Raw genomic sequence first — 57,671 nt, 5'->3', positions numbered from 1 at the left:
TTAATAGCTTATCAATAATTTTGATGCCATCTACAATAGCGTTACTTTGTTCCATCATTAACAAGTCATCAGCAGTGATGTAGGGTTCACACTCTGCGCCGTTGATGATAAGGAAGTTAATGTCGGGTTGGCGGTTTACTTTGATATGGGTTGGAAAACCTGCGCCGCCCATACCGGCAATACCTGCATCAGCAATTTTTTCAATTATTTGGTGATTAGTAAGTTGTTCTATATCGTGACAAAGCTCTCTTTTACGCCATGTATCTTCACCATCAACATCAAGAAATATACACAATTGGCTTAAACCAGAAGGGTGAGCAATGACGGACATTTTGATAGCACTGATAGTGCCACTTGTCGGAGCATGAATTGGCACTACCATCGGGTTAGTGCTTAGCGTTAGCGCTTGCCCTTTTAATACGCGATCGCCGATAGTAACCAGTAAATCACCTTCTCGGCCGATATGCTGTTGTAGCGGGATAATTAACTGTTTTGGTAAAGAAAGCTGTTTTATCGGCTTGCTTGACGTTAGAAATTTTTGTTCAGGGGGATGAATGCCACCATGAAAATCCCAAAAATGGCCACGCGTGATACGTTCTACTACTGATTCCACCATACTCTCCTAATCCAGTTGTTTTACTGGAATACTGGTTAAATCCCATTGCCAATTATGAATAGTCTCTGGCAACTCACGCATTTCAATACAATCTACAGGACAAGGAGCAACACATAAGTCACAACCCGTACACTCATCTATGATAATGGTATGCATTTGCTTTGCTGCACCGATAATGGCGTCAACAGGGCAAGCCTGAATACACTTTGTACAACCAATACAATCTTCTTCAATAACAAAGGCGACTTTAGGGCGATTACTTTGCGCTACATCGCCTTTTACGTGACTTTCATCAAGAGGTTGAACTTCAACACCCATTAAATCAGCTATTTTTTTGATGGTATCTTCACCGCCAGGAGCACATTTATTGATAGCTTCACCATCAGCAACTGCCTGAGCGTAAGGTTTACAACCTGGGTAACCACATTGACCACATTGTGTTTGAGGAAGTAGGGCATCTAGTTGTTCGACAATGGGATCGGCATCTACTTTAAAACGTACGGAAGCGAAGCCGAGTAGAGCACCAAATATGGCAGCAATACTGCCCAATACAAGGATAGCAAGAAGGATGTTCATGTTAAATTTTCACCAAACCGGAAAAACCAAGGAAAGCTAATGACATTAAACCAGCGGTAATCATTGCGATAGCAGTACCTTTAAAAGGTGTAGGTACATCGGCATTGGCAAGTTTTTCACGCATAGCGGAAAACATCACTAATACTAGGGAAAAACCTAGTGCGGCACCAAAGCCATAAATTATAGATTCGAAAAAACCGTGTTGTAATCTCAAATTGAGCAAGGCAACACCTAATACCGCACAGTTTGTGGTGATAAGTGGTAAGAAAATCCCTAATAATCGGTAAAGGCTAGCACTGGTTTTATGAACAACCATTTCAGTGAACTGTACAACAACGGCAATCACCAAAATAAAACTCATGGTGGTAAGGTATTCAAGGTTGAGTGGCACAAGTAGGTAGGTGGTAACTAAATAGCTCAGCAGAGATGCCAGCGTCATCACAAAAACAGTAGCGAAGGACATGCCGATAGCGGTTTCAGTACGTGAAGAAACCCCCATGAATGGACATAGGCCAAGAAATTGCACTAAAACAAAGTTATTTACGAGTACAGTGCCAACGAGTAGTAACAGATAATCAGTCATTTACTTTAAGGGTCATTTGGTTATTTATTATAATAGTAGCGCTATTATCCGTGTTTTTAGTTTATTTAACAACACACCGTCAGTAGGGGTATTACGCTTTTATTCATTTTCTTTGCTTTGAAATAACAAATTGCTATACCCATCATACCTCAAGATACAGTTTCAGAGCTAAGCTAGTAAATCAGAGCAAGGCGCGATACGATGATAATGGTTATTCCCTTATCAAGTATCGCAACGCCGAGCTGCTTTTCTAGCTTAGCTCCCTACGGGAAAGCCGATAAAGGGTCATCTCCGGCGTTATTGATTTAGACAATAGAATAACTATTCTCGTCAATCAATGCCTTGTAGCTAACCCTTTTTCGACTTGCTGAAATCTGCAGCTTGAGTGTGATGGGTATATATAAAAAAGCCGAATGGTTTAAAACATTCGGCTTGATAGGTTATCAATAGACTTAGTTAATTATAGTTGAGCGGGTTTTCCAACATAGTAACCCTGACAACCATCGATAAATAATTTTTCTAAGGTGTGTTTTTCTTCTTGGCTTTCGACACTTTCAGCTAATACGCTAATGCCTAGTCTATGAGCTAAATCAACCATTAAACGCAAGAAGTATTGGTTGTTCTTATCATCATCAATATCGCGAGTATAAGAACTATCCATTTTAATATAATCAGGTGTTAAATCTCGGAAGAATTTAAATGATGTTAAACCTACACCAAAACGTTCTACAGTTACCCTGGAGCCAACTCGGTGTAACATATCAACTAAACGTTTAGCCGTTTTTATGTTTTGTTGCATACCTAACTCTGATATTTCAAAGACTAACCGAGGAGAGGCAGTAGGCTCACGTAGTAATTTACGCTCTAACCAAATCATAAAATGTTCATCGTTAATGCTGCGAGGGCTAATGTTGATGCCATAACTACTTTCTAACATATTTTTACTGGTTATTTCTTTAATCACTGTTTCGATGATAAGTCGGTCTACTTCGATGATTTTATCTAGCTTTTCAGCCATGGCAATGAAGGTTGCTGTAGGTAACATGTCGTCATTAGCATTAAGGAAACGGGCTAATACTTCACTATATATTTTATTATTACGACCACTTGGTAATATAGGCTGTAATAATAAGGTCACTCGACCAGAATCTAGCACGCTATCTATTTCATGTCGCCAATTTTGACTGCCAAAGTTAGCACTATTATCAGTTAAAATATCAATGTCTTTTTGCGAATACCATGAGTTTGTTTTTTGTGTTTGAGCAACACTTACGCCAGTATCGGCTAATGCTAATAGCTCACCTAGTGGTTTTGATTTGTCAAAATACACCAATCCTGTAAAGGCGACAGAGTCTAATTCATTCATTTGCTGGTAGTCATTAAACTTAAGCGTTAGGTCACTCGCGTAGTTCTCGGCTACTTTCAATTGTTCGTTAGGTAAGATAGTGGCAAAGTCTGAGCTATTCAAACGGAAAAGCTTACCTGTTGGTCTTGTCGCCAAAGCTGCTTTTATTATCTCAGCTACTTTTATAATGTAGTTGTCGCCGGAGTTATAGCCATGAACTTGGTTAATGGTTTGCAGTTCAGAGCAGCGAGTAATAAGTATAACGCCAAACTTAATAGGACTATCTTGTACAATCTGATTTTCATAAAACTGCACAAATCGATTACGATTCTCAATACCGGTTAAACTATCGACATGCGCTTCAATTTCTAAATTGGTAGTATTTTTAAATTGCTTCGTCATCATCGACTTTATTTCAGCAATACCTTCTTCTAGAGCAGGAATGTCTAGTAGTTGCTCATTACTCTTTTCTTTGGTAATAAAATCTACGTCATTAATCTGCGCGAGTTCATTACTAATTTGTTGACTGATCACACGAAGTATAGCGAATTGTAATTTATAATTTAATCGTGCAGAAATCAAAACAAAGAGTAGGGATAGTGCAATAACACCGACAAAAAAATTGGTCAAAAACGCTATGATATCAATAAAGTTTAACTGGTATTGAACTTGTAAATTAAGTTTTCCGGCTGAAACTGTTTTACGTTGAGCTAAAAAAGAGTCAACTATGTGGGTTTCATTATTTTGATAATTAACTAAAGTTTGAGAGTCACTTTTAATCAGTAATGTTTGATAATCATTGCTAGCATGCAAGATAGTCGCTAATTTAGTTGCCATCTCTTGAGCTGGCGTTTCATCTTCAACAAATTGTTGACTGATGGTTTGAATCGTTTTTTGTTGTGCGAGTGTTTGCTGATTCACGTAGGCACTAAGTAGTGCAAAAGCCATAGCGGCTAACGCGATTATAAAAACTAACGCAAATAATATATTTTTGATAAACAACTTAGAAAACTTATACATAATGAAATTTAATGCTCCGTTTAAAACCCATCAAGAAGTAAATACATACCGCTTATTATCAGCGCTGATTATTGTATGAAATGATAGCTATTAATATAGCCATATTATAGGGGCAATACTAACGTATTGTAAAATATAAATTAAATTTAGCTAATGTTTTCTAGTAATTAATAGCACTAATTTTGATAAAAAAAACGACTTTCTAATCGATAATGCTTAATGCCCCTTGCGCTTGATGGCGAGCCAATATATAATTTGCCACAATAGAACTTAATAAGATGTCACTGAATAAATACACACATATTGTCTTGTAGATAGTGTGGTTTATATTCTTATTAATATTATTAGTAGTTATGCTACTAATAACCAGATTAAACTTGTTATTCTTGTTTAATCTAGGGGGAAAACAGTGAAATAAGCCCCTATCTTGGGGTTTTTTGTTTTTTAAAGCGTAGATAATACGTAATTAATGACAAAAAAGGCAAAATTTCGCTGGGCTACACGCCCTTTTTTTATATCTAAAATTTATATTCACCGCTTATGTATTTGTCATAAGGGTTGAATAACAGGAGAACAAGATTGGCTAAATTTGAGCAAAAACTAACTGATTTATTAAGACCTGCAGTTGAAGAAACTGGCAAAACATTGCGAGGCATTGAGTATCTTAGTGCGGGCAATAACTCAGTTTTACGTTTGTTTATTGACCATGAAGATGGCATCAATGTTGACGACTGTGCAGAAGTAAGCCGTCAAGTAGGTGCACTATTAGATGTAGAAGACCCTATTAGTAGTGAATACAGTCTAGAAGTTTCATCACCAGGTGTTGATTGCCCATTATTTGAATTAGCACATTTCCAAGAAGTTATTGGTGAAATAGTTAATGTTAGATTATCGATGCCTTTAAATGGTCGTCGTAAGTTTAAAGGGCCGTTAGTTGCCATAGAAAACGATACATTAATAGTACAAGTCGACGGCATCGATTATGAACTTGCTATCAGCAATGTAGATAAAGCGAACCTTGTCGCAAAATTATAAAGCTTAAGTATTTTTACAAACACTTAACATAAATTAAAGGCTAAGTAGCATGAGTAAGGAAATATTACTGGTTGTTGATGCGGTTTCTAATGAAAAAGCATTACCAAGAGAAAGCATTTTTGAAGCAATGGAAACAGCTTTAGAAACAGCTACCAAGAAAAAATATGAAGGTGACATTGAAGTACGTGTTGCTATTGACCGTATTACAGGCGAGTTTGATACTTTTCGTCGTTGGTTAATTGTTGAAGACGGCAATGAACCGATGGAAAATCCCTATGCTGAGATTGGTTTAGCAGCAGCGCAATATTCTGATCCAGAATTAAACGTAGGTGATTATTCAGAAGATCAAATTGAGTCAGTAAAGTTTGACCGTGTAACTACGCAAACTGCGAAACAAGTTATCGTTCAAAAAATACGTGAAGCTGAACGTGCTTTAGTAACTGAAGCTTATCAAGAGCACTTAGGTGAGATTGTTACTGGTGTTGTTAAAAAAGCTAGCCGTGAAAGTGTCATCGTTGATTTAGGTAATAATGCAGAAGCGGTTATTTACCGTGATGATATGTTACCACGCGAGACATTTCGTCCGGGTGACCGTGTACGTGGTTTGTTGTATGAAATTAAACCTGAAGCACGTGGTGCACAATTATTTTTAAGCCGTACTAAAGCTGAAATGTTAATTGAACTTTTCCGTGTTGAAGTACCTGAAATTGGCGAAGAATTACTAGAAATAAAGGGTGCAGCTCGTGATCCTGGTTCTCGTGCCAAAATTGCTGTTAAAAGTAATGATAAACGAATTGATCCTGTTGGTGCTTGTGTTGGTATGCGTGGTTCACGCGTTCAAGCCGTATCTGGTGAGTTAGGTGGAGAACGTGTTGATATCGTATTATACGATGATAACGTTGCTCAATATGTAATTAACGCTATGTCACCTGCTGAAGTCGCTTCAATAATTGTTGATGAAGACAAAGGCACAATGGATATTGCTGTTGAAGAAGCTAACTTAGCAATGGCCATTGGCCGTAGTGGTCAAAACATTCGTTTAGCAAGCCAGTTAACTGGTTGGGAACTGAATGTAATGACTGTTGCTGATATGAAAGAAAAGCATCAGGCAGAAAACGATAAAGTATTAAACTTGTTTATTGATAAGTTAGATCTTGATGAAGATTTTGCAACATTACTTGCTGAAGAAGGCTTCACTTCATTAGAAGAGATTGCTTATGTACCAGTAGCTGAAATGTTGGATATTGAAGGTCTTACTGAAGAAATCATTGAAGCGCTTCGTGACCGTGCTAAAGAAGCGTTAACTACGCAAGCACTTGCGAGTGAAGAGACTTTAGAAGGTGCTGAACCAGCGCAAGACTTACTTGACCTTGCAGGTTTAGAACGTCATTTAGCATTTGTTTTAGCAAGTCGAGGTGTTCGCACACTTGAAGACTTAGCTGAACAAGGTATCGATGAAATAAGCGATATTGAAGATTTAGATGAAACCAAAGCGGGCGAGCTAATCATGGCTGCACGTAACATTTGTTGGTTTAACGAAGAATAATAACACCGGAGAATAATATAGATGGCAGATATAACTGTAGCAGAACTTGCCAAAGAAATCGGAACACCGGTGGATCGCTTAGTAAGCCAATTGGCTGACTCAGGCGTGAATAAATCGGCTACCGATGCTATTACGCAAGATGAAAAAGAATCCTTATTAGGACACCTTAAAAAACAACATGGTGATGAGTCGGAAGCAAAGCCGAACAAACTCACTTTGAACCGTAAGACTAAGTCTACTCTGACAATGGGTCACGGTAGTAAAGCTAAATCGGTTAATGTTGAAGTTCGTAAAAAACGCACTTACGTGAAACGTAGTGACGTTGAAGATGAAAAAATTGCTGAAGAAGCGGCTAAAGCAGAAGCTGAAGCAGCTATTTTAGCCGAAGCAGATGTTAAAGCTAAAGCCGAAGCTGCAGCGAAAGAAGCTGAAAACGAAAAAGGCGTAGCAGCAGCTAAAGCTGAAGTTGAAGCCGAGCGTAAAGCTGAAGCGAAAGTTGAAGCAGCAGCTAAAGCAAAAACTGCCGCAGTAGAAAAAGCTAAAAACGTTGAGCAAGCGCCTGAAAAGGTAGCTGAAACAGAAGAATCGAAAAAACTTCGTTTAGCTCAAGAAAAAGAAGCGGCAGCAAAAGTTGAAGCAGAAGCAGCAGAAGCGGCAGCAGCAGCTAAAAAGCTTGCAGAAGAAAATGAAGGCCGTTGGAAAGAGCAAGAAGCTGAACGTAAAGCAAAAGAAAAAGAAGTAGTACATTTAACTTCTTCTGTCTATGCACAAGAAGCTGAAGATAAAAGCGATACGGCTGATGAAAGTGGACGTCGACGTAAGAAGAAAAAACCAGCTGATCGTAATGCTCGTGGCCGTAATAGTGGCCGAGGAAAAGGTAAAACTTTATCTTCTCCGGACAGTTTAAAACATGGCTTTACTAAGCCTGTTGAAACTAAATTACAAGACATCCGTATCGGTGAAACGATTTCTGTTGCTGAATTAGCCAATAAAATGGCTAAGAAAGGCGCTGAAGTTGTTAAAGCTATGTTTAAATTGGGCGCTATGGCGACCATCAACCAAGTAATTGACCAAGAGACTGCGGCACTAGTTGCTGAAGATATGGGCTTTGAAGTCGTACTTGTTAAAGAAAATGCTTTAGAAGAAGCAGTACTTGCTGATCGTCAGGATACGGGTGAAGAGATCACTCGTGCGCCAGTTGTTACTATTATGGGTCACGTTGATCATGGTAAAACATCACTACTTGATCACATTCGTGAAGCGAAAGTTGCTGACGGCGAAGCGGGTGGTATTACTCAACATATCGGTGCTTATCACGTAGAAACTGGTCATGGTATGATCACCTTCTTAGATACTCCTGGTCATGCTGCCTTTACTGCTATGCGTTCTCGTGGTGCTAAAGCAACAGATATAGTAATCATTGTTGTTGCTGCAGATGATGGTGTTATGCCACAGACGATTGAAGCTATTCAACATGCTCAAGCTTCTGATGCGCCAATCATCATTGCCGTTAACAAAATGGATAAAGAATCTGCTGATCCAGATCGTGTTAAAAGTGAATTATCACAACACGGCGTGCTTTCAGAAGAGTGGGGCGGTGAAGTTCAATTCTGTCACGTATCTGCTAAAACTGGTTTAGGTATCGACGATTTACTTGATTCTATCTTGTTACAATCGGAAGTATTAGAGTTAACTGCTATTGTCGATAAAATGGCAAATGGTGTTGTTGTAGAATCTAAATTAGATAAAGGCCGTGGCCCAGTAGCGACTGTACTGGTACAAGAAGGTACTTTAAAGCAAGGCGATATCGTACTTTGTGGTTTAGAATATGGCCGTGTACGTGCGATGCGTGATGAGAATGGTAAAGCCATTCAATCAGCTGGCCCATCTATCCCAGTTGAAATTATCGGCTTAAGTGGTGTTCCACAAGCGGGTGATGAAGCGACTGTTGTTAAAGATGAAAAGAAAGCGCGTGAAGTTGCTTTATTCCGTCAAGGTAAATACCGTGATGTGAAACTTGCTCGTCAACAAAAAGCTAAACTTGAAAATATGTTTGCTAGTATGGCTGAAGGCGATATTTCAGAAGTAAATGTAATCGTTAAATCTGATGTTCAAGGTTCACTTGAAGCAATCAATGATTCATTACTTAAACTTTCTACTGATGAAGTTAAAGTTAAAATTATTGGTTCAGGTGTTGGTGCTATCACTGAAACTGACGCAACGTTAGCGGCTGCTTCTAATGCCATAGTTGTTGGTTTCAATGTTCGTGCTGACGTTTCTGCTCGTAAAGTAATTGAAGCAGAAAACATCGATTTACGTTACTACAGTGTTATCTACGCCTTGATTGAAGAAGTTAAACAAGCCATGAGTGGTATGTTAGCACCAGAATTCAAGCAAGAAATCATTGGTCTAGCTCAAGTACGTGATGTGTTTAAGTCACCTAAAATTGGTGCTATCGCTGGTTGTATGGTTACTGAAGGTATCATCAAGCGTAGCGCACCAATTCGTGTATTACGTGAGAACGTAGTTATTTACGAAGGCGAACTTGAATCATTACGTCGCTTTAAAGATGACGTTCAAGAAGTTCGTAACGGTATTGAATGTGGTATCGGTGTTAAGAACTACAATGATGTACGTGTTGGTGATCAGATCGAAGTATTTGAAACAATCGAAATCAAACGTTCATTATAACTAGTATCTCATTGCTAGTCGGAACAACTATTGCGTTGGAAGTACTCATTGACATGCGTCAACTCCGTGCTTCCGCCTTATATTTGAACCAACTAGCTTCGAGCTAATAGTTAACTATTTTTCAAAAGGGGCTTATGCCCCTTTTGTGTTAATTATTGATAATTGAAAGTTGTTGTAAATAACAGCTTCATAGGAGTATACGATGGCTAGAGAATATGCCCGTACTGACCGAGTAGGTCAGCAAATCCAAAAAGAAATCGCGACTATTTTAATGCGCGAAATTAAAGATCCTCGTTTAAGCATGACAACGGTGTCGGCTGTCGAAGTGACTCGTGACTTAGCTTACGCTAAGATTTTTGTTACTTTTTTTAACGATAATGCCGATGAAATTAAGGCTTCACTAGAAGTATTAGCAGAAGCTGAAGGTTATATCCGTTCATTGCTAGGCAAACGTTTACGTGCGCGCATTATGCCGCATTTACGCTTTGTTTATGATAGCTCAATGAGTGAAGGTGTTCGTATGAGCGCTTTGGTAGACCAAGCTGTTGCAAGTGATAAGAATCATGATACACAAGTTGACGATGCACAGGTTGACGACGAAAAAAGTGTTGATAGTGAGCAGGGCGAGTCATAAATGGCTAAACGTAGAAAAGGCCGTGCAATAAATGGCGTGCTGTTATTAGATAAGCCACATGGCTTGTCATCTAACCATGCTTTACAATCGGTTAAACGTATTTATTTTGCTCAAAAAGCGGGTCATACGGGGGCATTAGACCCTTTGGCAACCGGTATGTTACCCATTTGTTTGGGTGAGGGCACTAAATTCTCACAGTACTTACTTGATACAGATAAAACCTATCAAGTCACTGCCAAGCTAGGTATTCGTACTACGACTAGTGATGCTGGTGGTGAAGTTGTCAGTGAGAAAGAAGTCAATGTGTCAGATGAACAACTTGCTGATGCGTTAGATACCTTTCGTGGTACAACCAAACAAGTGCCATCAATGTATTCGGCACTTAAACATCAAGGTCAGCCTCTGTATAAATATGCAAGAGAAGGCATTGAAGTACCACGTGAAGCGCGTGATATTACCGTCTTTAATCTTGAGTTATTACGCTTTGAGCATGATGAAGTCGAATTGAATATTCATGTATCTAAAGGTACTTATATTCGAACTATCGTCGATGATCTAGGTGAACTGTTAGGTTGTGGAGCACACGTGGCACACCTGAGACGTTCTGCTGTGGGTAATTATCCAATAGACAAAATGATAACGTTACCTGAGCTTGAAGCACTGCTTGAAAAAGCTAATGAAGATGAAATAACACCTTCGGATGTTCTTGACCCATTGTTACTACCGATGAATAGTGCGGTAGACGGTATGCACCGCGTATACGTTGATGATATGTCAGCTAATTTTTTACGTCACGGTAACCCGGTACAAGCTTATAATCAACCTGAATCTGGTAGCGTACAAGTCTATCTAGGTGAAGACGAAAATGATGCAAACGTTGAGTTTATCGGTGTAGGTTTTATCAATGATGATGGTTTAGTAGCACCTAAGCGTATTGTCGTTATTTAAAGCATAAGTATATACCCGTTCCATTTGAAGATGCTCGTTTCAGGAAACCTGAATGAATCATATTCAAGGCACATTTTTTTGTTAAGGGTCACTCCCTTAAAAACAAATGTACGACGAGTATGGTTTACTCAGTTTTCCCCAAAGGGCTGGTTTATAAACGCTTTATGCTGCGTTATTGATTTCGACAATAGAATAACTATTTTCTTCAATCAATGCCTTGCTTAAAGACGTTTATAATTCCAGCTGAATCCTGCATCTTCAAGTGGAACGGGTATAAAGCGTAAACGTAGAACATATGTATAAAGCGTAAATAGCAGAAAATTACTTTAGCTAATAAGGTCGGGATTAAACTAATCGCTTGCTTTTTAGTTATTGGCTGCTAGAATACGCGCTCTTTCGTCATCAATGCTAAATTAGTGTTTGGCTTGATGCGTATTTTAATCTCTTAACTCACTAATATTGTATTAAATAGTATTGAGGGTAGGGTCAACACACTAAGGATTTTATAATGTCTTTAAATGCTACAGAAAAAGCTGCTATCGTTGCAGAATATGCTCAATCAGAAGGTGATACTGGTTCTCCAGAAGTTCAAGTTGCTTTGTTAACTGCACAAATCAACCACTTACAAGGTCACTTCAAAGAGCACATCCATGATCACCATTCACGTCGTGGTTTATTACGTATGGTTGCACAACGTCGTAAATTACTTGATTACCTTAAAGGTAAGAACGTTGAACGTTATACTGCAGCAATCGCTAAATTAGGTCTACGTCGTTAATAAAACGATTTATACTTACTTTAGAGTACAAAAAGGAGCCTAGTGGCTCCTTTTTTGTTGTCTGAAGCAAAGTAAATGCAGTTAAAAAGTCAAGAAATGGCCTTTGAAGCTAGCATTCATCTGCTTAGTTAGTATAATAAGCGAGAAAATTTTTAAGCATTGCTATTTAAGTCTCACTATTAAGTATCACGGTAAGTTTTGCAATCTTAAATATTTCAATGAATAAACGAAACTAAACCAATCCAAACTGTATAATTTTTTGTTCGACTTAACCTAGTATTTTATAGCTAAGTGAATAAATAATTGTACAGATTGGTGAATACATCTCATCCATTAAGGAACACTCTATGTTCAATCAAGTTACTAAAACATTTCAATTCGGTAAGCATACCGTAACATTAGAAACAGGCGCTATCGCTCGTCAAGCATCTGCAGCTGTAATGGCAAGCATGGACGATACTTGTGTACTTGTATCTGTTGTTGCTAAAAAAGAAGCTAAACCTGGACAGGATTTTTTCCCGTTAACTGTAAACTATCAAGAACGTGCATACGCTGCTGGTAAAATCCCTGGTAGCTTCTTCAAACGTGAAGGTCGTCCTTCAGAAGAAGAAACACTTATCGCGCGTTTAATTGACCGTCCAATCCGTCCATTATTCCCAGAAGGTTTCACTAACGAAGTACAGGTAATTATTACTGTTGTTTCTGTAAATCCTGAAATTTCTCCAGATATCATTTCTTTAATCGGTACTTCTGCTGCATTAGCTATTTCAGGTGCACCATTTAGTGGCCCTGTTGGCGCAGCACGTGTTGGTTATGTTGATGGTCAATACATCCTTAACCCATTACAGTCTGAACTTCCTGCAAGTCAATTAGACCTAGTTGTATCTGGTACTGATTCGGCTGTATTAATGGTTGAGTCTGAAGCAGATGTATTATCTGAAGAAGTAATGCTTGGCGCTGTTGTATACGGCCATGAGCAAATGCAAGTAGCTGTTTCAGCAATCAAAGAATTCAAAGCAGAAGTTAATACTCCTTCTTGGAATTGGGAAGCTCCAGTTAAAAATGCTGAGTTATTAGCTAAAATTGCTGAGTTAAGTGAAGCACAAGTAAACGAAGCTTATCAAATTACTGAAAAAGCTGTTCGTTATGAAAAAATTAAAGAAATCCGCAACACAGTAATTGAAACGTTATTAGCACAAGATGCTGATCTTGACGTTCAAGATGCTAAAGATTTATTCCACGATTTAGAAAAAACTGTTGTACGTGGTCGTATTACAGATGGCAACCCTCGTATTGATGGTCGCGATCCTGAATCGATTCGTGCATTAGACGTGATGACGGGTGTTTTACCACGTACTCATGGCTCTGCAGTATTTACTCGTGGCGAAACTCAATCTTTAGTAACTGCTACGTTAGGCACACAACGTGATGCTCAGCGTTTAGATACTATCATGGGTGACAAAACTGATACGTTCATGCTTCATTACAACTTCCCTCCATACTGTGTAGGTGAAACTGGTTTTGTTGGCAGCCCTAAGCGTCGTGAAATTGGACATGGCCGTTTAGCTAAACGTGGCATGTTAGCTGTTATGCCTACGATTGAAGAATTCCCGTACTCAGTACGTGTTGTTTCTGAAATCACAGAATCAAACGGTTCATCTTCAATGGCTTCTGTTTGTGGCGCATCTTTAGCATTAATGGATGCTGGTGTTCCAATTAAAGCCTCTGTTGCTGGTATCGCGATGGGTCTAGTTAAAGAAGGCGAAAAATTCGTTGTTCTTTCTGATATTTTAGGTGATGAAGATCACTTAGGTGATATGGACTTTAAAGTTGCTGGTACTACTGGTGGTATTACTGCACTTCAAATGGACATCAAAATTGAAGGTATCACGCAAGAGATCATGCAAATTGCTTTAAACCAAGCAAAAGCTGCACGTACTCATATCTTATCTGTAATGGATGAAGCTATCGGTGGACACAGAGACGATATCTCTCAATTCGCTCCTCGCATTCATACAATGAAAGTAAGCCAAGATAAGATTCGTGACATCATTGGTAAAGGTGGTGCAACAATTCGTCAGTTAACTGAAGAAACTGGCACTACAATTGAAATCGAAGATGATGGTACTGTTAAAATTGCTGCAACTTCTGGTGAGCAAGCTGAAGATGCTATCAACCGCATTAAAGCATTAACTGCTGAAATTGAAGTAGGTACACTTTATACGGGTACAGTAGTACGTATCGTAGATTTTGGTGCTTTCGTTAATGTACTTCCGGGTAAAGATGGTTTAGTACATATTTCTCAAATCTCTGAAGAGCGCGTTAACAACGTAAGCGAAGTCTTAACAGAAGGTCAAGAAGTGAAAGTTAAAGTACTAGAAGTAGATCGCCAAGGTCGTGTACGTTTAAGTATCAAAGAAGCAATGGAAAAACCAGCAGAAGTAACACCAGCTGCTGAGTAATCATGTAAAGTAATAGTTTAGTAAAAAACTTTTACATTTCATTAAGTAAAAAAGGAGCCATAAGGCTCCTTTTTTGTTTATAATGAAATATTCTCATTGTTACTTATTTATTTATAAGGCTTTTTTGTGCATTCTCTTATCAAAATTACTCTCCTAACGTTACTGTTAAGTAGTACCTTGCTGACGCAAGGTTGTACCTCAAGCCCCAGTGGACAGAGCAATAACATTTCTTCTTCAATAATGAATAACCTGGTCATTGCCGAGCCACTATCAATTAACTTTAAGAGTGAAATAGCCATTGCACGGTTATCTGAAGTGATAAATAGAGCGAAAATAACTGATGAACAAAGAGCACAATTATTTTATGACCGCGGTGTTTTGTACGACAGTGTAGGTTTACGATCGTTAGCAAGATTTGATTTTACCCATGCCTTACAGTTAAAGCCTAACTTAATTGATGCTTATAATTTTTTAGGTATTCATTACACGCAACTGCAAGAGTTTTCTCAAGCCTATGAGAAGTTCGATTCTGCCTTAGATTTGGCTCCTGAGCATGAATATGCTTATTTAAATAGAGGGATCGCACTGTATTATGGATCTCGCCCTGAGCTGGCTAGTCTCGACTTTCAAGCTTTTCATCATAAGCAACAAGACGATCCGTACCGCTTATTGTGGCTTTATTTGACTGAGTATGAGATTGACCCACTAGCGGCAAAATATTCACTAAAGCAACGAGCTGAACTAGTTGATGATCGTATTTGGGCTAAGCAAGTTATTCACCTTTACTTAGGTGATATTTCGCAAGGGCAGTTTGTTAAAAACTTAACAAAAAATGTGAAATCAAACAAAGAACTAACAGAACGCTTATGTGAAGCTTATTTTTATTTAGGTAAATATAATCAAACGTTAGGCCAACGTGGTAGCGCAGCCAATTTCTTTAAATTAGCATTAAGCACCAATGTGTATGAGTTTGTTGAGCACAGATACGCAAAACTTGAGTTAGAGTTAATGCGGACTAAAACAGCAACCAATACTCAACCCTAATTGAGCTTTTAGTCAGTCTAAGTGCGCTTTATTAACGTTAACCTTTTCATAGTAATGATGAGCTCGATGATATTTATATCATCAAGCTCATTTTTTTTACCTGCTTATTTGACTAAGCAAATAAACGATAATAATTATAGTGATGGGCAATTCAGTTTTGCTTTAAAAAATCATTATGTCGCGGCGCTAAAAATAGAAGAGAACAAAGCTGTATTAGGCAGTATTAATTGGATTACCCTTAATAGAGAGTTAGCTAAAAGCCAATCGGAGTCGGCATTAAAGTTGGGTTATTGGTATCAAGGAATAGTAACAAATGAAAAACTTGATGCGTTAAATAGCAATGCTATTATGTGGTTTGAACAAGCGATACGTTTGCATTCACAACAAGCCGTTGTCGATCTTGCTCAGCTATATTTTCAACAAGGTGAAATTGTAAAAGCCCAATCAACATTAAGGCAATCATCAGAGTTATTGTTAAGCAATCGTATTGGTGAATCAGTACTTGCTTTACGTATTAAGATTGCTATTCATTTAGGTGATACCTCACTGATCAAGCAGTTATCAAACTCAGATGTGTTAAAGGGATCCTTGCATAGTACTACGCTCAGCCTAATAGCGGATATGGATAAATACGCGATTGTTAAAAATAGCAGCATAAGAAACGATTTCGCTGATGTGAAGCTTGCTAACTCGGTTGGGGGTCCACTAAGCTGTATCACAAGCTTACAATTATTTGCCACCAACCTTAAACACTTAAAGCATCTTGAAGTGTTGATTAATACCTTTAACAAACAGCAACCCCTTGCTCAGTATGTATGTCTATCAACACCACGTTATATTAGCATTAAGCAACTTGACTGCGAGGCTCAATCACAAAAGACAATGACATGTGATGAAACTCGTTGGCAAGATATCGCTGAAGAGGTAGATAGTCGCCACATAGGATTAATGCTTAATGAAGGTGGGGCAAATGTGCACTTAGGCATATTATATTTTGATGTTAAGGATAGTGCCGACGTTTTTAGCCATGAAGTCAGCCATTTATTAGGCTTTGTAGATGAATATCCATTAACCCAAGATCATGATAATTGCCAAGGCATACAGTCCAGCCCATTCTCACATAATATCGCGGTATTGAAAAATCATTATCAAGGGGATAAGAACAAACTAAGAGCGATGTTATTGAAGAATGTATCATGGGCAAATAGCATTAATGAGAATACTCCGATTTTGCAATCAATGGATAATCAAACGAGCAAGAAAAAAAAGTGGCGTCTAGGCACACCTTTAGAATATAAAGACCAAATAGGTATTCATATTTCAGAAAGCTGTCAAAAATCTAGTTCAGATAATAATGCTTCATCGAGTTATTCAGCGTTTAAACCCTTAAGTCGCCGTACTCAACTAAGATATTTTGCTGAGGACTTCCCTGAGGAATACCTCACCTTGATTAAGAAAAATCCATCAGGCTATTTGATGCCGAGCTTTCATTACAATATTGCTTTAGCGCTGTATCAACAAGGTGAGGTTGTCGAAGCCAAGTACTGGTTAAACAAAGCGGCACAGTGGGAGGATAATCCATTAAAAAAAACAATAGTAATAAGAGGAGGTTTATAATCGTTAGGAAATACTATTAGCTGGGCCTTTTTATTACTACTACCTTGTGATCTAGGATCCCTTTATCAACAGTCTCAATGACTTTATTTTTATCGTGGTTTTTCAATATAATTGTTGCCCGTTTTTTACGGCTAATATCCAAGTAGATTATTTCATTTTTTTTTGTTTTTGATTTAGCTTCAGTAATTGGCCAATAGGTAAAACTGTTTATATATTGTATTTCTTGAGCTGCTTTTTTACACTTTAACTTGAGATTATAGTTAAAGTTAGCACTGACTTCTTCAGCGCACTTTATTTCTTCATCTGTAGGTATAACAGCTTCGTTTGGATGAAAATACTGCTTGAATATAATTTTGACTTGGTAGATATAAGCAAAAAAAGTCATATTAGAGACCATTGGAGAAGGACACTTACTAGTTATAGCCCATATTTCCTTATTTTAGCGAATGTCAATTAGGCTTAACTTTACTACTAGACCTAGCTATAAAGCACGTTATTAACTAAGTACCTAAATTACAGAGGGAAAATATGTTATAATAAAAGTGTATTTTTTATTAATTTTTTAAGCTGCTTCACCTTAATCATGAGTCTTTTATGAACCTTTTTGAACCTCACCTATTTCGTCGACAATTTCCATTGATAGAAAACTATGATAAATCATTGATTGAAAAAAACGGTTTAACATCATCTTTAATTTATTTTGATAATGCAGCTACCACTCAAAAACCACAGCAAGTTATCAATAGTCAGCAACATTATTACCAACGCCTGAATGCCAATGTTCATAGAGCCTCTCATCAGCTAAGTAGTAAAGCAACGTTCGCTTTTGAAAATGCACGTACTTTGGTACAAAACTTTATAGGGGCAAACAGTGTTAAAGAAATTATCTGGACGAAAGGCGCTACTGAAAGTATTAATATTGTCGCCCAGAGTTTAGCAAGAAATACCTTAATACCGGGAGACGAAGTTGTTCTATGTGCCAGTGAACATCACGCAAACATTGTTCCTTGGCAAATTGTTGCGGAGCAAACCGGTGCGATAATCAAAGTCTTACCCTTAACTAACAGTGGTTATATTGATATCGATGAAATAGATAATATCATCACTAATAATACCAAATTTGTCGCTTGCGCTCATATATCCAATGTTTTGGGACGCATTAATCCTATCAAAGAAATTATTGCTAAAGCAAAGTCTGTTGGTGCAATTAGTTTGATCGATGGGGCTCAAGCGATCGCTCATTTATCTATCGATGTACAATCACTTGAGTGTGACTTCTACGTTTTTTCAGCACATAAAATGTATGGTCCAACAGGAGTTGGTGTGCTTTATGGAAAAGAAGAGCACCTTGAACGTATGTTGCCTTATCAAGGGGGAGGGGAAATGATTAAAGCAGTGAGTTTTACTCAAGCGACAACATTCAATGAATTACCCTTTAAGTTTGAAGCAGGAACACCTAATGTTGCCGGTGTGATTGCTTTTGCAGAATCTATTGATTTTTTAGCACCCTTTTTAGCTGATGATACTAACAGCTACAACCTATACGAGCAAAAACTTGTTGATCATTGCTTCCACGCGTTAGCTAAAATAGAGCAGGTAAAATTTATTGTTGATGGTAAACCTGATATTGGTGTGATCGCGTTTACCTTAACAGGGCATCATAATCAAGATATAGCCACGTCCCTTGATACTTATGGTATCGCTATTCGCTCTGGTCATCATTGTGCTATGCCACTAATGGCGTATTTGAATATTGATGGTTGCTTAAGGGTATCCTTGGCTGCTTATAATACCATTGCAGAAATTGATTACTTTATCGAAAGTCTGAAAAATATTTTACACGATGCAGCTTTTGAGACAATAAATGAACAAGTCAGTAAGCAAGCAGGGGAGGTTAGAGAAACAGACCCATCTGTAAATGAGATGGATGATATCATTTCATTATTTTCTAATACGAAAGGCTGGGATAGCCGACATAGAGAAATTATGTTGCTAGGTAAGACACTCCCACGTTTAGATAAAGCATTACGTAATGAAAATACGCTGATATCGGGATGTGAAAGTCTTGCTTGGCTTAAAGCTGAATACAATAAAGAAGGTTTATATACGTTTAGCGCAGATAGTGATGCTAAAATAATTCGAGGTTTACTGGTGATTGTACTTGCTGCCTTCAATAATAAAACAGCTCAGCAGATTATTGAATTTAATATTAATAATTATTTTAGTGATTTAGGCTTAATGCAACATTTAAGTCCTTCGCGTGGCAATGGATTATTGGCTATTGTGGCGAAAATTCAATTATTATCACGAGAAAACTAATAAAATGCACTGCTTTATTTTTAAAAGGGTCTAAATTTCATCTAATATCGCTTGTTACAATCTCGATAGCCAACTTTTACACAATCAACAGTCTTGTGACGGTAAATTGATTATCATTAAAATTTTAATGCTTTACTCATTTAAGTGCTAAAAAAACGGGTAAAGCAGAGAGATCATAACAATTTCAATGAATAGTTATGCTACTTTGTATATTGTATGCGATTCTTTTTGAGTAGCTTATCAATGGCCCTACCGACGGCAAAAAATGCAAAAGTAGCGGTAACATGGGTTGTTGCACCAAAACCAGTATGACAATCTAAACGGGTAGCACCTTTATCGCCTGAACTCGTATCTGGTTTTGCTAAGCAAACCTCCCCCTCTTTTCCATCAACAGGGTAGCGTAATTGCTCTGTTGAATAAACGGCATCAATTGAGAATTTACGTTTACCTGCTGTTTTTAGATCAGCACGCGGGAAGTTGAATTCTCTGCGTAGTTGGTTTTTTACTTTAGCAAGTAAGGGGTCTTGATAAGTCTTGCTCAAGTCAGTGATTTCAATTTTACTTGGATCAACCTGACCGCCAGCACCACCAATAGTTATAATGGGTAATTTACTTCCCCGACAAAAAGCAATGAGGCGTGTTTTGATGTCGACAGAGTCTATGGCATCAATGACATAATCAAAATCTTTAGTAATTAAACTCGATAGATTTTCCACAGTAACAAAGTCTTCAATTATATTTATTTTGCACTCAGGATTGATTTGTTTGATGCGCTCAGCCATTACATCAACTTTACTTTGGCCAACGGTGTCGGTAAGCGCGTGGATTTGACGATTAATATTGGTGGTACAGACATCATCCAAATCAATTAATGTGATTTGTCCGATACCATTACGGGCTATAGCTTCAGCCGCCCAAGAGCCTACGCCGCCAATACCAATGATACAAAAATGGGACTGTTGCAGAATGTTAGCGCCATGAGCGCCGTATAAACGGCTAATGCCGCCAAATCGTAAGGAATATTCAGACATAATCAAGTATTGAGTTTTTGTGTAAAAGGTAACATTTAAGGTCGCTATTATAACGGTTAGGTCCAGTGAGTGGAATCCAAATAGTACTTTATGGCTGAAAAAGTGTATTTTTATCTATCAATTACCCTACATCTATATTTCTTTTGCGAATGCTAAGTATAGACTCAGGTTATGACGTGGTAGGTGTTTTCCCTTATAACAGACACAAAAAAGGCAGCTAATGCTGCCTTTTTAACTTTATATTAGGTAACTAAGTCATTATCTTTCGTTCAAAGGAACAAATTCACGATCAATTTCACCGGTATATTTCTGGCGAGGACGTCCGATTTTTTGACCTGGTTGAGATAACATCTCATCCCAATGAGCAATCCAACCAACAGTTCTAGACATCGCGAAAATCACGGTGAACATGCTTGATGGAATACCAATGGCTTTCAGAATGATACCTGAGTAGAAATCTACGTTCGGGTAAAGTTTTCTTTCAATGAAGTAAGAATCTTCTAAAGCAACTTTTTCAAGCGCCATAGCAACGTCCAATAATGGGTCGCTTATGCCAAGTTCATTTAATACTTCATGACATGTTTCACGCATTACAGTCGCGCGAGGATCAAAGTTTTTATAAACACGATGACCAAAACCCATTAAACGGAAAGAGTCATCTTTGTCTTTCGCTTTTAATACGTATTCATCAACACGAGATACATCACCAATCTCTTCAAGCATTGTTAAACAAGCTTCGTTAGCGCCGCCATGTGCTGGGCCCCATAAAGATGCAACACCAGCTGCTATACAAGCATACGGGTTAGCACCAGAAGAACCAGCTAAACGTACCGTAGACGTAGAAGCATTTTGCTCATGATCTGCATGTAAAGTAAAGATTCTATCCATTGCATTAGCAACAGTAGGGCTTACGATATATTCTTCAGCAGGAACAGAGAACATCATGTGAAGGAAGTTTTCAGCGTAAGATAGCTCATTGCGTGGGTACACAAAAGGTTGACCAACACTGTATTTATAAGCCATAGCAGCAATAGTTGGCATTTTAGCAATCAACCTATGTGCACTACGCTTACGTTGTTCAGGATCAGTTATATCTAGGTCACTGTGGTAGAAAGATGACATCGCGCCAACAACACCACAAAGCATAGCCATAGGATGCGCATCAGGTAAGAAGCCATGGAAAAAATGAACTAATTTCTCATGTACCATCGTATGATTAGTAATAACAGATTTGAATTCTTCATACTGTGATTTTGTTGGTGCATCACCATTTAATAAAATGTAACAAACTTCAAGGTAATCAGCTTGTTTAGCGAGGCTATCAATTGCATAACCACGGTGTTGAAGAATACCTTTGCCACCATCAATGAAGGTGATTGATGATTCACAAGAAGACGTGGCTAAAAAGCCTGGATCATGGGTGAAGTAGCCAAGGCTACCTAAAGTTCTAATATCAATTACGTCAGTACCAGCGGTACCTTTTAAAACTGGAAATACGCCAATTTCTTTGCCATCAATACTCAGAGAGGCTTTTGATTCAGCCATAATGTTTTTTCCCCTATCAAATTATAATTAATATACATTTACTGACATTCTACTAAGTTGCTCAATACTCGTACTAAGCCTAGTGAATAAATAGTCAGTTTTTGTGATTTTTCTTGGGTTTTTTAAACTGGCGACATTCTACCCCGAAATGAATTTAAAATGTAAGAGTAATTATACTAAAGTTTAATACAACGCAAATAACTGTTTAAAAAGTAATCATAGATAATTTAGCGCTCGGTAAAATTGTAATTCCATGTTAACGATTATATAATCACTGCGTTCTGTAGCTTTTTCTGACTGTTATAAGATTTAATCTCGCTTTTGAACCTTATTACAAAATCTAACTAGAATCGCTTTATGAAGTTGGTTAGACTTGTGTGCGAATTGGTACACTTAATTAAGAAATTGTTAAAAGTTACCGTTCACTTTCGGGAGCTGCTCTTTTTATATTGATTTTTATGTTTCAATTAAGTTTAAAGTCGAGATAAGTAAAGGTAGTTCATGAGTAACAATAATAAAAGTTGAAGGCTTTCGAGCTCTTTAGGCAACAATTGTGAAAAAACAACGTCCTGTAAACCTAGATTTAACTACAATAAAGATGCATCCCGCTGCTAATGCTTCCATTTTACACCGCGTATCTGGTGTTATTATGGTTTTTGCTATTGGTATTTTATTGTTTACCCTTTCAACCTCTCTTTCTTCTGCTGAAGGATTTGCGCAAATTCAAGGTTACCTTGATGGCATCTTCTTTAAGTTCATTATGTTTGGCTGTCTTTCTGCCCTTACTTTCCATGTTTTAGCGGGTGTTCGTCACTTGTTAATGGATTTAGGTCATTTTGAAGAACTAGCTTCAGGTAATGTCACTGCCAAAGTAATCATGATTATTTGGTTAGCAGTATCAGTAGTTATAGGAGTTTGGTTATGGTAAACGTCGTCGCATCAGCAGGCCGAAATGGCGTGCATGATTTTATTCTTTTGAGAGCTAGTGCAATTATTCTTGTGCTATACACTTTACTCCTAGCAGGTTTCTTCGTAGTAACACCTAGTGTTACATATGATGTATGGCAGGGTTTCTTTGCCTGTATGAGTGTTAAAGTAGCAACAGTAATGGCGTTGTTAGCATTACTCGTTCATGCCAAAATTGGTGTGTGGCAAGTACTGTCTGATTACGTAAAACCTGCGTTTTTACGTGGTGCATTACAATTTTTCTTTTCTGTTACTTTATTAGCCTACTTAGTATTTGGCTCTTTAACCGTGTGGGGTGTATAAGTGAGCGTTCCAATTCGTGAATTTGACGCCATAGTTATTGGCGCAGGCGGTGCAGGTATGCGCGCTGCATTAGCAATTTCAGAATCAGGCAAATCTTGTGCCTTGATTTCTAAAGTATTTCCAACGCGTTCTCATACAGTATCTGCTCAAGGTGGTATTACCGTAGCTTTAGGTAATGCCCATGAAGATCATTGGGAACAGCATATGTACGATACCGTTAAAGGCAGCGATTATATCGGTGACCAAGACGCAATCGAATACATGTGTAAAACAGGCCCTGAGTCTATTATTGAATTAGAGAAAATGGGTTTACCATTCTCTCGTACCGAAGAAGGTAAAATTTACCAACGTCCTTTCGGTGGTCAATCTAAAAACTTTGGTGGCGAACAAGCTGCACGTACTGCAGCTGCTGCTGACCGTACAGGCCATGCGCTACTTCATTGTTTATATCAGCAAAACGTTAAGAACAAAACGAATGTTTTTTCTGAATGGTATGCTTTAGATTTAGTAAAAAATAGTGATGGTGCTGTAGTCGGTACAACCGCTATTTGCATTGAAACTGGCGAAATCGTTTACTTTAAAGCACGTGCTACTGTACTAGCTACTGGTGGCGCGGGTCGTATCTTTGCTTCTACAACTAATGCTCACATCAATACTGGTGATGGTGTTGGTATGTCTCTTCGTGCAGGCATACAAATGCAAGATATGGAAATGTGGCAATTCCACCCGACCGGTATAGCTGGCGCTGGTGTACTTGTTACTGAAGGTTGTCGTGGAGAAGGTGGTTACCTTCTTAACAAAGACGGCGAACGCTTCATGGAGCGTTATGCTCCAAATGCTAAAGATTTAGCGGGTCGTGATGTTGTTGCTCGTTCAATGATGACAGAGATTCGTGAAGGGCGTGGTTGTGACCACCCTCAATACGGTCCTCATATTAAGTTAAAACTTGATCACTTAGGTCGTGAAACGTTATACAAACGTTTACCGGGTGTTTGTGACTTGTCGAAAACATTTGCACACGTTGATCCAGCGGAAGAGCCTATTCCAGTTATACCTACATGTCATTACCAAATGGGTGGTGTACCTTGTAACGTTAATGGTCAAGCGCTTAACATTGGAACTGATGGTAAAGAAACTATTGTTGAAGGTTTATTTGCTGTTGGCGAAATCGCTTGTGTATCTGTTCATGGTGCAAACCGCTTAGGTGGTAATTCACTACTAGATTTAGTGGTATTTGGCCGTGCTGCAGGTAATTTCTTAGGGACTTACCTAAACGATACGCAAACTGCTCAAGAAGCTTCAGAATCTGATTTAGAAGCATCACTTGCACGTACTAATCGTTGGGAATCATCTACTAAAGGTGAAGACCCTGTACAAATCCGTAAAGATTTACAGATGTGTATGCAAATGAACTTCTCTGTATTCCGTGAAGGCGAAGCCATGGCGCAAGGCATGAAAGAGCTAACTGAAATACGTGAACGTTTAGCAAATGCTACTTTAGATGACAAGTCATCAGAATTTAACACGCAACGTATTGAGTGTTTAGAATTAGATAACTTAATGGAAACAGCTTTCTGTTCAGCTAAAGCAGCCAACTTCCGTACAGAATCTCGTGGTGCGCATGCGCGTCAAGATTTTACTGAACGTGATGATGTAAATTGGTTATGTCACTCTGTTTACACACCTGAGACTGAAGAAATGTCTAAGCGTGATGTTAATATGAAACCTGTTCACCGCGAAGCTTTCCCTCCGAAAGCACGTGTATATTAAGGAGCATTGTAATGAAACAGTTATTTTCGATTTACCGTTATAACCCTGACGTTGATAATGCGCCATACATGAAAGACTATGAGTTAGATGTGCCTGAAGGCTCTGACTTAATGGTACTTGATGCATTAATATTATTAAAAGAAAAAGATTCAAGCTTATCTTTCCGTCGCTCATGTCGTGAAGGCGTTTGTGGCTCTGATGGTTTGAACATGAATGGTAAAAATGGTTTAGCGTGTATTACGCCATTATCAGAATTGAAAGCCAAAAAAATCATTTTACGTCCACTACCAGGTTTACCTGTAGTACGTGATTTAATTATTGATATGACTCAATTTTATCAGCAATATGAAAAAATTAAGCCATACCTTATCAATGATGCACAACCAGCAGCACGTGAAAATATACAGACAATTGAAGAGCGTGATAAGTTAGACGGTCTTTACGAATGTATTTTATGTGCTTGTTGTTCAACATCATGTCCATCTTTTTGGTGGAATCCTGATAAGTTCATCGGCCCAGCAGGTTTATTACATGCATATCGTTTCTTAATCGATAGCCGTGATACTGCTACAGAAGAACGTTTAGATGGTTTACAAGATGCGTACAGTGTATTCCGCTGTCACGGTATCATGAACTGTGTTGATGTTTGTCCAAAAGGACTAAACCCAACCAAAGCCATTGGTCATATTAAATCAATGTTATTAAACCGCGCGGTTTAATTAATAATAAACTTAGCTAAAGTGTCGTTAAGTACGGCTTTAGTCTAAGTTTACTTCATTGTTTTTTATGACAGAATAAGCAGGGTATTATCTTTAAAAAAGCTAAAGAAGTGCTTTAAGCGCTTCTTATTACAAATAGCTTACTTTATTTAATACTCTGTATTTTTATATTAATTTTAAACATTGTAATAATTTTTTATCAGTAGTTTGTTTATCTTAATGCAAAAGTATTGATTTTATTCTATAAATATATACTTTAAGCAAACAGCTTAACAAATCGCAAAGAAATAGTTATTACGTTATTTTTTTTGCTACACACAAGCAAAGGAACAAGGCAATGCCAGAAGGTGTAATGAAGGCTTGGCTAGAGTCTTCCCACTTAAACGGTGGCAACATCGTTTATATAGAAGAATTGTACGAATCATACTTAGATAACTCCGCCTCTGTATCTGCAGAATGGCAGGAACTCTTTAGTCAACTCCCGAAAGTCGAAGGTAGTGAGGTTGAATACCGCCACTCTGCCATCCGTGATGAATTTAGAACGTTAGCAAAACAAGCCAATAAACAAGTGATTGTTTCTAGTGGTAGTGATGCTAAGCAAGTCAAAGTCTTACAGCTTATTAACGCGTTTAGATTCCGCGGTCATCAAAACTCTAATTTAGATCCATTAGGTTTATGGCAGCGTGATAAAGTACGTGACTTGCAACTTTCACATCACGACTTATCTGAAAACGACTTCGATAAAGAATATAACGTTGGCTCTTTTGCCATCGGTCAAGACACCATGAAATTAGGTGACTTGTATAAAGCATTAAAAAATACTTATTGTGGTTCTATTGGTGCAGAATATATGCACATGACCTCAACTGTCGAAAAACGTTGGATTCAACAACGTCTTGAGTCGGTTCAGTCTAAAGCTGCATTATCTGTTGACCAAAAAACTGAACTACTTAAAGGCTTAATCGCTGCTGATGGTTTAGAAAAATATTTGGGTGCTAAGTTCCCTGGCGCTAAACGCTTCTCTTTAGAAGGCGGTGATTCACTTGTCCCTATGCTTAAAGAATTAATCACTCGTGCTGGTACTGCTGGTACTAAAGAAGTGGTTATGGGCATGGCTCATCGTGGTCGTCTAAATGTACTTGTCAACGTTATGGGTAAAAATCCATCGAAATTATTTGATGAATTTGCCGGTAAGCATGATGAGATACTTAGCTCAGGTGATGTTAAATACCACCAAGGTTATTCTTCAGACTTCGTCACTCCAGGTGGTAATGTTCATCTAGCACTGGCATTTAATCCGTCACATCTAGAAATCGTTAACCCGGTTGTTATTGGTTCAGTACGTGCTCGTCTTGATAGACGCGACTGTAATCAAGGTGATTTAGTACTACCTATTACCATTCATGGTGATTCTGCTATTGCAGGTCAAGGTGTTGTACAAGAAACTTTCAATATGTCCCAGGCGCGCGCCTTTAAAGTAGGTGGCACGGTACGTATTGTAGTGAATAACCAAGTTGGTTTTACCACATCAGTTGCTGAAGATACTCGCTCAGGCGAATACTGTACAGAAATTGCTAAAATGGTTCAGGCACCAATCATCCATGTTAATGGTGATGATCCTGAAGCGGTTATACTAGCAACACAAATAGCACTTGATTACCGTAATGAATTTAAACGTGATGTTGTTATCGATTTAGTTTGTTATCGACGTCATGGACATAACGAAGCTGATGAGCCAAGTGCTACGCAGCCACTTATGTACAAAATTGTTAAAAAGCATCCGACACCACGTCAATTGTACGCTGATAAATTAGCGGCTGAAGGTAGTTTAACTACCGTCAAAATTGACGAGTTAACAGCCTATTACCGTAAATTACTTGATGAAGGTCAATGTACGGTTGAGCAATGGCGCCCAATGACTGAGCATTCAGTTGATTGGACACCATACTTAGGCCATGAGTGGGATGACGACTACGACAAAGAAATCTCTCTTGAGAAGCTAAAAGAATTAGCGCTTAAGTTGTCAACATACCCAGAAAGTCATCCAGTGCATTCTCGTGTTAAAAAGATTTACGATGATCGCATGAAAATGGCAACAGGCGAGAAATTGCTTGATTGGGGTATGGCTGAAAACTTAGCCTATGCATCTATTGTTGATCGTGGTGATCGTGTTCGTATTACCGGTCAAGATTCTGGTCGTGGTACATTCTTCCATCGTCATGCCGTATTGCATAACCAAGAAGATGGTAGTACTTATTTACCACTGCAAAATATCAGAGAAGGCCAAGGCCCATTTGATGTACATGATTCAGTGTTATCTGAAGTTTCTGTATTAGCTTTTGAATATGGCTATACAACGGCTGAGCCTGCAGGTTTAACTATTTGGGAAGCGCAATTTGGCGATTTTGCTAACTGTGCACAAGTAGTCTTTGATCAATTCATTAGTTCAGGTGAGCAAAAGTGGGGCCGCTTATGTGGTTTAACTATGTTGTTACCACATGGCTACGAAGGTCAGGGTCCAGAACATTCATCAGCTCGTTTAGAACGCTTCTTACAACTTTGTGCTGATCACAATATGCAAGTATGTGTGCCATCAACACCAGCGCAAGTATTTAACATGCTGCGCCGTCAGGTTGTTCGTCCTATGCGTCGTCCTCTTGTCGTTATGTCACCTAAATCATTGTTACGTCATCCATTAGCCGTTTCTTCATTAGAAGAAATGTCGACGGGTGTATTCCACAGTGTTATTGGTGAAGTTGATGAGCTTGATGCAAAAGCGGTTGAGCGCGTTGTATTTTGTAGTGGTAAGGTTTATTACGAACTACTTGATCAACGTCGTAAGAATGAACTTGATAATGTTGCTATTGTTCGTATTGAGCAACTTTATCCATTCCCTGAAAAAGAGCTTCAAGCAGTATTAAAAGAATACCAACATGTTAAGCAATTTGTTTGGTGTCAGGAAGAGCCGCAAAACCAAGGTGCTTGGTATTGTTCGCAGCATCACTTTAGAGCTGCAATTCCTGAAGGGACTTATTTGACTTATGCCGGCCGTAAGGCTTCAGCAGCACCAGCTGTTGGTTATATGTCACTTCATGTTAAAGAACAGCAAGCGCTTGTCACTCAAGCATTAACATTAGATTAACTCTTTGGTGCGCTTACTTTACTAAAAGTAAGCGCAAAAAAAGTTTGTAAGGAATAAAAAATGACAACCGAAATCAAAGTTCCGGTATTACCAGAATCAGTTGCTGATGCAACAGTGGCAACTTGGCATGTACAAGTTGGCGAAAAATTTACACGTGACCAAGTACTTGTTGATATTGAAACTGACAAAGTAGTATTAGAAGTTCCAGCAACTTGCGATGGTGTTATGACCGATATTAGCCAAGCTGATGGTGCTACTGTATTAGGCGATCAAGTAATTGGTACCTTTTCAGAAGGCAGCGAAGCAGCTCCTGCACCTGTTGCAGCAGCAAGCGCTCCAGCAGCGGCAACTGCATCTGTTAAAGTAATCGACATCGTAGTCCCTGTATTACCTGAATCAGTTGCTGATGCAACCGTTGCTACATGGCATGTAGCTGAAGGTGATACCGTATCAGTTGATCAAAACTTAGTTGATATTGAAACTGATAAAGTAGTACTAGAAGTTGTTGCTCAAGATAATGGCGTAATTGGTAAAATTATCCATGTTGAAGGCGATACTGTTTTAGGCGCTCAAAAAATTGGTGAACTTAATGCAGGCGCAACAGCGACTGCAACAGCAGCACCTGTTGAAGATGCAGTAAGCTCTGATGAAATTGCTAGCCCTTCAGTACGTCGTTTAATGACAGAAAAAGGCTTAACGGCTGCTAATGTTGTTGGTACTGGTAAAGGCGGTCGTATTTCAAAAGAAGACGTTGAAGCTGCTGCTAACAAACCTGCTGCTGCACCAAAAGCTGCAGCGCCTGTCGCTGCACCTGCACAAGAGTTAGGCGAACGTACTCAAAAACGTGTGCCAATGACACGTTTACGTAAAACGATTGCAACACGTTTATTAGAAGCGAAAAACTCTACGGCCATGCTAACTACGTTTAACGAAGTTAACATGAAGCCAATTATGGAACTTCGTAAGCAATATAAAGACTTGTTCGAAAAAACTCATGACACACGTCTAGGTTTTATGTCTTTCTACGTGAAAGCGGTTACTGAAGCATTAAAACGTTTCCCTGGTGTTAACGCTTCTATTGACGGTGATGACATTGTTTACCATAACTTCTTTGATATCTCTATCGCTGTATCTACACCGCGTGGTTTAGTTACTCCGGTATTACGTGATTCAGACCAATTAAGTATGGCTGGCATTGAAAATGGCATCCGTGAGTTAGCGATTAAAGGTCGTGACGGTAAGCTTTCAATGGCTGATATGACTGGCGGTAACTTCACTATCACTAACGGTGGTGTATTCGGTTCGTTATTATCAACGCCTATTCTTAACTTACCTCAAGCAGCGATTTTAGGTATGCATAAAATACAAGACCGCCCTATGGCAGTTGACGGTAAAGTAGAAATCTTACCTATGATGTATTTAGCATTATCTTACGATCATCGTTTAATCGATGGTAAAGAGTCAGTAGGTTTCTTAGTAACAATCAAAGAATTGTTAGAAGATCCAACTCGTCTTTTACTTGACATATAAGCTTGATATTTAAGTTTGATTTTCAAGCTTAAATGTAAGTAAATCGATAGAAAAAACACAAGGTATAAAAATTTAGTACTCGACTATAGTATTAGCTCTTATGACTACCGTCACTAGAGCTTTTGTACTATAATCGAGATACTTTTCACAGGCAGGCTTTGTGTATTTCTTAGAAATACAATCGACTGTCATTATTTACAGATAAATGGATAAAACACCATGAATTTGCATGAATACCAAGCGAAACAATTGTTCGCTGAATACGGTTTACCAGTTTCTGAAGGTTTCGCTTGCGATACTCCTCAAGAAGCTGCCGAAGCGGCTGATAAAATTGGCGGCGATATGTGGGTTGTTAAAACTCAAGTACACGCAGGCGGACGTGGTAAGGCTGGCGGTGTTAAGCTAGTTAAGTCTAAGCAAGAAATCAAAGATTTCGCTCAACATTGGTTAGGTAAGAACTTAGTTACTTATCAAACAGATGAAAAAGGTCAGCCAGTAGCTAAAATTTTAGTTGAAAGCTGTACTGACATCGCTAACGAGTTATATCTTGGCGCTGTTGTTGATCGTGCTTCTCAAAAAGTTGTTTTCATGGCATCTACCGAAGGCGGTGTTGACATTGAAAAGATCGCAGAAGAGACTCCAGAATTAATTCACCAAGCTGAGATTGATCCACTAGTTGGCGCTCAACCTTACCAAGCACGTGAATTAGGTTTTAAACTTGGTTTAAACCCTACGCAAATGAAGCAATTTGTTAAGATCTTTATGGGTCTTGCTAAAATGTTTGAAGATTGTGATTTCGCATTACTTGAAATCAACCCGTTAGTTATTACTGACGAAGGCAACCTTCATTGTTTAGACGGCAAAATTGGTATCGATGGTAATGCTATCTACCGTCAACCTAAAATGCGTGCTTTCCACGATCCATCTCAAGAAGATGAACGTGAAGCACATGCAGCACAATGGGAGCTTAACTATGTTGCTCTTGATGGTACTGTAGGTTGTATGGTTAACGGTGCAGGCCTAGCAATGGGTACTATGGATATCGTTAATTTACACGGCGGCAAGCCAGCTAACTTCCTAGATGTTGGCGGCGGTGCAAACAAAGAACGTGTTTCTGAAGCATTCAAAATCATCCTTTCTGACGATAACGTTAAAGCTGTTTTAGTTAACATCTTTGGTGGCATTGTTCGTTGTGACATGATTGCTGAAGGTATTATTGGCGCGGTTAAAGAAGTAGGCGTTAAAGTACCAGTAGTTGTACGTTTAGAAGGTACTAATGCTGAACTAGGTCGTGAAGTTCTTAAGAACTCTGGCTTAGACATCATTGCTGCTGAATCACTAACTGATGCAGCAGAAAAAGTTGTTGCCGCTGCGGAGGGCAAATAATGTCTGTATTAATTAATAAAGATACTAAAGTTATCTGTCAAGGTTTCACTGGTGGTCAAGGTACTTTCCATTCAGAACAAGCTATTGATTACGGTACACAAATGGTTGGTGGCGTAAGCCCAGGTAAAGGCGGTCAAACGCACCTTGGTTTACCAGTATTCAACACAGTACGTGAAGCAGTAGAAGCAACTGGCGCAACAGCAACAGTTATCTACGTTCCAGCTCCGTTCTGTAAAGATGCTATTTTAGAAGCTATCGATGCTGGCATCGAGCTTATCGTTACTATTACTGAAGGTATTCCAACTTTAGATATGGTTGACGTTAAAGCTAAGCTTAACCAATCTGGCGTTCGTATGATCGGTCCTAACTGTCCTGGCGTTATTACTCCAGGCGAAACTAAGATTGGTATCATGCCTGGTCACATCCATTTACCAGGTAAAGTTGGTATTGTTTCACGTTCTGGTACGTTAACGTACGAAGCCGTTAAGCAAACTACTGATTTTGGTTTTGGCCAATCTACTTGTGTAGGTATTGGTGGCGACCCTATCCCGGGTACTAACTTCATCGACGTATTGGAAATGTTCCAAAACGATCCACAAACTGAAGCAATCGTAATGATTGGTGAAATTGGCGGAACTGCTGAAGAAGAAGCTGCGGAATATATCAAAGCACACGTTACTAAACCTGTAGTATCTTACATTGCTGGTGTTACTGCACCAGAAGGTAAGCGTATGGGTCACGCTGGCGCGATTATTGCCGGTGGTAAAGGTACTGCTGAAGAGAAATTTAAAGCATTAGAAGCGGCTGGTGTTAAAACTGTTCGTTCTTTAGCTGAAATTGGCTCTGCACTTAAAGATAAAACAGGTTGGTAGGCTAACGCTTATAGCTTGTATTTCTTAATAAAAACCCGCTATCTAGCGGGTTTTTTGTATTCTTTTCTTTTTAAATCACTACTGTCATACTTTTCCATGTTATAAATTCTAATATTCAATTTATTCGTTATAGCTAAAAGTGCCTCTTGAATATCCTTATCAATATTACAACCAAAATAAAGCTCTGAAATATAATCTTTTTTGATTGGGTACTTTCCATCTCCTTTGGCATTTATTAGCCGAAATTCTTGTTCATAAGACCATGAAGGATGTTTATTAAATAACTTTCTAGATGTGTATTCCGTTCTTATGAAATCTTTTATATCTCCAGCATAATGACCAGTTCTTAATTTCTTAGGATGATGTCTGTAATCGACATCTGAGCCGGGCAAGTTACCATGGTCTTCTTTGAATTGATTATAATCATATCCGATCACTATACCTGTATGTTTCTTTGAATAGTGCGACCACATGAGAATGTTATCATAATACCGAGAAAAGCATGCCACACCTGTTTTATTTAACGTTTCGTTAAAAGCTGAAACTTTCAGTTCCAATACTTTTCTTAAAATATCAGGTTTATGATATTTTAATGTTAAATATGCTTCATTGATGTTTTTAAATCCTTTTAGAATTTCTAGTTTATCTTTATGGTATTCATAAGCAAATTTAAAATCTGTCCACTCCTCGTCAACATTCCACGATGACTCAAAGACGTCTGGTAGCTCAAAAGGATCATTGAACGATTTGGGATTTGAAAACCAAATATATGGGTCAGTAAGCATTTTTATCGCTATTTCTGAAAATTCTAGATAGTAATATAATACTTTGGGTACGGAGTTATACCTTTTAACTATCTCTATTTCACTCAACAAAGAGTTGTCACTTGTCAGTCTCGTTTTTGTTAAACTTGATGGATAGACAAGTCTATTTTTAGTACTTTCTTCCCATGTTATTTCTTCCAGTTGATCCCTAACCGAATTAGTTGCATCTATAAGAGTTTCGCAGGTTGACTTACAAACAGGGTAGTCGAGAGATTGAACTGAATACCCATCACTAGCTTCAATTTTAATTTCAACAGGGTACTTAAGCGTATGGGAATTTGTCATCGTACTTTCCGTATTGACCAAACTATAAAGTTAATAAATATATGGAGTTAAATATCTATTTTTAAAGGTTTTGTTGGCTAATAGTCAAATTAATAATGATTGTCGCGGTGGCGACGACACCCAAAGGGATACTGCCTCCGGCATCCCTCTGGACTCCCTCGGAGCTGCTAATCAAGTGTAACCCTACATTCAATGTAATATTTTCGACGTAACTGCGCTGATGGCACATCCATGTGCCGACATCGCTTTGTTCATCATCCCTGATGAACATACGTGAATATTGCCTTTCATTACGGCACTTGATTCAAGCAGACTTGCCGCTTGTTGAGGGAGTAGCTGATTACTGCTTTATTTTACTTCGCTTTTATCTTAATACGTCATTCCAGGAGTGTTTTGTCGGGAATCCAGTTCACTAAGGTCTGGATCCTCGATTAAGCCACCACGAGGATGACCGCTGTTATGTCTGCTAGCCGTGCCAAATACTACAATTACCATCTCAGCAATGAAATAACCAACTAGCAATGGCAAGCCTCGAACCGAGACATGGATGTCGAGGGTTGCCGTTATTCAGGGACGATAAATCGGCAGGTATGGTGGTTTGCGCTAGTTTGTTATTGAATGTTCTGCTGAGCTGGGCGCACTGGGGATTGGAAAGGGGAGCGGTCGTTCCCCTTTCTGTGCCGTCGCCACCGCGACAGTCAAACACCACGAGGATGACGAACGTTAGTTGGTAAAATACTCATAAGCACGCCAATTACCATCTCAGCAATGAAATGACAAACTAGTGATAACAAGCTACGACTCTAAGTATGACGTCACATGGTTATAATTTAAAACATTCAACCTTATCTAACATTATGTTAACTTGAGCTAAAAATAATATTAATTACCCATACTATGTTGTTCACACAAGACCTTTTCCCATCTATATACCCTTGGTTATTCCTAGTCATCACCTTAATTACTGCTTTTGTAAAACCTAAGTTATGGCCATTTAGCTTAGTCTGTACTTTAATTAGCGGGCTGTTTTTCAACGCGATAGATTTAGTGGGTCTTGGTATTGTTACGCTTTTACTCGGCATGTCTTATTATGCGAACATATTGTCAAATATGTTGTCAAATATGTTGTCAAATATGTTGTCTAATAAGCCATCAAACAAGCCCTCAAATAACTTGTGGCACCAAGGAGTTAAAACAGTCATTACGGGTTTAGTTATCCTTAGTTGTATTGCCTTAGCCGCCCATGTATTACCTGGCTTTAATAATCTGCAAGTATTAAGTAATGTAGAAAAAAGCGTCAACAGTATGCCTTTTTCACTGTATTTAAATTTTGATAAACCCATGATTATATTTCTGCTTCTGACGCTGTATCCAGCACTATTAATAAGTAGAAAACCGATCACTCTTTTTAAAGCACTCAATAGCTCGCAGTTAAGTGCCTTAGTTGTGTTTATTTTTATACTTATATTTAGCCTAGCCATTTTATTATCATTAATTAAATATGATCCCAAATTACCAAGCTGGTGGTGGTTGTTCGCCTTAAATAATTTGTTATTAACGTGTGTAATTGAAGAGGTTTTTTTTAGAGGATTCATTCAGCAAAAACTAACAAGCCTAATAAATCCCTTAATGGGACTTATAGTGACGAGCTTCTTATTTGGTCTTGCGCATTTTTCAGGTGGTTTTAGTTATATGCTCGTAGCTACGTTGGCTGGCTTTTTGTATGGGTTGGTTTATCTAAGCACAGGTAAAATATGGTATGCGATTTTAATCCACTTCCTTTTCAATATGGTCCATTTAGCTTTATTTACTTATCCTTTAGTTAAAGTGTAGTAAAGGTTTAGTTAAAATTTAAAGGGTAATGTCGAGTATTCAAACTAATTGATTTAATTTTTCTTAATTGACTCTTTAATAGGTTCCGCTGTTGGCTTCTTTTTTTGAAATTTAGCCAATGATTGATAACCTTTAGCGGTAGCATTATGTCCGGCAACATAACAGTTATAGCCAATAGTGCAGAAAATACAGGGTAATAATTTGAACGCTTTAGTTTCCATGACCTTCACCAAATAAAACAACAACCTTATTTACTAGACCGTACTTGTCCAATTAATATTTCCGCGGTGTAACTTAGATTGAATAGTTATAGATAAAACATAAGAAAGAAAAAATTAATAATGCTATCTTTATTTAATGTGATGTAGATATATTGGAGAGTAGGTGAAATATTTTTTATGCCTTTGTTTCATGCTTCTTAGTAGTTACAACAATAGAGCGTTCGCTTCATCAGTAGATCATGCTGCACATTTAAGTGTCTTTTCCGAAGATAGCTCAGCCGCTACATCAGCAATAAAATCTAAAAGTAACCTCCCAAATTCATCTTTAGCTAATCATTATAATTTCGCTTCAATAGAGTTATTAATAGAGCAAGAAGTGGGTCGTATTGTTCTCACGCAAATATATGAAAATATAGGTATTAATATTACCATCAGTCCCTTACCGGGTAAGCGTGCTCAGTACGTTGCTAATTCAGGTATGCAGGATGGTGAGATAATGCGTATATGGACTTATGGTGATGAAAACCCCAACACCATAAGAGTACCGACTCCCTATTATTACTTGGAAACGATGCCATTCGTTTTGAGAAAATCTGATATTGTTATTTCAGAAAAGCAAGACCTCGCAAAGTTTCGTTTAACTAAAATTCGTGGCGTGAAACACACTAATAATATTACCCAAGGACTTACTAGTATTTATGATATGAGTTCGACCAAGGATATGTTTAAACTATTACTTAGTGACAAAGTGGATGTGGTGTTAACGAATACCATTGATGGGAAGTTAGCACTTGCACGCCTAGGTTTAACTAATGTTGTCGCTATGAAAAAGCCATTAGCACGGCTATCTCTATATCATTATATTCATAAAAAACACAAAAATTTAATACCTATCATTGATAAAGAAATCCAGCGAATGACTCGGAGTGGTGCGTTAGCTCAGTTAATTTTATCGGCAGAGCAACACGTGATTGAATTAAATAGGTAAGTTTTCTAGGCTTCGAATGCTCAGTTAAGGTTATTGTCTCAATATAGGTGAAGCTAAACAGATAGTTTAGTATTAACTGTCTTCATGGTTAATCTCAAGCGTTAGGTATATGGGATATTGAATTTATATTATACTTAGTGAAACAGTATTGACATAATTTGGCGTAGAATGATAAAAGTTTTATTGCTTGTTTTTTTTATGATAAATTTTCCATCAAAGGCAACTACTTTAGAAGTTGTCTTTGAGCATAATCCGCCATTTCAAATGATTGATGAGAATGGTAACGGTTATGGTCCTGTTTATGACTTTGCAATTAAGTTAATTACCCATGCTCAGTTAGCAGTACGTTTAAACGGTAAACCCTGGGCTAGAATCATGGTCAAAGATGCTAAAAAGCCTAATACACTCATCCTATCTATTTCAAAAATACCACAACGAATACCCAACTTTATTTGGTTAACCTCGGTATATACAGGACAACCGTATATTTGGAGAAAAAGAAATGCTATTGATCCTAAAAATAAGAGTATTCAGGTTTCAATGGAAAGAAACTCGCATAGAGAAAAAAGTATAAAAGAATATTTTCATAGTGATAATGTCTTTGAGTTTTTAAACTCAACCCAAGCGTTAAACGCTCTGCTTAAGGGGCGGGTACAACGATTTGTTGCTACTACTTTCGCTGTCTCTGGTAAATTAGCTTCCTTAGGTTATGAATTAAATATTCTAGAGCAGTTATCCCTATTTGATGAGGCAGAGTTCTCTAGCCAAGGACTCTATTTAACATTAACTTTAGGCACTGATAAAGAAATTCAGCTTGCCTTAAAGCAAGCGTTAAAACACCCTGAGATTATTGAAGCCCGTAATAGTCTATTTGATAGTTTTCATAAGGAAGAGCAGGCCCTGTTAAGATCACAATCTAAATAGTCTCATAGGGATAAATGAAAATTTATAGGATTATTGATTAGCCTAGCGTTAGTTTCTTATCAATCCGTTTGTTTAGCTACTTCGCGAATATTTCTTCCTTCTTCAATTACTTTTTCGCGCATTTCAGCGAGTTTCTCTAACGCTAGTTGCTTCTCTTCAGGGCTCATATTTTCATTCTCACCAATTTCTGCCATCATAGCTTCTAGCTCTTCAAGCTTCTCACGATCGATACCTAGTCGCTTATCTAATATATTTTGCATTATTTCAGTAAACCGATTATCAACGACCGAGTTTTCAGTAGCATTACTTCCTTTTACTGGATCCCTCGCTTCACTTTTAGATAAAAGCGATCTCGCCGTTTCAGGTCTTACATAGGTAGGGGCAACTTCTTTAACCTCATTACCATTCATCATGGCTAAAGCTTTATCAGAAAAGGTCACTGTGTCTTTTTCACCAGGGATAGGTTGAACGGCAAGTGAATTATTATCAAAATTTACCACTGCAGCATTATTAGATTTGGCTAGCGCTATTTGTTGAGCGTAATTGCTGTTGATCATCATAATAAGGCTTCCCTAGCTTGGTGTTTTGAATAATGTCACTTTGATAGCATGTCTATAGCATAGGTTGTGCCATTTTTTGTGTTGCTATGAAATGAGGAAAGTTAGGTTAGGAACTTGGCTGGAGCGCTGTGATGGGGGGCTATGGAAGCGTTGACGTTTTATGTTAGCTCCATAGTAATTTAAGCGAACAGTAGGCTCTTATAAAGCGGCAACTCTTTGCCAAAGAGATAGCAGGAATGGGAAATTTAATGCCTTTACCGTAACGATGAAAAGGCAGTTATATTTCAAATAAGAACTTACTTATTTAGCTTTTGTACACACTGAACTACCCACTGCTTCATTTGCATTTCATTAAGACCACCAGAGATACGGTCAATTTCTTCACCTTGGTGAAAAAACACTAAAGTAGGTAAGCTGCGAATATTAGCATCAGCAGAAATTTTTTGAACTTGCTCTGTATTAACTTTTGCAAACAATACCGAAGGTGACGCTTGGGCTATTTTTTCATAGACAGGCGCCATACTTTGACAGGGACCGCACCAACTGGCCCAAAAATCAACAATAACGGGTAAGTCATTACGTTCTATAAAAGGATAAAAAGTATTTTGAGTTAACGTTGTTGGCTTAGGTGAGTAAACGCCTTGTTGGCATTTTCCACACTTGCCTTTGTTATAATCTTTATCATCAGGGATGCGGTTGGTGGTAAAACAGTTAGCACAAACAATATTCATAATATTCCAGTTAATAAGACAATATCTTTCAGTTGATTAATTTTACCTGATTAGTTTTAAACAGTTAATAATTATTTGAATTTCGTCATATCCGTTTAGGTTTGGCGATAAACTATAGTTTAAACACTGAATTAATTAGCTAGTGTATGTCAGTATATTGTATGCAATAATGGTTTTATTCACTATAACAACAAAGAAACCTCTATGAATAAATTATCAATGTCACTTGCGGCAATGGCTATCTCTTCTGTTCTTGCTGCCTGCAGTACTAACGAGAATGGCGACGCTGCTGAATCTACTCTGTCTATCTCAATACCTTCAGTTAATCCTATGGTTGCTCAAGTATTAGCTACTGACATTGACCAGTTATGGAGCCAAGACTTTGATCATTACCAGCAGGGGTTACTAAAAGCGGTCGCTGATGAAATATCAATCCAAGCGCTTAAAGGTGACTTAACTAATACTAAATTAGAGAAGCTTACCTTCTATCTGAGAATTTATAGTAGTTTTGGTACCGAGAAAGATTGGCCTGAGCAAACAGCAAAATCGGTTAATACGGCATTAGTAAATCTGCACAATATGGCTGGTTTTTTTGAAGTGAGCAAAACGACAGCACGCTTACATGAAAACTACGCTGTTGCTTTGTATCGCTTATATTTCCTAGCCCCTTTACAGCCTTTTATCAAAGAGCAGGTTAAGCCGCTAAGCCAGTTAATTAATCTTTATGCGACAGCGGATCTTTCTAGCTCCACTGCTGTAAGTACTGAACAAGGTAAAACAATTGACTATGCGTTATGGGAAGTCTTACGTGCGGGCGCTATTTTACCTTACGAAGCCCGACGAAAGAATGTCGCTGAATTTACTAAAGCCGTGCACGGTGATGGTGACCTTCAACAGGCGTTAACGCAATTTATTACCGCTAAAAATAATACCTTAGGTAGTGATGACTGGCCTAAGCAACATGCGCTTTGGGCATTAGCGCAATATTATAATTTATATACTAAAGAATATTGGAATGAATATTATGAACGCTCAGCAGATGATCAAAAGCGTTTAGATGACGATAAGTTATCACTTGATGTTGAAGGTAATATGGATGCCCTTGATAATAGTGTTTGGGCTGCGTTAACCACGAATAAACAAGTGACGGTAGAGCAAAGTAAAACGCTGTTTAGTATACCTTATGTGGTCAATACCTTTCGTGGCAAGTCTGAATGTACAGAGGGTACGCTAGAAGATCGCTGCATTGCACCATCGATTGAACAAGCATTACCTATTAATCATGAGTGCTCAGATAGAATTTACATTTTAACCCAAGTGATGACGCCGGCGCAGTTAAATGATTCTTGTCAGCAACTCATATCTCAAGAAAGTAATTTTCATGAGATATTAGCGACCAATAACCAGCCAGTAGCCAATGATTTCAATGATAAATTACGCGTCGTTATTTTTAATAATCACGCAGAGTATAATAAATTCGGACAACTAATTTTTGATATTAATACCGATAATGGTGGTATGTATATTGAGGGAACCACACAAAATCCTGATAATATTGCTACTTTCTATTCATTTGAACACTTTTGGGTAAGACCAGAGTTTGCTGTTTGGAACTTAAACCATGAGTTTGTACATTACTTAGATGGTCGTTTTGTTAAATACGATACCTTTAATCACTTTCCAAGCCATATGGTGTGGTGGTCTGAAGGACTTGCTGAATATGTTGCTAATGAAGACAATAACCCTAGAGCCTTTAAACTGGTTAATGAAACGAAACCTAAAGAATGGCCAAGCTTAACTGATGTTTTTAATACCGAATATAAAGATGGTACCGACAGAGTATATCGTTGGGGTTACTTAGCGGTACGCTTTATGAATGAACACCATCAAGAAGATTATAGAAAGATGGCACACTACTTAAAAACAGACTTCTTTGATGGTTACAAAAAATTATTAGATGACTCAGGTGAAAAGTACTCAACAGAGTTCAATCTATGGTTGGTGAAACATAACACTAGTTATGTGGCGGAAGAGGAAGAAAGTAATCCACATAAACCGCGTCAGTTTTATCGTTATACCTATAAAGACTATTTACAACCAGCCCATTTAACTGAAGATAAGTTACATATGCATTGGCAGTATTGGCATGAAAATGCCTTAAAAGCATCAGACAAGAAAGTTGCTAACACAAACAGTACTGCTAAATAGAGCAATGTTGTCGTGACATAGTTAATAGTCAGTTTTTAACTTAACTTATTTCAATGCATGTAGAACTCAATGCTATACCTAAGCTCTATTTTAGAGCGTTATAGGTATAGCATTTTTTATTTCTCTTGAAATAATGACAAAGAAGCATAACGTTCATCGTTAAATTCCTAAATTCCTAAATTGCAATATTCGTGTTGCAAAATGATAATTTCCTCATTAAATTTAATTTACTAAAAAAAACACTATAAAAATCAAAGCTAAATTTAGCTGATGTTTTGGCACTGTTGATGCAAAGTACCTAAGTAGTAACGCAAATATGCGAAGTTATAATTAAGTTGAGGGTAGTCATATGTTAAACAAAATTAATATGAGCAATAGACGAATGATCATGTCAGCGGAAATGCTGAATGTTTATCAACAAGATGCCAATAAAACTAGTCGAAATGATGAAAGCGCTAATGAATGCAGCAAACAAAATATTGATGCTTTATACGAGCCTGATGATAACGCTATTTATGAGTTGGGTTATAACTAAAACTAGATATTAGCGCATCGATTATTGATATCGTGGATGTTTTTCATCGAGTAACGAACATGTTTTACTTTTGAAGTAATAAACTATTGCCAGATATGTAATATGTTGTTTATTATTCAATCATAATATTATGGGTAATGAGTAGAGTTGAACTACGATGGGGCTTTTTTTATGGATGTCAGGAGCCCTGGCATCATTCTCTATTCTAGCTATAGGTGCACGCGAATTAAGCGGTGAGCTAACTATTGCTCAGTCATTATGTATTCGAAGCGCTATTGGACTGCTATTTCTTTCGTGTGTTTACTTTATCCAGTCACGATTCTTTAAAAGTAAACGGCTAAAGGCAACATCGACTCAGCTACCAGTCAAGGTGATTAAACTACATCTGTTCCGTAATCTTTTCCATTTCATTGCCCAATATGGCTGGTTTTTTGGTATTGGCTTACTGCCTCTGGCTGAAGTGTTTGCTTTAGAATTTACCGTGCCAATATGGACACTATTAATTGCCAGTTTTTTTCTCAATGAAAAAGTAACAAAAAATAAACTGCTGGCGATATTTCTTGGCACCTTAGGTGTACTTGCAATAGTTCGACCGGGATACGCCTTAATTGATTATGCTTCTATTGTGGTTTTGGGCTCGGCTATTTGTTTTGCCATATCGCACACCACAACCAAGTCCTTGGCAACAACGGAATCACCGCTAACTATTTTACTCTTCATGTGCATTATTCAACTCCCAATCGGCTTGTTGTTGTCTTTATCACATTGGGTGTGGCCACAAGGTGAACAGTGGCTTTGGCTTACCGTTATTGGAATAAGTGCGCTATCAGCCCATTACTGTTTAGCTAAAGCAATGCAGTATGCTGAAGTGACCACCATTATTACCCTCGATTTTTTCAGATTGCCACTAATCGCTACTGTCGGTGTGCTTTTCTATAATGAAGCCTTTGAGATGCCGTTACTTATTGGTGGTGCTTTAATGTTGGTTGGTAACCTTATAGGTGTGCGAGATTTGACGAGGAAAAAGGTTACCATCAAAGAAAATAATACCAACAAGTTACTAACTAAGTAAGTTTTCAAAATTCTGACTTAAACTAGAATAAACTCTGGTTTGCTTTGTCTTATCTTACATCAATATCTACCCGCATTAATTAAGATAATATTACTTCCAAGTTATTTTAATTACATGAATTATTGGTGAATATTGTGTCAGAGTCTTTCAACCTATCAAGTTTGTCAGCTGAGAAAATGATCAGTTACGGTTTGCTGTTTTTTGCAAGTTTAATGATATTTTTTATCTCTCAAATTATTCATTTTTATCTTGGTACTTACAATCTATCCACTATGTATATTTCTTTTTGTGCGGGCTTTATTTTATTTATTCCATTGGTGAGTCTCGTTTTACACCCATTGATAGTGAACAAAGAAGGTAAAAGTGAAACTTTTCACTTCAGCGCGTTACTCGCAAATATCGGCTTAGTGTGCGTGGTCCAGTTTTTATGCTTTCTTATTTGGATGACAGATGCCATTGCACTTTATAGCTTATATGTAGATCAACACTCATTTCTTGCGAAAGTATTTGATATAAAAACACAAAGCCGGGGAGATATGACTTTTGAATTTTATTGTTTTAATTTTATTCTTGCCTGGCTATTTGCAATGTTGTCTATGGTTGTAGGGGTATTACCTTGTTTAATTGCACGATTAGACAATTATGGTGTTGTAGGGGATTTTGTTGCCGCTTTTTCATTTGCTAAGCGACATAAAAGCTTGATGTGTTTTTATGCCCTATTAATAGCTAGCTCAGTATTAGTGCCTTTACTTTATGGTAAATATCTATTTTTAGTGATTTTTCCTAGTGTATTAGCTTGGGTTTTTACTCGTTTAAATAAAAAATACTTAGAGTCGTCCGTATCATAACGATAATTTATCGCAGCTTCTGTGTTTTGAAGGGACAAGTTGATTAGCCAGCGTTAGTGTAGTTGAAATACGCTGCTATAATTATACAGAGGTCGTAAAGATAAGGTGTCAAAATTTGACGCTTTTAGGAGGCTAAAATGGTTTCATCAATAGAAGGTAGTGGCTCTGTAAGTAAAGTGTTTGAACAACAGCGGCAGCAAGTCACTAATCAGCAAGAAGAACAACGGATAAAAGATCAGCAGCAAGAGGTTAACCGGCAGGCGCAAGTAGATTCAGCGGCTGAGGCAAAGCGAAATGACCCTGATGATCGCAAAGGTCGTTCGGTAGATTTATCTGCTTAACTCGTACAGATTAAGTACCTTTATCAAGTGAAGAGGTTATTGGTCGGCGTGTTTTTTTCTAAAAATAAAGGCTTTCTCGCAAGTAGGTAACTCATAAAAAAGTGGTGCGCCGTTTATTCTGTTGCCATTATAAACATTGGCTTCACTTTTACAGGCTGATTCGCTCTTTTTAAACTTTTGACGACATTCCTGATAAATTTCACTTTTTCTCGGTTTCAGTGCAATTTGTCTGTCGGCTTCACAAGCCTGGTCTAGTTTTACTTGTTCTTTGTCATGGGAAAAAGCCCCGGAAACTGAGCTATAGAAAACGATGATTAGCATCACAAAACGAAATAAGTTGGCTGACATACTGAGTTCCTTCAATAAGTATTAACACTTGCATTATTGTTGTTCAAGAAACTAGACATGTCTACTTAATTATAATTTTATAAAATTATAATTAAGACAAGCATAAATTGGTCTTTTGGCAAAGGCTTACCTACAGTTAGCATTAATACAGATCATGTTTTTATAACAATGACAGACTAAATGTTAACTTAGTCAGGGTTAAAAAGGAAAATCATATGCAGAGCCTAAAAATCCAAGAATATATGAATCACTATCCAGTAACGTTTACCGAGACTATGTCCGTTGAAGAGGCCTCATTACGCTTTTTAAAAACGAAACAAATTGGTGGGCCAGTGATTGATCAAAACTATAAGGTACTTGGCTTTATTTCAGAGGGAGATGTTTTAAAGAAAATGTTAGAAACCCTATATTTCAATGAGAATGTTGCGAGTATCAAAGATATTATGCGTAAAGAGGTACTTTCAGTGAAACCTTACGACAGTATCATTGAGTTGGGGCAAACCATGATAAGAGATAAACCTAAAGTGTACCCAGTGATTGATGATGACGGTAATTTACTCGGTACTATCTCTCGTAACGAGGTTCTACAAGCGTGTTATAAATACGGTAGAGCAAGAACCTCTATTGAGAAGGAACATGCCGCAGTATAATATTTTGCACTGAAATGATAAGGCAACCTAGTCTTATTAATTTGTAAAGGAGCTTGGAAGCTCCTTTTGTGTGTTTAAGCGACTATTTATAATGCTTTACTCGCTGTATTTATAATGTATTACTGTTAAAATATTCTTTTTATTTTCTATCCGAGTTTGTTTTGTCTGTTTCGATTGATTCTGCTATTACCTCATTTTCTCATATACAAACCCTTTTTGAATTACTGCCACAAGCAAAAAATTGTGATGCAGTACGCTTTAAAAAAAGGTTAATGAACCTCAAAAAAACAATTGCCCAAGAGGCAAGGGGGAAGTCAGCCGTTGAATTAGCGACTTTGCCATTATCAGCAAAACAAATTAAATTGGTTGAGCCGTTACACCTACATATTCTCAAATCAATTCAAGATAAACAGCAAAAAATTAAAAACTTACCCAAGATTACTTATCCTGATGGTTTACCCATTTCAGATAATGCCGCGCATATTTCAGCCACGATTAAAGCGAATCAAGTGGTTATTATTGCCGGTGAAACTGGCTCAGGAAAAACTACCCAAATACCTAAGATTTGTCTTGAACTTGGTCGTGGTGTTGATGGTTTAATTGGCCATACTCAGCCTAGGCGTATTGCTGCAAGAACCGTTGCTAATCGTATTGCTGAAGAGTTGGGCACTACATTAGGAGAACAAGTGGGTTATAAAGTTCGCTTTAATGACCAAGTTAGCGATCAAAGTTATATTAAATTAATGACCGACGGTATTTTGCTGGCGGAAATGCAAAGGGATAGGTTATTACTTAAGTACGACACTATTATTATCGATGAAGCTCATGAACGTAGCTTAAATATTGATTTCATTTTGGGTTATTTAAAACAAGTACTGGTAAAGCGTCCTGATCTTAAGTTGATTATTACCTCGGCGACTATTGACCCGCAACGTTTTGCTAATCATTTTTCCAATAAAGCCGGCGTGCCGGCGCCTGTTATTGAAGTATCAGGGAGAACATTCCCTGTTGAAATGCGTTATCGACCACTAAATGATCGGTTAGCAAGTGATGAGGACGATCAATCACCGCAAGATGTTGATATTATCAGTGGGATTTTGTCGGCGGTAGATGAGCTCAGTGACTGCGGGCAAGGTGATATTCTGGTATTCCTTAATGGTGAACGCGAAATACGTGATACCGCTGCGGCGCTAAATAAAGCTAATTTACGACATACCAATATTTTACCGCTTTATGCGCGTTTAACTGTTAGTGAACAAAATCAAATATTTAAACCCCATAGTGGCCGAAACATTGTCTTGGCAACGAATGTCGCGGAAACTTCCTTAACGGTACCAGGTATTAAGTACGTTATAGATCCCGGTACGGCGCGAATTTCACGTTACAGTTATCGAACCAAAGTACAACGACTACCTATTGAAGCTGTATCACAAGCCAGCGCTAATCAACGCTCTGGTCGTTGTGGACGTGTGTCTGAAGGTATTTGTATTCGTTTATATTCAGAAGATGATTATACAAGTCGGCCTGAATTTACTGATCCTGAAATTTTACGTACCAATTTAGCCACCGTTATATTGCAAATGCATGCGCTAGATTTAGGTGACATTGCTAATTTTCCGTTTGTTGAAGCACCTGATAATCGAAATATAACTGATGGTATTCGCTTATTGGAAGAAATAGCAGCCGTTGAAAGCCTAGGTAATCCTACTAAAGGTACTGATAAAGGTAAACAGTCTACAACCGCAACACAGTTGACAAAATCTGGACGTTTATTAGCAAAATTTCCGATCGATCCGCGTTTGGCTAAAATGGTGGTTACTGCCATTGAATTTGGCTGTATTGAACAAATACTGATTATTGTTAGCGCCTTGAGTATTCAGGACCCTCGTGAAAGACCTCATGAAAAGCAACAGTTAAGCGATGAGAAACATAATCGCTTTAAAAATAAAACATCTGATTTTATAAGCTTACTTAATCTTTGGCAGTATATAAACGATCAGAAAAAGGACTTAACACAAAATCAGTTCAGAAAGCTCTGTCAACGCGAGTATCTCTCTTATGTTCGATTACGCGAATGGCAAGATATTTTCAGTCAATTAAAGCTTACCTTAAAAGAGCAACAGATAACGTTAACCTCTATTGATTACCGTTTTTCTATGCCAAGTGTTCAACAAGCGCAAGAAGTAAATAAAGAACAAGAAAGTGAGCAAGACTCCGCATTAACACCTGTGCATCAAGCATTATTATCAGGTCTATTGAGTCACATCGGTCAACAGGATGAAAATCGCGAGTATAAAGGTGCGCGCGGTATGAAATTCTTTATTTTTCCGGGCTCTGCGCTAACTAAAAAGTCACCGAAGTGGTTAATGTCGGCTGAGTTAGTGGAAACGAGTCGGTTATTTGCTCGCATGAATGCCAAGATTGATCCTTTGTGGCTTGAGCCGCTTGCACAGCACCTTGTTAAGCGAAATTACAGTGAACCGCATTGGGAGAAAAAACAGGGCGCGGTAATGGCCTTTGAGCAAGTAACTCTGTATGGCTTGAGCATTGTCACAAAACGTAAAATTAACTTTAATACCATTGAACCAGCGACTTGTCGTGAGATATTTATTCGCGAAGCACTGGTTAATGGTGACTGCGTTATTAAAGAAAAGTTCTTAAGTAAAAATCAGCAATTGGTAGAAAGTATTGAAGAGCTTGAACAAAAAGCGCGCCGTAGAGATTTTTTAATTGACGAACAACACCTGGTTGATTTTTACAGTGAAAAACTGCCTGATACTATTGTTTGTCAACGTAGCTTTCTCGCTTGGTGGAAAAAGGAAAAACAAGAAAATGGTCAGCTATTGGACTTTACTAAAGCCTTTTTATTGAATGAGTCTATTGATGAGTTAAATGCTACTGAGTATCCAGATTTTTGGCAACAAGATCGTATTACTTTGCCGCTGACTTATCATTTTAGTCCAGGGGACATTGACGATGGTATCAGCGTTATCGTACCGGTAGCTTTATTGAATCAAGTACAAGAAGATGGCTTTGATTGGCTGATCCCCGCATTACGGGATGAACTGGCTATTGCGTTAATTAAAGCATTACCTAAAACACTCAGACGTAACTTTGTTCCTGCACCTAATTATGCACAAGCGTGTGTCGCGGCAATGCCCGCTGATCAAGGAAGTTTACAACAAGCGCTAGCGAAACAGTTATTGCGGATGACCGGTGTTCGACTACCTGAAGATGCTTGGCAGGATATTTCTTTGCCAGTGCATTTAACGATGAACTTTCAAGTGGTAGATGATAAAGGCACACTGTTAAAGCAGGGTAGAGACCTTAATGAGCTTAAAGCTGAGCTACAAGGTAAAGTGAAAGCATCAATTAAGAAAGTTGCGGAAAAAGGCATTGAGCAAGCTGAGTTAACGCAGTGGGACTTTGGTGCCTTACCTAAAGGTTATGAAAAGAAAATAGCCAATATTACGATAAAAGCTTTCCCTGCATTGGTCGATCATCAAAATAGTGTTGCTATTGAGCTTTTTGAGCAAGAGCAACATGCTCAGGAAGCGATGTTAAAAGGGATCAGCCGACTAATATTATTGAATATTCCAACCCCTTTAAAATATTTACAGGAAAAACTGCCGAATAAAGCCAAACTGGGTTTGTATTTTAATCCTTTTGGTTCAATCAGTGATCTTTTACAAGACTGTATTCAAGGGGCGTGTTTGTCTTTGGTTCAACAGTTTTCTAAACAACAAAATAATGACCAACTTCCTCGAGAAGAACAACAATTTTCTTTGTGTTGTGATTATGTGAGGGCTGAAATTGCTGATTGTGTGTTAACTGCAGCGATTAAAGTTGAGCGGGCGTTAACGTTACGTCATGAAGTGACTAAAAAAATGAAAGGTAGTGTGCCTTTAAATGTTATCCAGTCGCATGGTGATATTAAACAACAATGCGAGCAGTTAGTGTTTAAAGGATTTGTAAGTTACTCAGGTTTAAGTAAATTGGATGATATTATTCGTTATTTACAGGGCATGTTACGCCGTTTAGAAAAACTGCCAAGTGACCCTAATCAAGATAGATTAAAGCTTATTGAAGTGAATAAAGTGAATGAGTTGTACCAAGTTATTATGGGTAAACAAAGAAAAGATAAACCGGTAGAAAATGAGTTACTCGCTACTCGTTGGTTGATTGAAGAACTTAGGATTTCATTGTTTGCACAAAACCTAGGTACGGCAGCACCGATATCAGTTAAGCGTATTTTAAGTCACTTAAAGGGTTTCTCTTAATTTAAACGATAAAAGTTAATGTTTTCAGCTATTTTGAAAAATTAATTTACGATGTTTTGTGATTTTTTTACTGCAGTTAGTTGACACTACTGGCTTTGCTCAGTATAAATAATAAGGTAATAAATAGTCTTTTTGGGAGAGCAAATGAAAGGTTTTGATGATAAGCGCGATTTTTACCGCATGATGTTAAATAGTGAAGTTATGGTTACCGTGATAGATGACGAAGTAAACAGTCAACTTTCTGCTACTTGTCGCGATTTAAGTGCGACGGGCATGGCATTCGAAATCGAGCATCCATTAGCCATTTCCACCCATGTAAGAGTAAAAGTCGACTCAGCTAGTAGTCAGGTACAAGCACTTGATATTAGTGGCAGAGTGGTTCGTATTGAGGAAGAAAGTACTAATTGCTACCTCATCGGGATTACTATTGAAGAGATCGACTAACGGATTATTTCCGCTTAATTAGCATAGAAAAGCCAGATTAAACTCTGGCTTTTTGTTTTTAGCTATTTTTTTTGTAAGATTATCCCTTCAAAAATGAGGTGATAATTTTTACTATTCTACTTGGCAAACTAAACCTTTCAAATAATAACCTTCAGGGTAATTAGACGAAATTGGGTGATCGGCTGCTTGTTGTAAGCGCTCAACGAAGTAAGCTTTTCTTTTTGCATCTAACGCGGCATCAGCTACAACTTTTTGAAATAAACTTGCTTCCATCAAACCAGAGCAAGAAAATGTCAATAATAAACCACCAGGGTTTAATAACTGCATAGCGATCATGTTGATGTCTTTATAACCTCGACAAGCACCGGTTAATTGCGCTTTTGACTCAACAAATTTCGGTGGGTCAAGAATGATCATATCAAAGGTACGCTTTTCTTCACGGTATCTTCGCAATAATTTAAAAACATCTTCTTTGACGAAAGATACATTTGCATCGGATAGGCCGTTTAAAGCAAGGTTACGTTCACCCATATCAAGAGCATCTTGCGATACATCGACATTAATCACTTCTTTGGCATTATTTGCCGCACAATGTAATGCGAATGTACTGGTATAAGAAAAACAATTTAAAACTGTTTTGCCTTTTGCAAATTTACCAGCAGCAAGTCTAGAGTCACGTTGGTCTAGGTAAAAGCCTGTTTTATGACCCGTTGCTATATCAACATGAATTTTAATGCCGTGTTCTTCAATGATACATTCAGTTGAATCTTGCGGCTCTGTTAACCAACCTGTTACTGGCTCTAACCCTTCTTTTTTACGCACATCAACATCTGAACGTTCGTAAATATGGCAACCTGGGTAAAGCTCGGTTAAGCAGTTAACAATGGTATAACGATGAAAATCTGCGCCGGCGCTAAGTAATTGACATACTACAAAATTGTCATATATATCAATAGTTACGCCGGGTAAACCATCCGATTCACCGGCGATTAAGCGATAGCCAGTTAAATTTCCCTGGGCAATAAACCAATCGCGTCTTGCTTGAGCACTTTGCAATTTAGCAAAGAAAAAATCACGATCAATTTCTTCATGCTCGTCAAAACTCCAGACTCTAATTCTTATTTGAGATTCAGGTGAATAAGCACCTTTAGCTAACCAATTACCTTTACTATCGAATACATCAACAGTATCCCCAAGCATCGGGTTACCTTTGATTTTGTTTACTGCTTTCGAAAAAATCCATGGGTGTTTACGTAATAAAGATTTTTCACGACCAACATTTAAAGAAATTCTTGCTGACATAGGTCTATACTTACTTTTAATGAATAAATAACGCTGTATTAAAACAAGGTCATTTATTCTGTGAAAGAGAAATTTGTGCCGATTTTAGTCAATGACTGGCTTAGGTGCAAACTTTACTGATAATAATACTGATTTAAGAAGAGAAACATGTATGAATGTTAGCTATATTGCGCATATTTCGGGTAGGGTACAAGGGGTATATTTTAGAGCCTCGTCTCAGCAACAAGCCATTGAATATTGTTTAAGTGGTTATGCGCGTAACTTAGCTGATGGTGATGTTGAAGTTTTACTGTGTGGTGAACAAGAGAATATTGATAAAATGCTTGCCTGGCTTGCTCACGGTCCTGAACAAGCACAAGTGACAGACATTCAGCATAAAAAGGTACCTTGGACAGAACATCACTTCTTCTCTATCGGTTAAAACCCTGCGCTTTAGTATTTGTTTTGCCAACGACACTGATCAATGTGTTATGGCTTAACGAAACTGAAGCGTTTTAGTGTTTTCCCCTCGCGCTCTATCGTTTCATCAAACATAGCTAAAGGACGTAGCCAAATATCGCCTTTGTTCTCTGCGGGGTGATACACCACCATATATTCTTCAGTCTCACTGTGCCTAGCAATATGAAGTACTTGGTAATAATTACCTTTAAAGTGTTGGTACATGCCTATTTTTAACATTATTTTATCTTATCAGTCATTGTTAATGGTAAGTTTAAAAGGGGTCTTTTAATACTTTATCAATAAACCACTTACCATCACGCTGGATGATTGCGAGTCGTTTAACATCTTTAAGCCTGTTATCTTGATAGTAACCATCAAAATATACAGTAATATTCGCCGTACCTTTAAATTGTTCTCGTATTTTTACACCGCTACTGTCTGGACTTATTTCAACGTTATCGTAAGACATATTAAACAAGTGGCGGGCTACAGCGCCAGGTGCACGGTAATGCAGTATAAGGCGAGCCAATTTAGGGCTACAAACAGAGGCCGCTTTTTCAACATTTTTTTCATTATATAAAGCGTCAAAAAATGCAATCGCGACGGTTTCAGGGTTATCAACGGTAGTAATTCTTTGTGAATTATCTTCACCGCACGCTGTTAATAGCGTGATTGAGCATATTAACAGTGCTAGTAGTACATTTTTTAAATAGTGCATTGAAAGTAAGTCAAAAAGTTAAAGTTATGAATTAATAATAACGTAATTACTTTGTTAAAGTGAAGCTAAATATCTCTGCTCATTACTAAAAAAGGCACCGAGGTGCCTTTTTAAAATATAATTATTTCAGTAATTAATTATTGAACAAGCTCTTTATCGCTAAAGCTTTCAGTAAAAAGTGCGCTTGATAAGTAACGCTCCGCTGAACTTGGTAAAATGACTACAATATTTTTACCTTTGTTCTCTGGGCGTTCAGCAAGACGTTTGGCTGCAACAACTGCTGCGCCAGATGAAATACCAGCAAGAATGCCTTCTTCTTTCATTAAGCGGTGCGCCATTTCAAATGATTCTTCATTTGAAACGAGCTCAACAGCATCAACCATGTCTAAATCTAAGTTACCAGGAATAAATCCAGCACCAATACCTTGGATTTTATGAGGGCCTGGTGTTAATTTTTCACCAGCAAGGGCTTGAGTTATCACTGGAGAATCGATAGGTTCAACGGCAACCGTAGTAATCGCTTTACCTTTAGTCAGTTTAATATAGCGACTTGTACCCGTAAGCGTACCACCTGTACCAACACCTGCAACAAAGATATCGATATTGCCATCAGTATCATTCCAGATTTCTGGACCGGTAGTTTCTTCATGAATTTTAGGGTTAGCTGGGTTATCAAACTGGCCTAATAAAACATATTTTTCTGGATCTGAATCTTTAAGCTCTTGAGCTTTAGCAATAGCGCCGCCCATACCCTTAGCACCATCGGTAAGTTCAACTTTTGCACCTAAAGCAATAAGTAATTTACGACGTTCTAAGCTCATAGTACTCGGCATTGTTAACGTTATGCCGTAACCACGTGCTGCAGCAACAAACGCTAATGCGATACCGGTATTGCCACTTGTTGGCTCAACAATTTCTTTACCAGGTTTTAATAAACCTTTTTCTTCAGCATCCCACACCATACTTGCGCCAATACGACACTTAACACTGAAACTTGGGTTTCTTGCTTCAATTTTAGCATAAACATTAGCGCCATTTTCAGCACCAATTACGCGGTTTAATTTGACTAGCGGTGTATTACCGATAGTTGTAGTGTTGTCTTCGAAAATTTTAGACATTGTTGGATCCTGTAAATTAGTTACGTTAATAGCGTAAGAGTAGCGAGTTGTTATAAAAAAAGAAGTGATATTTTGTTATAACTTATAATGCTATACAGCATTATAAGTTATAAAAAGCTTATTTTCTGATATTACACCAATAGAGATTGTTATTTTGCTCTTTTTGCTTTTAATTGCAAAAAGCCTTGTTGGTCGAACATTGATAACTGGCCATTTTCTAATTGAATGCGTTTTACTTTGCTAAGCGCTTGTAAAAAATTTGCTTCTTGGTCCATCAACGCTGGCAAGCACATTTTTCGAGTCGTTGCTATTGGACCTATGCTTATAGCGTTTTTTTTCGAACTATAGCTGGTTGATATGTTATTACAGGATGCAGAGCCGCTTAGATTATTTTTCGGAGTAAACTTTAATTTCGCCATACTATTAGCTATGACAGGCTTACCTTTTATAGAATCGACTAGCCAGCTTCCTGGCAATGTTTCAGGCGCTGCGAGGGAAGAGGAGCTATTACAAGCAGCAAGTGTTGTAGATATGGCAATTAATAATACTAACTGTTTAATATTTTTCATGGGTAATCCTATATCACGGTATGGTTATTTAACTATCAAAATGCCGCTACTTATAATAGTAATGGGTATGCTGCCAGTGTTATTCAATTTTTTATAAAACTCAAGTACTTAGTTAGTTCTGTAAAATACGTGAATTGGGCAAGTTATTTTTGAAGACTATTTTAACTGTTAGTTAATATCATATCTTTAATCCAATGAAGCTAGATGGCGTCCACTAAAAGTTACCTTATTTCTCTATCAAATGAAGTTGTTGGTCAATAAAATTTGTTGGCGTATAATCTTATTTTTCTTATCCCCGTTATGTATTGAGGAATTGAACTTGCCCTTTACCCTAGTTGATATTTTAGCTTTATCTGTTTTTATTGTATCTTGGTACGGTTATACCGTCTTTGCACGAAAAAAAGCCAAGACAACGGACTGCATTGCCCGCTCATTACATCAACATCGAATTCATTGGATGTATGAGGTTATTTCACGTGAAATAAGGGTTTCAGAAGCGGCTTTACTCGCCAACTTGGAACGTAATATTGCTTTTTTCGCCTCTAGTACCTTGTTAATTCTTGCCGGTATTTTTACTTTGTTTGCCAAAGTGGAAACGTTGGAGGTGGTTATTTCTTCATTGCCATTTGCTACGGATGTTAATCACTTAGCAATACAATTAAAACTGACGTTATTAGCTTTTATTTTTGTCATCTCTTTTTTCCAATTTACTTGGTCCATGCGTCAATATGGATTTTTAAATGTAATGATTGGCGCTACGCCATTTGATGAATCGGGGGAAAATGAAAATTTAATCGCCTATGCGAAGCAAATGGCAATTGTGCAAGACCAAGCTGCTCATTCATATAATTACGGATTAAGATCATATTACTTTGCTTTAGCGGCTATGTGTTGGTTCTTCCATCCTCTATTATTAGTTATTATGAGTTTGTGGGTAGTTTACACGCTATATACACGAGAATTTAACTCTAAGGCTGTTAAAGCGATCACTACTGCTCATCATTTGTTGCATCAAGAGCGTCAGTTAAAAAGTGAGAGCGTTAAAGATGCCTAAAAAGTATCAAGAATACTCAATTGAAGACTTCGATAAATTTGATTGTTTAAAATTATCTAAACGTTTTTATCTAGTATTGTTATTTGTCTTACGTGGTTATCTCGTATGGCTTATGTCGGTAACTAATATGAAAGATAGGGTGGCTACCATGCAATGGATATACCCAGAAACTAGCCTGTTTTTTCTAAGCTTGGTTTCAGGTTTTATCGGTTTATGTGTCGTTGTTATTATCAGTTTCCGTCGACCCAATGCAGCAACGTGGGTCAAAAGAATTTGGCCTTATTGTCGAACTATGTTGGTAGCGGCGTTAATTTTTGACTTTAGTATTAACCTTATTGGTTTTTTCTATTGGCAATTGACCTCAATATCATGGTTAATTTGCCAAGGACTGATTGTCTTTGCTTTAATTACGTTATGCTTTACCAGTAAACGAATGCAACTTAACTTAACTGAATTCCCCCAAGCGTTACCCGAAAAATAATAATCAAACCTGAATTCCGGGATAAACGTTAACCGTGAAAAATATTACCAAAAAGGCTCATCAGTGAATAATATAACCGAGACTCAAGACTCAGAGAAAGATAAGCGATTAATCATTCTAGATACAGAAACTACAGGTATCAATCCCAGAGAAGGGCATCGAATTGTAGAAATTGGCTGTGTTGAAATGATAAATCGTCAATTAACAGGACGAACTTATCACGCGTATGTAAAGCCCCTTGATCAACGTGGCCAAGTCTTTCAGATGGAGCAAGAGGTTATAAATATTCATGGTTTAACCAATGAATTTCTTGCTGACAAACCAATTTTCTCTCAAGTTGTGCATGAATTCATTGATTTTATCCGTGGTGCAGAACTGGTTATACATAACTCCAAGTTTGATGTTGGCTTCATGGACCATGAGTTCTCTTTGTTTAATTCTATGGGGCGTAGCCAAGATAAAGTACCGATGACAAACGATATCTGTACTATTACCGATACTTTGAAAGTCTCAAAAGATGAACTGGGCTCTCCAAAGACCTTAGATTACTTAGCGCGATTTTACCGAGTAGACAAGTTAGTCGATCGGACATATCACGGGGCATTAATCGATGCTCAACTCCTGGCATATGTTTATATTGAAATGACGCGTAAGCAATCAAGTTTCAATTTATCGGCAGGCGACGGTGGTAATGCCGATGGTAATGCAATTAGAAGAATATCCTCGAGCCGTAATAAATTAAAGGTTATTGCTGCTTCGGCCGATGAATTAGAGGCACATGCCGATCGAGTCGCTGTAATTGCTAAAAAAGGAGGGGATCCCCTTTGGAAATAAATAGGTTTCATTGTTTCAACTTACTGTCAGTTAAAGTAGCAAGGCTTATTGCTTGTTTATTTGTTTTTGTTGTCCCGTTTAATGCGGGAGCACTCTTTACTGGTCAGATAGAAAATATTAATGAAGATAATAAGCTGAATAAAAGTAAAGTTGAATATTATCAAAAAGATAATATAACTAACCAAGTACCTTATTTTGATAACCGCTTTCGTCTTGATGCTGATTTAGAAGAAATAACGCTAATATTTTATCGTAAGAGTGGTAGTACTCCTATTATTCTTATACGACCTGATGGCAGTAAAATAAGAGTTAATCAGTTTGACCATGAAAAAGTCCAATGGTTTGATGACAGTACTTTTGACATGATTAAGATAAAAAAACCTATGCCAGGGCCTTGGCAAGCGGTCGGTGATATTTTACCAAATAGTCAAATATTGGTTGTCTCTGATGTGAAGATTGCGGTAGAGCCATTACCTGAGATTGCTTTTTCAGGTGAGACGTTAAAAGTAGAAGGCAGGCTTTTTAATGGTGATGAAGCGATAAACAGTTCTCACTTCACAAAGGTTGTCAAACTAGATGTTAATTTTTACAGCACCAATAACTCTCTGTATGAAAATTTTGGCGCCGATGCTATTAAGGTGACCTCTTTTCGTGATGATGGCCGTGGTCTAGATGAATATGCGAATGATAATACCTTCACTGGTGAATTTATTTTGAACTTCGCACCAGGGGAGTGGCAGCCGGTGTATTTGGTGAAACTCCCAATGGCAACTCGTGAGTTAAGACAACAATCTATCTTGTTACATAAAACACCGATAGAAATTAATGTTGTTAAATCTGACCATGTCGATAAGCCTCATCAATTACAATTATCTATAGATCCGACTTTCGTCGATCCTAACAGTTTAGTTTTCCAAGGAAAGTTTACTTTTCCAGACCGCCAAATTGAACCTTTCTCTATTATGGAAGAAAATGGCGAAAGTAGAACGAGCATAATTACCAATACAGAGCCAGGACTATACCGAGTAAATGTTAGTGCCTTTGGTAAAACCATAACGGGTCGAGAGTTTCGTCTAGTGGTACCAGAGTTCAGCTTTAATGTAGAAACAAGCTTAAATGAGCCTAATACGGTCGAGGAGACGAATATTGAAGGAGTAACTACAATACTTGAAACGACAGATGAGTTACTTGATAAAGGTGAGCAAGATAGAATCGCGGCTTTATTAGCTCAAAAATTAGTACAAGATGAAAAAGAACAAGAAACTTTTATCATTATTGCTGTAGGTAATGGTGCGGTTATAGTGATATCGGTTATTTTGTTCTTCTTTTTGCGGAGGAAGAAAAAGAGTAAATAAGACTGTTTTTCTTCTTATTGACTTAAAAAGACGAAAATATGCTTGTAAATTCATCAGATTGCTATTCAAATGCGCATGCAGACAATTTTATTAAAAAAGTGGTTGACTGCGCTTCATCATAACCGTATTATCTCGCCGCATTCAACGACATGTTGTTGAAGCAGACAAGATATGCGGAGTGGTAGTTCAGTTGGTTAGAATACCGGCCTGTCACGCCGGGGGTCGCGGG

The 57,671-nt window shown here is 37.9% G+C and carries 51 protein-coding genes (1 of these 51 running past the window's edge); 34 read left to right on the top strand and 17 right to left on the bottom strand.

Translation table 11 applies throughout. The features are described 5' to 3' along the window. The 4 genes from rsxC to CXF85_RS08215 all read right to left on the bottom strand — a co-directional run. Positions 1-616, bottom strand: partial view of an electron transport complex subunit RsxC gene (gene rsxC / locus CXF85_RS08230; RefSeq protein ID WP_101228054.1) — the beginning only. 1,697 nt of this gene lie to the left of the window's left edge; the window shows 616 of its 2,313 coding nt (coding positions 1-616); it begins with the start codon at positions 614-616; its stop codon lies beyond the left edge, outside the window. A gap of 6 nt (positions 617-622) precedes the next feature. Further along, a complete protein-coding gene (gene rsxB / locus CXF85_RS08225) occupies positions 623-1,192 on the bottom strand; it encodes an electron transport complex subunit RsxB (protein ID WP_101228053.1) in 570 nt (189 codons plus the stop codon). Position 1,193: 1 nt separating this feature from the next. Beyond that, the gene (rsxA, locus tag CXF85_RS08220; RefSeq protein WP_101228052.1) at positions 1,194-1,775 is read right to left on the bottom strand and encodes an electron transport complex subunit RsxA; all 582 of its coding nucleotides are present in this window, start codon (positions 1,773-1,775) and stop codon (positions 1,194-1,196) included. A gap of 460 nt (positions 1,776-2,235) precedes the next feature. After that, positions 2,236-4,140 carry an EAL domain-containing protein gene (locus CXF85_RS08215; RefSeq protein WP_101228051.1) on the bottom strand — a complete coding sequence of 635 codons (1,905 nt, stop codon included), beginning with the start codon at positions 4,138-4,140 and terminating at the stop codon, positions 2,236-2,238. Between the two features lie 579 nt (positions 4,141-4,719). Between CXF85_RS08215 and rimP the strand changes: the two genes are divergently transcribed. The 9 genes from rimP to CXF85_RS08170 all read left to right on the top strand — a co-directional run bounded on the left by rimP (position 4,720) and on the right by CXF85_RS08170 (position 16,895). Further along, complete coding sequence (gene rimP, locus CXF85_RS08210) at positions 4,720-5,175, top strand: ribosome maturation factor RimP (RefSeq protein WP_101228050.1); 456 nt, start codon at positions 4,720-4,722, stop codon at positions 5,173-5,175. 49 nt (positions 5,176-5,224) lie between these two features. After that, positions 5,225-6,721 carry a transcription termination factor NusA gene (gene nusA / locus CXF85_RS08205; protein WP_101228049.1) on the top strand — a complete coding sequence of 499 codons (1,497 nt, stop codon included), beginning with the start codon at positions 5,225-5,227 and terminating at the stop codon, positions 6,719-6,721. Positions 6,722-6,742: 21 nt separating this feature from the next. Then, positions 6,743-9,412 carry a translation initiation factor IF-2 gene (gene infB / locus CXF85_RS08200; RefSeq protein WP_101228048.1) on the top strand — a complete coding sequence of 890 codons (2,670 nt, stop codon included), beginning with the start codon at positions 6,743-6,745 and terminating at the stop codon, positions 9,410-9,412. A gap of 202 nt (positions 9,413-9,614) precedes the next feature. Continuing rightward, positions 9,615-10,046 carry a 30S ribosome-binding factor RbfA gene (gene rbfA / locus CXF85_RS08195; protein ID WP_101228047.1) on the top strand — a complete coding sequence of 144 codons (432 nt, stop codon included), beginning with the start codon at positions 9,615-9,617 and terminating at the stop codon, positions 10,044-10,046. Beyond that, the gene (gene truB, locus CXF85_RS08190; RefSeq protein ID WP_101228046.1) at positions 10,047-10,994 is read left to right on the top strand and encodes a tRNA pseudouridine(55) synthase TruB; all 948 of its coding nucleotides are present in this window, start codon (positions 10,047-10,049) and stop codon (positions 10,992-10,994) included. A gap of 508 nt (positions 10,995-11,502) precedes the next feature. Next, positions 11,503-11,772, top strand: a complete 270-nt coding sequence (rpsO, locus tag CXF85_RS08185; RefSeq protein WP_101228045.1) for a 30S ribosomal protein S15 — start codon at positions 11,503-11,505, stop codon at positions 11,770-11,772. A 347-nt stretch (positions 11,773-12,119) separates the two neighbouring features. Next, positions 12,120-14,234 carry a polyribonucleotide nucleotidyltransferase gene (gene pnp / locus CXF85_RS08180; RefSeq protein WP_101228044.1) on the top strand — a complete coding sequence of 705 codons (2,115 nt, stop codon included), beginning with the start codon at positions 12,120-12,122 and terminating at the stop codon, positions 14,232-14,234. A 126-nt stretch (positions 14,235-14,360) separates the two neighbouring features. Next, positions 14,361-15,278 (top strand): lipoprotein NlpI, encoded by a 918-nt coding sequence (gene nlpI, locus CXF85_RS08175; protein ID WP_101228043.1) that lies wholly within the window; start codon positions 14,361-14,363, stop codon positions 15,276-15,278. 66 nt (positions 15,279-15,344) lie between these two features. Continuing rightward, the gene (locus CXF85_RS08170) at positions 15,345-16,895 is read left to right on the top strand and encodes a tetratricopeptide repeat protein (RefSeq protein WP_232771128.1); all 1,551 of its coding nucleotides are present in this window, start codon (positions 15,345-15,347) and stop codon (positions 16,893-16,895) included. A gap of 16 nt (positions 16,896-16,911) precedes the next feature. On the opposite strand, the gene CXF85_RS08165 is transcribed toward CXF85_RS08170, so the two are convergent. Then, a complete protein-coding gene (locus CXF85_RS08165) occupies positions 16,912-17,280 on the bottom strand; it encodes a hypothetical protein (RefSeq protein WP_157829045.1) in 369 nt (122 codons plus the stop codon). A gap of 209 nt (positions 17,281-17,489) precedes the next feature. Here CXF85_RS08165 and CXF85_RS08160 point away from each other — a divergent pair, with 209 nt between their 5' ends. Beyond that, on the top strand, positions 17,490-19,214 hold the full coding sequence (locus CXF85_RS08160) for a SufS family cysteine desulfurase (RefSeq protein ID WP_101228041.1): 1,725 nt from the start codon (positions 17,490-17,492) through the stop codon (positions 19,212-19,214). Between the two features lie 200 nt (positions 19,215-19,414). On the opposite strand, the gene tcdA is transcribed toward CXF85_RS08160, so the two are convergent. Together tcdA and CXF85_RS08150 are read right to left on the bottom strand one after the other, a co-directional pair. After that, positions 19,415-20,245, bottom strand: a complete 831-nt coding sequence (gene tcdA / locus CXF85_RS08155; protein ID WP_101228040.1) for a tRNA cyclic N6-threonylcarbamoyladenosine(37) synthase TcdA — start codon at positions 20,243-20,245, stop codon at positions 19,415-19,417. A gap of 258 nt (positions 20,246-20,503) precedes the next feature. Further along, on the bottom strand, positions 20,504-21,790 hold the full coding sequence (locus tag CXF85_RS08150; RefSeq protein WP_101228039.1) for a citrate synthase: 1,287 nt from the start codon (positions 21,788-21,790) through the stop codon (positions 20,504-20,506). A gap of 553 nt (positions 21,791-22,343) precedes the next feature. Between CXF85_RS08150 and sdhC the strand changes: the two genes are divergently transcribed. The 8 genes from sdhC (at position 22,344) to sucD (ending at position 32,478) form a co-directional block, all read left to right on the top strand. After that, on the top strand, positions 22,344-22,718 hold the full coding sequence (gene sdhC, locus CXF85_RS08145) for a succinate dehydrogenase, cytochrome b556 subunit (protein WP_101228038.1): 375 nt from the start codon (positions 22,344-22,346) through the stop codon (positions 22,716-22,718). Beyond that, on the top strand, positions 22,712-23,059 hold the full coding sequence (gene sdhD, locus CXF85_RS08140; RefSeq protein WP_101228037.1) for a succinate dehydrogenase, hydrophobic membrane anchor protein: 348 nt from the start codon (positions 22,712-22,714) through the stop codon (positions 23,057-23,059). The genes sdhC and sdhD overlap by 7 nt, the downstream gene beginning before the upstream one ends. Beyond that, positions 23,060-24,829: a succinate dehydrogenase flavoprotein subunit gene (gene sdhA, locus CXF85_RS08135; protein ID WP_101228036.1), complete on the top strand. Its 1,770-nt coding sequence runs from the start codon at positions 23,060-23,062 to the stop codon at positions 24,827-24,829. A gap of 11 nt (positions 24,830-24,840) precedes the next feature. Then, complete coding sequence (locus CXF85_RS08130; RefSeq protein WP_101228035.1) at positions 24,841-25,548, top strand: succinate dehydrogenase iron-sulfur subunit; 708 nt, start codon at positions 24,841-24,843, stop codon at positions 25,546-25,548. A gap of 337 nt (positions 25,549-25,885) precedes the next feature. Beyond that, complete coding sequence (sucA, locus tag CXF85_RS08125) at positions 25,886-28,690, top strand: 2-oxoglutarate dehydrogenase E1 component (RefSeq protein ID WP_101228034.1); 2,805 nt, start codon at positions 25,886-25,888, stop codon at positions 28,688-28,690. A gap of 60 nt (positions 28,691-28,750) precedes the next feature. Beyond that, complete coding sequence (gene odhB, locus CXF85_RS08120) at positions 28,751-30,220, top strand: 2-oxoglutarate dehydrogenase complex dihydrolipoyllysine-residue succinyltransferase (RefSeq protein WP_101228033.1); 1,470 nt, start codon at positions 28,751-28,753, stop codon at positions 30,218-30,220. A gap of 219 nt (positions 30,221-30,439) precedes the next feature. After that, a complete protein-coding gene (gene sucC, locus CXF85_RS08115; RefSeq protein ID WP_101228032.1) occupies positions 30,440-31,606 on the top strand; it encodes an ADP-forming succinate--CoA ligase subunit beta in 1,167 nt (388 codons plus the stop codon). Further along, the gene (sucD, locus tag CXF85_RS08110) at positions 31,606-32,478 is read left to right on the top strand and encodes a succinate--CoA ligase subunit alpha (RefSeq protein WP_101228031.1); all 873 of its coding nucleotides are present in this window, start codon (positions 31,606-31,608) and stop codon (positions 32,476-32,478) included. The genes sucC and sucD overlap by 1 nt, the downstream gene beginning before the upstream one ends. Positions 32,479-32,516: 38 nt before the next feature. Here the strand turns inward: sucD and CXF85_RS08105 are convergent, their stop codons facing one another. Beyond that, positions 32,517-33,587 (bottom strand): DUF2971 domain-containing protein, encoded by a 1,071-nt coding sequence (locus CXF85_RS08105; RefSeq protein ID WP_101228030.1) that lies wholly within the window; start codon positions 33,585-33,587, stop codon positions 32,517-32,519. Between the two features lie 897 nt (positions 33,588-34,484). On the opposite strand from CXF85_RS08105, the gene CXF85_RS08095 reads away from it, so the two are divergent. Next, the gene (locus CXF85_RS08095; protein ID WP_101228028.1) at positions 34,485-35,420 is read left to right on the top strand and encodes a CPBP family intramembrane glutamic endopeptidase; all 936 of its coding nucleotides are present in this window, start codon (positions 34,485-34,487) and stop codon (positions 35,418-35,420) included. A gap of 53 nt (positions 35,421-35,473) precedes the next feature. On the opposite strand, the gene CXF85_RS22750 is transcribed toward CXF85_RS08095, so the two are convergent. After that, positions 35,474-35,641, bottom strand: coding sequence for a hypothetical protein (locus CXF85_RS22750; RefSeq protein WP_157829044.1), 168 nt, complete (start codon positions 35,639-35,641; stop codon positions 35,474-35,476). Positions 35,642-35,804: 163 nt separating this feature from the next. Here CXF85_RS22750 and CXF85_RS08090 point away from each other — a divergent pair, with 163 nt between their 5' ends. Both CXF85_RS08090 and CXF85_RS08085 read left to right on the top strand, forming a co-directional pair. After that, the gene (locus CXF85_RS08090) at positions 35,805-36,629 is read left to right on the top strand and encodes a substrate-binding periplasmic protein (protein WP_101228027.1); all 825 of its coding nucleotides are present in this window, start codon (positions 35,805-35,807) and stop codon (positions 36,627-36,629) included. Between the two features lie 198 nt (positions 36,630-36,827). Then, positions 36,828-37,553 carry a transporter substrate-binding domain-containing protein gene (locus tag CXF85_RS08085; RefSeq protein ID WP_157829043.1) on the top strand — a complete coding sequence of 242 codons (726 nt, stop codon included), beginning with the start codon at positions 36,828-36,830 and terminating at the stop codon, positions 37,551-37,553. Between the two features lie 59 nt (positions 37,554-37,612). On the opposite strand, the gene CXF85_RS08080 is transcribed toward CXF85_RS08085, so the two are convergent. Together CXF85_RS08080 and trxC are read right to left on the bottom strand one after the other, a co-directional pair. Continuing rightward, on the bottom strand, positions 37,613-38,113 hold the full coding sequence (locus CXF85_RS08080) for a hypothetical protein (RefSeq protein ID WP_101228025.1): 501 nt from the start codon (positions 38,111-38,113) through the stop codon (positions 37,613-37,615). A 296-nt stretch (positions 38,114-38,409) separates the two neighbouring features. After that, positions 38,410-38,844: a thioredoxin TrxC gene (gene trxC, locus CXF85_RS08075; RefSeq protein WP_101228024.1), complete on the bottom strand. Its 435-nt coding sequence runs from the start codon at positions 38,842-38,844 to the stop codon at positions 38,410-38,412. 204 nt (positions 38,845-39,048) lie between these two features. Here trxC and CXF85_RS08070 point away from each other — a divergent pair, with 204 nt between their 5' ends. The 5 genes from CXF85_RS08070 (at position 39,049) to CXF85_RS08050 (ending at position 43,848) form a co-directional block, all read left to right on the top strand. Beyond that, positions 39,049-41,052, top strand: a complete 2,004-nt coding sequence (locus CXF85_RS08070; protein WP_101228023.1) for a collagenase — start codon at positions 39,049-39,051, stop codon at positions 41,050-41,052. Between the two features lie 349 nt (positions 41,053-41,401). Next, positions 41,402-41,587: a hypothetical protein gene (locus CXF85_RS08065; RefSeq protein ID WP_101228022.1), complete on the top strand. Its 186-nt coding sequence runs from the start codon at positions 41,402-41,404 to the stop codon at positions 41,585-41,587. A gap of 175 nt (positions 41,588-41,762) precedes the next feature. Beyond that, positions 41,763-42,659 (top strand): DMT family transporter, encoded by an 897-nt coding sequence (locus CXF85_RS08060; RefSeq protein ID WP_101228021.1) that lies wholly within the window; start codon positions 41,763-41,765, stop codon positions 42,657-42,659. A 134-nt stretch (positions 42,660-42,793) separates the two neighbouring features. Continuing rightward, a complete protein-coding gene (locus CXF85_RS08055) occupies positions 42,794-43,507 on the top strand; it encodes a hypothetical protein (protein WP_101228020.1) in 714 nt (237 codons plus the stop codon). 137 nt (positions 43,508-43,644) lie between these two features. Then, on the top strand, positions 43,645-43,848 hold the full coding sequence (locus tag CXF85_RS08050) for a hypothetical protein (protein ID WP_101228019.1): 204 nt from the start codon (positions 43,645-43,647) through the stop codon (positions 43,846-43,848). A gap of 36 nt (positions 43,849-43,884) precedes the next feature. On the opposite strand, the gene CXF85_RS08045 is transcribed toward CXF85_RS08050, so the two are convergent. Continuing rightward, the gene (locus tag CXF85_RS08045; RefSeq protein WP_101228018.1) at positions 43,885-44,196 is read right to left on the bottom strand and encodes a hypothetical protein; all 312 of its coding nucleotides are present in this window, start codon (positions 44,194-44,196) and stop codon (positions 43,885-43,887) included. Positions 44,197-44,411: 215 nt separating this feature from the next. Here CXF85_RS08045 and CXF85_RS08040 point away from each other — a divergent pair, with 215 nt between their 5' ends. The 3 genes from CXF85_RS08040 to CXF85_RS08030 all read left to right on the top strand — a co-directional run bounded on the left by CXF85_RS08040 (position 44,412) and on the right by CXF85_RS08030 (position 49,570). Further along, complete coding sequence (locus tag CXF85_RS08040; protein ID WP_101228017.1) at positions 44,412-44,846, top strand: CBS domain-containing protein; 435 nt, start codon at positions 44,412-44,414, stop codon at positions 44,844-44,846. Between the two features lie 203 nt (positions 44,847-45,049). Then, on the top strand, positions 45,050-49,126 hold the full coding sequence (gene hrpA, locus CXF85_RS08035) for an ATP-dependent RNA helicase HrpA (protein ID WP_442871867.1): 4,077 nt from the start codon (positions 45,050-45,052) through the stop codon (positions 49,124-49,126). Between the two features lie 144 nt (positions 49,127-49,270). Further along, on the top strand, positions 49,271-49,570 hold the full coding sequence (locus CXF85_RS08030) for a PilZ domain-containing protein (protein WP_101228015.1): 300 nt from the start codon (positions 49,271-49,273) through the stop codon (positions 49,568-49,570). Positions 49,571-49,681: 111 nt separating this feature from the next. On the opposite strand, the gene CXF85_RS08025 is transcribed toward CXF85_RS08030, so the two are convergent. Next, a complete protein-coding gene (locus tag CXF85_RS08025) occupies positions 49,682-50,872 on the bottom strand; it encodes a class I SAM-dependent methyltransferase (RefSeq protein WP_101228014.1) in 1,191 nt (396 codons plus the stop codon). A gap of 151 nt (positions 50,873-51,023) precedes the next feature. Here CXF85_RS08025 and CXF85_RS08020 point away from each other — a divergent pair, with 151 nt between their 5' ends. Continuing rightward, positions 51,024-51,293, top strand: coding sequence for an acylphosphatase (locus CXF85_RS08020; RefSeq protein WP_101228058.1), 270 nt, complete (start codon positions 51,024-51,026; stop codon positions 51,291-51,293). 47 nt (positions 51,294-51,340) lie between these two features. Here CXF85_RS08020 and CXF85_RS08015 read toward each other — a convergent pair whose 3' ends face one another. The 4 genes from CXF85_RS08015 to CXF85_RS08000 form a co-directional block, all read right to left on the bottom strand. Then, a complete protein-coding gene (locus CXF85_RS08015) occupies positions 51,341-51,550 on the bottom strand; it encodes a DUF1653 domain-containing protein (protein WP_101228013.1) in 210 nt (69 codons plus the stop codon). A gap of 34 nt (positions 51,551-51,584) precedes the next feature. Continuing rightward, on the bottom strand, positions 51,585-52,031 hold the full coding sequence (locus tag CXF85_RS08010) for a hypothetical protein (protein ID WP_101228012.1): 447 nt from the start codon (positions 52,029-52,031) through the stop codon (positions 51,585-51,587). A 137-nt stretch (positions 52,032-52,168) separates the two neighbouring features. Beyond that, a complete protein-coding gene (gene cysK, locus CXF85_RS08005; protein ID WP_101228011.1) occupies positions 52,169-53,149 on the bottom strand; it encodes a cysteine synthase A in 981 nt (326 codons plus the stop codon). Positions 53,150-53,298: 149 nt separating this feature from the next. Beyond that, positions 53,299-53,718 carry an META domain-containing protein gene (locus CXF85_RS08000; protein WP_101228010.1) on the bottom strand — a complete coding sequence of 140 codons (420 nt, stop codon included), beginning with the start codon at positions 53,716-53,718 and terminating at the stop codon, positions 53,299-53,301. 319 nt (positions 53,719-54,037) lie between these two features. Here CXF85_RS08000 and CXF85_RS07995 point away from each other — a divergent pair, with 319 nt between their 5' ends. The 4 genes from CXF85_RS07995 to CXF85_RS07980 all read left to right on the top strand — a co-directional run bounded on the left by CXF85_RS07995 (position 54,038) and on the right by CXF85_RS07980 (position 57,442). Continuing rightward, positions 54,038-54,772, top strand: a complete 735-nt coding sequence (locus CXF85_RS07995; RefSeq protein WP_101228009.1) for a DUF599 domain-containing protein — start codon at positions 54,038-54,040, stop codon at positions 54,770-54,772. After that, positions 54,765-55,253, top strand: a complete 489-nt coding sequence (locus CXF85_RS07990) for a DUF2919 family protein (protein WP_101228008.1) — start codon at positions 54,765-54,767, stop codon at positions 55,251-55,253. Before CXF85_RS07995 ends, CXF85_RS07990 begins: the two co-directional genes overlap by 8 nt. A 63-nt stretch (positions 55,254-55,316) precedes the next feature. Beyond that, complete coding sequence (gene dnaQ / locus CXF85_RS07985) at positions 55,317-56,087, top strand: DNA polymerase III subunit epsilon (protein ID WP_101228007.1); 771 nt, start codon at positions 55,317-55,319, stop codon at positions 56,085-56,087. After that, a complete protein-coding gene (locus CXF85_RS07980; protein ID WP_101228006.1) occupies positions 56,078-57,442 on the top strand; it encodes a TIGR03503 family protein in 1,365 nt (454 codons plus the stop codon). The genes dnaQ and CXF85_RS07980 overlap by 10 nt, the downstream gene beginning before the upstream one ends. The last annotated feature ends 229 nt before the right edge of the window (positions 57,443-57,671 follow it).

The organism is Colwellia sp. 75C3 (assembly GCF_002836255.1).
In the GTDB taxonomy this organism is placed as follows: domain Bacteria; phylum Pseudomonadota; class Gammaproteobacteria; order Enterobacterales; family Alteromonadaceae; genus Colwellia.
The sequence above is the reverse complement of the archived record's forward strand: the minus strand, read 5'-3'. Positions and strand labels throughout refer to the sequence as shown.

What these genes read in the sequence shown, in the direction of transcription:
- CXF85_RS08030 (WP_101228015.1), top strand. Translation starts at nt 49,271, where the DNA reads ATGAAAGGTTTTGATGATAAGCGCGATTTTTACCGCATGATGTTAAAT.
- cysK (WP_101228011.1), bottom strand. Translation starts at nt 53,149, where the DNA reads ATGTCTAAAATTTTCGAAGACAACACTACAACTATCGGTAATACACCG.
- CXF85_RS08040 (WP_101228017.1), top strand. Translation starts at nt 44,412, where the DNA reads ATGCAGAGCCTAAAAATCCAAGAATATATGAATCACTATCCAGTAACG.
- odhB (WP_101228033.1), top strand. Translation starts at nt 28,751, where the DNA reads ATGACAACCGAAATCAAAGTTCCGGTATTACCAGAATCAGTTGCTGAT.
- CXF85_RS08080 (WP_101228025.1), bottom strand. Translation starts at nt 38,113, where the DNA reads ATGATGATCAACAGCAATTACGCTCAACAAATAGCGCTAGCCAAATCT.
- rbfA (WP_101228047.1), top strand. Translation starts at nt 9,615, where the DNA reads ATGGCTAGAGAATATGCCCGTACTGACCGAGTAGGTCAGCAAATCCAA.
- CXF85_RS08065 (WP_101228022.1), top strand. Translation starts at nt 41,402, where the DNA reads ATGTTAAACAAAATTAATATGAGCAATAGACGAATGATCATGTCAGCG.
- rpsO (WP_101228045.1), top strand. Translation starts at nt 11,503, where the DNA reads ATGTCTTTAAATGCTACAGAAAAAGCTGCTATCGTTGCAGAATATGCT.
- CXF85_RS08085 (WP_157829043.1), top strand. Translation starts at nt 36,828, where the DNA reads ATGATAAATTTTCCATCAAAGGCAACTACTTTAGAAGTTGTCTTTGAG.
- CXF85_RS08215 (WP_101228051.1), bottom strand. Translation starts at nt 4,140, where the DNA reads ATGTATAAGTTTTCTAAGTTGTTTATCAAAAATATATTATTTGCGTTA.
- CXF85_RS08160 (WP_101228041.1), top strand. Translation starts at nt 17,490, where the DNA reads ATGAACCTTTTTGAACCTCACCTATTTCGTCGACAATTTCCATTGATA.
- CXF85_RS08060 (WP_101228021.1), top strand. Translation starts at nt 41,763, where the DNA reads ATGTCAGGAGCCCTGGCATCATTCTCTATTCTAGCTATAGGTGCACGC.
- CXF85_RS08045 (WP_101228018.1), bottom strand. Translation starts at nt 44,196, where the DNA reads ATGTCAGCCAACTTATTTCGTTTTGTGATGCTAATCATCGTTTTCTAT.
- trxC (WP_101228024.1), bottom strand. Translation starts at nt 38,844, where the DNA reads ATGAATATTGTTTGTGCTAACTGTTTTACCACCAACCGCATCCCTGAT.
- pnp (WP_101228044.1), top strand. Translation starts at nt 12,120, where the DNA reads ATGTTCAATCAAGTTACTAAAACATTTCAATTCGGTAAGCATACCGTA.
- CXF85_RS08015 (WP_101228013.1), bottom strand. Translation starts at nt 51,550, where the DNA reads ATGTTAAAAATAGGCATGTACCAACACTTTAAAGGTAATTATTACCAA.
- CXF85_RS08130 (WP_101228035.1), top strand. Translation starts at nt 24,841, where the DNA reads ATGAAACAGTTATTTTCGATTTACCGTTATAACCCTGACGTTGATAAT.
- CXF85_RS08095 (WP_101228028.1), top strand. Translation starts at nt 34,485, where the DNA reads ATGTTGTTCACACAAGACCTTTTCCCATCTATATACCCTTGGTTATTC.
- sdhD (WP_101228037.1), top strand. Translation starts at nt 22,712, where the DNA reads ATGGTAAACGTCGTCGCATCAGCAGGCCGAAATGGCGTGCATGATTTT.
- sucD (WP_101228031.1), top strand. Translation starts at nt 31,606, where the DNA reads ATGTCTGTATTAATTAATAAAGATACTAAAGTTATCTGTCAAGGTTTC.
- CXF85_RS08170 (WP_232771128.1), top strand. Translation starts at nt 15,345, where the DNA reads ATGATATTTATATCATCAAGCTCATTTTTTTTACCTGCTTATTTGACT.
- CXF85_RS08050 (WP_101228019.1), top strand. Translation starts at nt 43,645, where the DNA reads ATGGTTTCATCAATAGAAGGTAGTGGCTCTGTAAGTAAAGTGTTTGAA.
- CXF85_RS08165 (WP_157829045.1), bottom strand. Translation starts at nt 17,280, where the DNA reads ATGACTTTTTTTGCTTATATCTACCAAGTCAAAATTATATTCAAGCAG.
- rsxA (WP_101228052.1), bottom strand. Translation starts at nt 1,775, where the DNA reads ATGACTGATTATCTGTTACTACTCGTTGGCACTGTACTCGTAAATAAC.
- CXF85_RS22750 (WP_157829044.1), bottom strand. Translation starts at nt 35,641, where the DNA reads ATGGAAACTAAAGCGTTCAAATTATTACCCTGTATTTTCTGCACTATT.
- rsxB (WP_101228053.1), bottom strand. Translation starts at nt 1,192, where the DNA reads ATGAACATCCTTCTTGCTATCCTTGTATTGGGCAGTATTGCTGCCATA.
- nusA (WP_101228049.1), top strand. Translation starts at nt 5,225, where the DNA reads ATGAGTAAGGAAATATTACTGGTTGTTGATGCGGTTTCTAATGAAAAA.
- sucA (WP_101228034.1), top strand. Translation starts at nt 25,886, where the DNA reads ATGCCAGAAGGTGTAATGAAGGCTTGGCTAGAGTCTTCCCACTTAAAC.
- CXF85_RS08150 (WP_101228039.1), bottom strand. Translation starts at nt 21,790, where the DNA reads ATGGCTGAATCAAAAGCCTCTCTGAGTATTGATGGCAAAGAAATTGGC.
- infB (WP_101228048.1), top strand. Translation starts at nt 6,743, where the DNA reads ATGGCAGATATAACTGTAGCAGAACTTGCCAAAGAAATCGGAACACCG.
- CXF85_RS08010 (WP_101228012.1), bottom strand. Translation starts at nt 52,031, where the DNA reads ATGCACTATTTAAAAAATGTACTACTAGCACTGTTAATATGCTCAATC.
- tcdA (WP_101228040.1), bottom strand. Translation starts at nt 20,245, where the DNA reads ATGTCTGAATATTCCTTACGATTTGGCGGCATTAGCCGTTTATACGGC.
- sucC (WP_101228032.1), top strand. Translation starts at nt 30,440, where the DNA reads ATGAATTTGCATGAATACCAAGCGAAACAATTGTTCGCTGAATACGGT.
- truB (WP_101228046.1), top strand. Translation starts at nt 10,047, where the DNA reads ATGGCTAAACGTAGAAAAGGCCGTGCAATAAATGGCGTGCTGTTATTA.
- CXF85_RS08070 (WP_101228023.1), top strand. Translation starts at nt 39,049, where the DNA reads ATGAATAAATTATCAATGTCACTTGCGGCAATGGCTATCTCTTCTGTT.
- CXF85_RS07990 (WP_101228008.1), top strand. Translation starts at nt 54,765, where the DNA reads ATGCCTAAAAAGTATCAAGAATACTCAATTGAAGACTTCGATAAATTT.
- CXF85_RS08000 (WP_101228010.1), bottom strand. Translation starts at nt 53,718, where the DNA reads ATGAAAAATATTAAACAGTTAGTATTATTAATTGCCATATCTACAACA.
- CXF85_RS08020 (WP_101228058.1), top strand. Translation starts at nt 51,024, where the DNA reads ATGAATGTTAGCTATATTGCGCATATTTCGGGTAGGGTACAAGGGGTA.
- CXF85_RS08025 (WP_101228014.1), bottom strand. Translation starts at nt 50,872, where the DNA reads ATGTCAGCAAGAATTTCTTTAAATGTTGGTCGTGAAAAATCTTTATTA.
- CXF85_RS08105 (WP_101228030.1), bottom strand. Translation starts at nt 33,587, where the DNA reads ATGACAAATTCCCATACGCTTAAGTACCCTGTTGAAATTAAAATTGAA.